Origin of the sequence: Leptolyngbya sp. BL0902, from assembly GCF_016403105.1 — a bacterium.
Lineage (GTDB): Bacteria > Cyanobacteriota > Cyanobacteriia > Phormidesmidales > Phormidesmidaceae > Nodosilinea.
The window spans coordinates 3,555,779-3,611,988 of record NZ_CP046155.1; the positions used below are offsets into that span (position 1 = coordinate 3,555,779).

The 56,210-nt window shown below is 57.9% G+C and carries 55 protein-coding genes (2 of these 55 running past the window's edge); 31 read left to right on the forward strand and 24 right to left on the reverse strand.

What is annotated here, in order from left to right:
* Positions 1-1,255, reverse strand: partial view of an HD family phosphohydrolase gene (locus GFS31_RS15755; protein ID WP_198805731.1) — the beginning only. 1,292 nt of this gene lie to the left of the window's left edge; the window shows 1,255 of its 2,547 coding nt (coding positions 1-1,255); its start codon is at positions 1,253-1,255; its stop codon lies off the left edge, out of view.
* Between the two features lie 133 nt (positions 1,256-1,388).
* On the reverse strand, positions 1,389-2,201 hold the full coding sequence (locus GFS31_RS15760; protein WP_198805732.1) for a hypothetical protein: 813 nt from the start codon (positions 2,199-2,201) through the stop codon (positions 1,389-1,391).
* 194 nt (positions 2,202-2,395) lie between these two features.
* Here GFS31_RS15760 and GFS31_RS15765 point away from each other — a divergent pair, with 194 nt between their 5' ends.
* Positions 2,396-3,187: a peptidoglycan-binding domain-containing protein gene (locus GFS31_RS15765; RefSeq protein WP_198805733.1), complete on the forward strand. Its 792-nt coding sequence runs from the start codon at positions 2,396-2,398 to the stop codon at positions 3,185-3,187.
* Here GFS31_RS15765 and GFS31_RS15770 read toward each other — a convergent pair.
* Both GFS31_RS15770 and GFS31_RS15775 read right to left on the reverse strand, forming a co-directional pair.
* Positions 3,184-3,735 carry a GUN4 domain-containing protein gene (locus tag GFS31_RS15770; protein ID WP_198805734.1) on the reverse strand — a complete coding sequence of 184 codons (552 nt, stop codon included), beginning with the start codon at positions 3,733-3,735 and terminating at the stop codon, positions 3,184-3,186. The genes GFS31_RS15765 and GFS31_RS15770 overlap by 4 nt on opposite strands.
* A 92-nt stretch (positions 3,736-3,827) precedes the next feature.
* Positions 3,828-5,378: a GUN4 domain-containing protein gene (locus tag GFS31_RS15775; protein ID WP_198805735.1), complete on the reverse strand. Its 1,551-nt coding sequence runs from the start codon at positions 5,376-5,378 to the stop codon at positions 3,828-3,830.
* 268 nt (positions 5,379-5,646) lie between these two features.
* Between GFS31_RS15775 and aroQ the strand changes: the two genes are divergently transcribed.
* The 3 genes from aroQ to GFS31_RS15790 all read left to right on the forward strand — a co-directional run bounded on the left by aroQ (position 5,647) and on the right by GFS31_RS15790 (position 8,271).
* Complete coding sequence (gene aroQ, locus GFS31_RS15780) at positions 5,647-6,096, forward strand: type II 3-dehydroquinate dehydratase (protein ID WP_198805736.1); 450 nt, start codon at positions 5,647-5,649, stop codon at positions 6,094-6,096.
* 111 nt (positions 6,097-6,207) lie between these two features.
* Positions 6,208-7,860, forward strand: coding sequence for an ArnT family glycosyltransferase (locus GFS31_RS15785; RefSeq protein ID WP_198805737.1), 1,653 nt, complete (start codon positions 6,208-6,210; stop codon positions 7,858-7,860).
* Positions 7,861-8,097: 237 nt separating this feature from the next.
* The gene (locus GFS31_RS15790) at positions 8,098-8,271 is read left to right on the forward strand and encodes a hypothetical protein (RefSeq protein ID WP_198805738.1); all 174 of its coding nucleotides are present in this window, start codon (positions 8,098-8,100) and stop codon (positions 8,269-8,271) included.
* A gap of 125 nt (positions 8,272-8,396) precedes the next feature.
* Here GFS31_RS15790 and GFS31_RS15795 read toward each other — a convergent pair whose 3' ends face one another.
* On the reverse strand, positions 8,397-9,422 hold the full coding sequence (locus GFS31_RS15795) for an aromatic ring-hydroxylating oxygenase subunit alpha (RefSeq protein WP_198805739.1): 1,026 nt from the start codon (positions 9,420-9,422) through the stop codon (positions 8,397-8,399).
* Between the two features lie 1,288 nt (positions 9,423-10,710).
* On the opposite strand from GFS31_RS15795, the gene GFS31_RS15800 reads away from it, so the two are divergent.
* Positions 10,711-13,263, forward strand: coding sequence for a glycogen/starch/alpha-glucan phosphorylase (locus tag GFS31_RS15800; protein ID WP_198805740.1), 2,553 nt, complete (start codon positions 10,711-10,713; stop codon positions 13,261-13,263).
* 243 nt (positions 13,264-13,506) lie between these two features.
* Here GFS31_RS15800 and crtB read toward each other — a convergent pair whose 3' ends face one another.
* Complete coding sequence (gene crtB / locus GFS31_RS15805; RefSeq protein ID WP_198805741.1) at positions 13,507-14,433, reverse strand: 15-cis-phytoene synthase CrtB; 927 nt, start codon at positions 14,431-14,433, stop codon at positions 13,507-13,509.
* Positions 14,434-14,925: 492 nt separating this feature from the next.
* Between crtB and glyA the strand changes: the two genes are divergently transcribed.
* Both glyA and GFS31_RS15815 read left to right on the forward strand, forming a co-directional pair.
* Positions 14,926-16,209, forward strand: a complete 1,284-nt coding sequence (gene glyA, locus GFS31_RS15810; protein WP_198805742.1) for a serine hydroxymethyltransferase — start codon at positions 14,926-14,928, stop codon at positions 16,207-16,209.
* A gap of 270 nt (positions 16,210-16,479) precedes the next feature.
* A complete protein-coding gene (locus GFS31_RS15815) occupies positions 16,480-17,538 on the forward strand; it encodes a glycosyltransferase family 4 protein (protein WP_198805743.1) in 1,059 nt (352 codons plus the stop codon).
* Between the two features lie 286 nt (positions 17,539-17,824).
* On the opposite strand, the gene GFS31_RS15820 is transcribed toward GFS31_RS15815, so the two are convergent.
* Positions 17,825-17,980 (reverse strand): PCP reductase family protein, encoded by a 156-nt coding sequence (locus tag GFS31_RS15820; protein ID WP_198805744.1) that lies wholly within the window; start codon positions 17,978-17,980, stop codon positions 17,825-17,827.
* Between the two features lie 172 nt (positions 17,981-18,152).
* On the opposite strand from GFS31_RS15820, the gene GFS31_RS15825 reads away from it, so the two are divergent.
* Positions 18,153-18,935 carry a dienelactone hydrolase family protein gene (locus tag GFS31_RS15825; RefSeq protein ID WP_198805745.1) on the forward strand — a complete coding sequence of 261 codons (783 nt, stop codon included), beginning with the start codon at positions 18,153-18,155 and terminating at the stop codon, positions 18,933-18,935.
* A gap of 185 nt (positions 18,936-19,120) precedes the next feature.
* Here the strand turns inward: GFS31_RS15825 and GFS31_RS15830 are convergent, their stop codons facing one another.
* The 4 genes from GFS31_RS15830 to psbH form a co-directional block, all read right to left on the reverse strand.
* The gene (locus GFS31_RS15830) at positions 19,121-21,151 is read right to left on the reverse strand and encodes a DICT sensory domain-containing protein (RefSeq protein ID WP_198805746.1); all 2,031 of its coding nucleotides are present in this window, start codon (positions 21,149-21,151) and stop codon (positions 19,121-19,123) included.
* Positions 21,152-21,356: 205 nt separating this feature from the next.
* Complete coding sequence (gene pth, locus GFS31_RS15835; RefSeq protein ID WP_198805747.1) at positions 21,357-21,986, reverse strand: aminoacyl-tRNA hydrolase; 630 nt, start codon at positions 21,984-21,986, stop codon at positions 21,357-21,359.
* A 65-nt stretch (positions 21,987-22,051) separates the two neighbouring features.
* Positions 22,052-22,462 carry a TatA/E family twin arginine-targeting protein translocase gene (locus GFS31_RS21605; protein ID WP_198805748.1) on the reverse strand — a complete coding sequence of 137 codons (411 nt, stop codon included), beginning with the start codon at positions 22,460-22,462 and terminating at the stop codon, positions 22,052-22,054.
* Between the two features lie 206 nt (positions 22,463-22,668).
* Entirely contained in the window at positions 22,669-22,872 is a 204-nt protein-coding gene (gene psbH / locus GFS31_RS15845) for a photosystem II reaction center phosphoprotein PsbH (RefSeq protein WP_198805749.1), read from the reverse strand.
* Positions 22,873-22,947: 75 nt separating this feature from the next.
* On the opposite strand from psbH, the gene psbN reads away from it, so the two are divergent.
* From psbN to GFS31_RS15865, 4 genes are all read left to right on the forward strand, one after another.
* Positions 22,948-23,079 carry a photosystem II reaction center protein PsbN gene (psbN, locus tag GFS31_RS15850; protein ID WP_198805750.1) on the forward strand — a complete coding sequence of 44 codons (132 nt, stop codon included), beginning with the start codon at positions 22,948-22,950 and terminating at the stop codon, positions 23,077-23,079.
* Between the two features lie 230 nt (positions 23,080-23,309).
* Positions 23,310-23,564: a 30S ribosomal protein S16 gene (gene rpsP / locus GFS31_RS15855; RefSeq protein WP_190496470.1), complete on the forward strand. Its 255-nt coding sequence runs from the start codon at positions 23,310-23,312 to the stop codon at positions 23,562-23,564.
* A gap of 20 nt (positions 23,565-23,584) precedes the next feature.
* Entirely contained in the window at positions 23,585-23,935 is a 351-nt protein-coding gene (locus GFS31_RS15860) for a KH domain-containing protein (protein WP_198805751.1), read from the forward strand.
* Positions 23,936-23,981: 46 nt separating this feature from the next.
* Complete coding sequence (locus tag GFS31_RS15865) at positions 23,982-24,956, forward strand: PhoH family protein (RefSeq protein ID WP_225907453.1); 975 nt, start codon at positions 23,982-23,984, stop codon at positions 24,954-24,956.
* 133 nt (positions 24,957-25,089) lie between these two features.
* On the opposite strand, the gene GFS31_RS15870 is transcribed toward GFS31_RS15865, so the two are convergent.
* The 3 genes from GFS31_RS15870 to rsmA form a co-directional block, all read right to left on the reverse strand.
* Positions 25,090-25,422, reverse strand: coding sequence for a DUF3082 domain-containing protein (locus GFS31_RS15870; RefSeq protein ID WP_198805752.1), 333 nt, complete (start codon positions 25,420-25,422; stop codon positions 25,090-25,092).
* 26 nt (positions 25,423-25,448) lie between these two features.
* A complete protein-coding gene (ispE, locus tag GFS31_RS15875) occupies positions 25,449-26,393 on the reverse strand; it encodes a 4-(cytidine 5'-diphospho)-2-C-methyl-D-erythritol kinase (protein WP_198805753.1) in 945 nt (314 codons plus the stop codon).
* A 62-nt stretch (positions 26,394-26,455) separates the two neighbouring features.
* A complete protein-coding gene (gene rsmA / locus GFS31_RS15880) occupies positions 26,456-27,292 on the reverse strand; it encodes a 16S rRNA (adenine(1518)-N(6)/adenine(1519)-N(6))-dimethyltransferase RsmA (RefSeq protein ID WP_198805754.1) in 837 nt (278 codons plus the stop codon).
* Between the two features lie 750 nt (positions 27,293-28,042).
* Between rsmA and nifJ the strand changes: the two genes are divergently transcribed.
* The 12 genes from nifJ to argC all read left to right on the forward strand — a co-directional run bounded on the left by nifJ (position 28,043) and on the right by argC (position 38,640).
* Positions 28,043-31,774 carry a pyruvate:ferredoxin (flavodoxin) oxidoreductase gene (gene nifJ, locus GFS31_RS15885; protein WP_198805755.1) on the forward strand — a complete coding sequence of 1,244 codons (3,732 nt, stop codon included), beginning with the start codon at positions 28,043-28,045 and terminating at the stop codon, positions 31,772-31,774.
* Between the two features lie 287 nt (positions 31,775-32,061).
* A complete protein-coding gene (locus tag GFS31_RS15890; protein WP_198805756.1) occupies positions 32,062-33,087 on the forward strand; it encodes a dihydroorotate dehydrogenase-like protein in 1,026 nt (341 codons plus the stop codon).
* A 173-nt stretch (positions 33,088-33,260) separates the two neighbouring features.
* Positions 33,261-33,767 (forward strand): hypothetical protein, encoded by a 507-nt coding sequence (locus tag GFS31_RS15895; RefSeq protein ID WP_198805757.1) that lies wholly within the window; start codon positions 33,261-33,263, stop codon positions 33,765-33,767.
* A 38-nt stretch (positions 33,768-33,805) separates the two neighbouring features.
* The gene (locus GFS31_RS15900; protein WP_198805758.1) at positions 33,806-34,501 is read left to right on the forward strand and encodes a hypothetical protein; all 696 of its coding nucleotides are present in this window, start codon (positions 33,806-33,808) and stop codon (positions 34,499-34,501) included.
* Positions 34,502-34,736: 235 nt separating this feature from the next.
* The gene (locus GFS31_RS15905) at positions 34,737-35,066 is read left to right on the forward strand and encodes a DUF433 domain-containing protein (protein WP_198805759.1); all 330 of its coding nucleotides are present in this window, start codon (positions 34,737-34,739) and stop codon (positions 35,064-35,066) included.
* A complete protein-coding gene (locus tag GFS31_RS15910) occupies positions 35,063-35,413 on the forward strand; it encodes a DUF5615 family PIN-like protein (protein WP_198805760.1) in 351 nt (116 codons plus the stop codon). The genes GFS31_RS15905 and GFS31_RS15910 overlap by 4 nt, the downstream gene beginning before the upstream one ends.
* Positions 35,414-35,499: 86 nt before the next feature.
* Complete coding sequence (locus tag GFS31_RS15915) at positions 35,500-35,730, forward strand: DUF433 domain-containing protein (RefSeq protein ID WP_198805761.1); 231 nt, start codon at positions 35,500-35,502, stop codon at positions 35,728-35,730.
* A 152-nt stretch (positions 35,731-35,882) separates the two neighbouring features.
* A complete protein-coding gene (locus GFS31_RS15920; protein ID WP_198805762.1) occupies positions 35,883-36,173 on the forward strand; it encodes a DUF433 domain-containing protein in 291 nt (96 codons plus the stop codon).
* The gene (locus tag GFS31_RS15925) at positions 36,170-36,514 is read left to right on the forward strand and encodes a DUF5615 family PIN-like protein (protein ID WP_198805763.1); all 345 of its coding nucleotides are present in this window, start codon (positions 36,170-36,172) and stop codon (positions 36,512-36,514) included. Before GFS31_RS15920 ends, GFS31_RS15925 begins: the two co-directional genes overlap by 4 nt.
* A 159-nt stretch (positions 36,515-36,673) precedes the next feature.
* On the forward strand, positions 36,674-36,898 hold the full coding sequence (locus GFS31_RS15930; protein ID WP_198805764.1) for a DUF433 domain-containing protein: 225 nt from the start codon (positions 36,674-36,676) through the stop codon (positions 36,896-36,898).
* Positions 36,895-37,227 carry a DUF5615 family PIN-like protein gene (locus GFS31_RS15935; protein WP_198805765.1) on the forward strand — a complete coding sequence of 111 codons (333 nt, stop codon included), beginning with the start codon at positions 36,895-36,897 and terminating at the stop codon, positions 37,225-37,227. Before GFS31_RS15930 ends, GFS31_RS15935 begins: the two co-directional genes overlap by 4 nt.
* Positions 37,228-37,575: 348 nt before the next feature.
* On the forward strand, positions 37,576-38,640 hold the full coding sequence (gene argC, locus GFS31_RS15940; protein WP_225907454.1) for an N-acetyl-gamma-glutamyl-phosphate reductase: 1,065 nt from the start codon (positions 37,576-37,578) through the stop codon (positions 38,638-38,640).
* A 122-nt stretch (positions 38,641-38,762) separates the two neighbouring features.
* Here the strand turns inward: argC and GFS31_RS15945 are convergent, their stop codons facing one another.
* The 3 genes from GFS31_RS15945 to GFS31_RS21320 form a co-directional block, all read right to left on the reverse strand.
* Positions 38,763-40,079 carry a hypothetical protein gene (locus GFS31_RS15945; protein ID WP_198805766.1) on the reverse strand — a complete coding sequence of 439 codons (1,317 nt, stop codon included), beginning with the start codon at positions 40,077-40,079 and terminating at the stop codon, positions 38,763-38,765.
* 416 nt (positions 40,080-40,495) lie between these two features.
* Positions 40,496-40,996 (reverse strand): Dps family protein, encoded by a 501-nt coding sequence (locus GFS31_RS15950; RefSeq protein ID WP_198805767.1) that lies wholly within the window; start codon positions 40,994-40,996, stop codon positions 40,496-40,498.
* A 155-nt stretch (positions 40,997-41,151) separates the two neighbouring features.
* Entirely contained in the window at positions 41,152-41,277 is a 126-nt protein-coding gene (locus tag GFS31_RS21320) for a hypothetical protein (protein ID WP_263974853.1), read from the reverse strand.
* A gap of 207 nt (positions 41,278-41,484) precedes the next feature.
* Here GFS31_RS21320 and GFS31_RS15955 point away from each other — a divergent pair, with 207 nt between their 5' ends.
* Positions 41,485-41,784: a ferredoxin gene (locus tag GFS31_RS15955; protein WP_198805768.1), complete on the forward strand. Its 300-nt coding sequence runs from the start codon at positions 41,485-41,487 to the stop codon at positions 41,782-41,784.
* A gap of 147 nt (positions 41,785-41,931) precedes the next feature.
* On the opposite strand, the gene trmD is transcribed toward GFS31_RS15955, so the two are convergent.
* Positions 41,932-42,684, reverse strand: a complete 753-nt coding sequence (gene trmD / locus GFS31_RS15960) for a tRNA (guanosine(37)-N1)-methyltransferase TrmD (RefSeq protein ID WP_263974854.1) — start codon at positions 42,682-42,684, stop codon at positions 41,932-41,934.
* A 78-nt stretch (positions 42,685-42,762) separates the two neighbouring features.
* Here trmD and GFS31_RS15965 point away from each other — a divergent pair, with 78 nt between their 5' ends.
* Complete coding sequence (locus tag GFS31_RS15965; RefSeq protein WP_198805769.1) at positions 42,763-43,575, forward strand: cyanophycinase; 813 nt, start codon at positions 42,763-42,765, stop codon at positions 43,573-43,575.
* 146 nt (positions 43,576-43,721) lie between these two features.
* On the opposite strand, the gene GFS31_RS15970 is transcribed toward GFS31_RS15965, so the two are convergent.
* Both GFS31_RS15970 and GFS31_RS15975 read right to left on the reverse strand, forming a co-directional pair.
* Positions 43,722-44,186, reverse strand: a complete 465-nt coding sequence (locus GFS31_RS15970; RefSeq protein WP_198805770.1) for a glutathione peroxidase — start codon at positions 44,184-44,186, stop codon at positions 43,722-43,724.
* A gap of 113 nt (positions 44,187-44,299) precedes the next feature.
* A complete protein-coding gene (locus GFS31_RS15975; RefSeq protein WP_225907455.1) occupies positions 44,300-44,635 on the reverse strand; it encodes a Precorrin-3B methylase in 336 nt (111 codons plus the stop codon).
* A 206-nt stretch (positions 44,636-44,841) separates the two neighbouring features.
* Here GFS31_RS15975 and GFS31_RS15980 point away from each other — a divergent pair, with 206 nt between their 5' ends.
* On the forward strand, positions 44,842-45,459 hold the full coding sequence (locus GFS31_RS15980; protein WP_198805771.1) for an exopolysaccharide biosynthesis protein: 618 nt from the start codon (positions 44,842-44,844) through the stop codon (positions 45,457-45,459).
* A gap of 31 nt (positions 45,460-45,490) precedes the next feature.
* Here GFS31_RS15980 and trpD read toward each other — a convergent pair whose 3' ends face one another.
* Positions 45,491-46,552, reverse strand: a complete 1,062-nt coding sequence (trpD, locus tag GFS31_RS15985; RefSeq protein ID WP_198805772.1) for an anthranilate phosphoribosyltransferase — start codon at positions 46,550-46,552, stop codon at positions 45,491-45,493.
* Positions 46,553-46,851: 299 nt separating this feature from the next.
* Here trpD and GFS31_RS15990 point away from each other — a divergent pair, with 299 nt between their 5' ends.
* Together GFS31_RS15990 and GFS31_RS15995 are read left to right on the forward strand one after the other, a co-directional pair.
* The gene (locus GFS31_RS15990; protein ID WP_317135039.1) at positions 46,852-47,166 is read left to right on the forward strand and encodes a hypothetical protein; all 315 of its coding nucleotides are present in this window, start codon (positions 46,852-46,854) and stop codon (positions 47,164-47,166) included.
* 272 nt (positions 47,167-47,438) lie between these two features.
* On the forward strand, positions 47,439-48,206 hold the full coding sequence (locus GFS31_RS15995; protein ID WP_198805773.1) for a hypothetical protein: 768 nt from the start codon (positions 47,439-47,441) through the stop codon (positions 48,204-48,206).
* A gap of 62 nt (positions 48,207-48,268) precedes the next feature.
* Here GFS31_RS15995 and GFS31_RS16000 read toward each other — a convergent pair whose 3' ends face one another.
* Positions 48,269-49,534 carry an HD domain-containing protein gene (locus GFS31_RS16000; protein WP_198805774.1) on the reverse strand — a complete coding sequence of 422 codons (1,266 nt, stop codon included), beginning with the start codon at positions 49,532-49,534 and terminating at the stop codon, positions 48,269-48,271.
* A gap of 341 nt (positions 49,535-49,875) precedes the next feature.
* On the opposite strand from GFS31_RS16000, the gene mutS reads away from it, so the two are divergent.
* A complete protein-coding gene (gene mutS / locus GFS31_RS16005; protein ID WP_317135040.1) occupies positions 49,876-52,635 on the forward strand; it encodes a DNA mismatch repair protein MutS in 2,760 nt (919 codons plus the stop codon).
* 10 nt (positions 52,636-52,645) lie between these two features.
* Here mutS and GFS31_RS16010 read toward each other — a convergent pair whose 3' ends face one another.
* Positions 52,646-53,659 (reverse strand): aromatic ring-hydroxylating oxygenase subunit alpha, encoded by a 1,014-nt coding sequence (locus tag GFS31_RS16010; RefSeq protein ID WP_198805775.1) that lies wholly within the window; start codon positions 53,657-53,659, stop codon positions 52,646-52,648.
* 212 nt (positions 53,660-53,871) lie between these two features.
* Entirely contained in the window at positions 53,872-54,936 is a 1,065-nt protein-coding gene (locus tag GFS31_RS16015) for an ABC transporter permease (RefSeq protein WP_198805776.1), read from the reverse strand.
* A gap of 436 nt (positions 54,937-55,372) precedes the next feature.
* Here GFS31_RS16015 and ptsP point away from each other — a divergent pair, with 436 nt between their 5' ends.
* Positions 55,373-56,210, forward strand: the start of a protein-coding gene (ptsP, locus tag GFS31_RS16020; RefSeq protein WP_198805777.1) for a phosphoenolpyruvate--protein phosphotransferase. The gene runs 1,727 nt beyond the window's last position; 838 of the gene's 2,565 nt are visible here — the first part of the coding sequence; it begins with the start codon at positions 55,373-55,375; the stop codon falls past the right edge of the window.

A 56,210-nucleotide genomic window follows, 5' to 3' on the forward strand; every position in this document is an offset into this window, starting at 1 on the left:
CCCAGGCATTAAACCGCCGCTGGCTGAGGTTGAAATAGTCGAGCAGGACAAATTGCCCGTGGGTAATATTCTCCCCTGCGGCCACAATCCGGTCGCCCCGGCGAATGTCTACCAGCACGGGCCTGACGGCTTCGGCGGCCATATCAGCCTTGAGGCGAGTTTGGTCGGGATCCTCAATCAGGTTGGGCTGGAGGCTCACTTGCAGCAGTTGGCTGGCGATCTCTTCCCCTGGTCGGGGGACGGTGCCCCTCAACTGGGTTTGAATGGCTCGATACAGCACCTCCGAGGATAACCCTGGCGGAATGCCCTGGGCCAACATGCGCTCTGCGGCCTGCCGCACGCCCACCTGGGTTCCAGTCCAGTGATCGGCCCCTAAATCCAGCACCGTAGGGGAATAGGTTAACCCTTCAACCTGGTTGGACAGCAGCGCTAGGTTAGCCTGGGCCTCCTGGTAGCTCTGACGAGCCTGCTCTACGTTATCCAGCAGGGTTTTAAATTCCCTCACGGAGGATCGCTGGGCGTAGTTCCACAGCTCCCGCATGGCCTGCTGTTGGGCAGGGGTCAGGGTTTGCCCCTGAACCAAACCGTCAAGGCTGAGACGGAGCACCTGGGCCGAGGCGGCGTCGCTTTCGCTCAGGGGGAGCACAAAACTCCGCAGCTTCAGCCAAGTGGCATCGTTGGAGCGGCGCAGGTACGTTTGCACCTGGGTAGACAGCACATCCGTGGGCACAAAGGGAAAGGGGCCTGCCTCGCGCCGCAGCGTTGTGAGCTGGGCCGTCGCATTTTGGAGGGAGCGTAGGGCTGTTTCCGTTGCGGTGGTGTCCACCTTCAGCACCCGCAAAGCCCCATTGCGGGCATCCCGACGTCGTTCTTCGGTGGTTTGCTTATCCTCCACCGAGGCATCGGCAGGGGCATAGATGGTGTCTGGGGCCACACTGCCTGCCTGCAAACTGGGCTGGTTGTAAAAGCGCTGACCCAGCATGGCCGTGAGCCCGATGGTAGCCAGTAGGATGGCCAAACGGGGATGACGAATGTCGCGGTGGCGTTTGGTGGCACGGCAGGGCATCAAAGCCTGCCCCCGGCTTAACGACGATCTGGGCCGCGCCGCCATGGGGGGCGCACTGGGGCCACGGGCGTTCTGGGCTAGCTTCACTGGGGAGGCCAAGGGCAACGTAGGAAGTTTATCCGCCGTGACCTCTGGCGCTGTCGAGACCCAGTGCTCGATGGCGGTAACAAATTCCTTAAGCGCTCTCATAGGCTAGGTTGGTTCAGCGATTCGGCGCAGCAAACCCGTTAGCAAACCCGTTAGCAAACCCGTTAGCAAACTCATTTCGCACGTCCATCTAGAATGATAACCCTCCGCTAGGGCGTGGCCATGCATCACCGCCCTAGGTCATCTCAGAATCCCTTGCCATTATAAGGGCTGGTTCGAGAGACCGTGGCCTTTCCCCGGCCCACTGCTGATAGAGGGCATCAGCCAGGGCGTCCATTTGAGTCATGGTGTAGCCCTGCCAGCTTGGCCCTAGGTGACGTTCTCCATGCCCTAGGCCGGGAAGCCCACCCACCCCCGCCCTAGAAATAGTCAGCAGCCCGACCAAGGCCCGTGCCGCCGATGGCCAGCCCCACCGATGGGCTAGGGTCAGGGCCAGAGACCACTGACCGGGGAGGGAGTCTACCAGGGCGCAGAGGTCGGCAAAGGTAGGGCAGGCCATCTCCCCCATTCGATCCCAGTCCCTCCGGGGATCCCCTCGCCCAGGGCCAGTGCTCTGGGCGACCCAATTGATATGTCCTGAGGACTGAAGCCGTCCCGGTTGTCCTAGGCGCTGAAAATAATCGTCTAGGGCCTTCTGCGTGGCGAAACTCAGCCCTATCTCTTGTCCCCAGGCTTGTATCACGCTCCGGCGGTGGCCGTAGGGATTGCGGTTAATCAGCAACAACGGCGTAGCCACCACTAGTTCGATCAAGATTTGCTCCTGAATCGTAGGCGCAACCACCTGGGCTAACGCCCCGTGCCACGCCTCTGCATAGAGGGTTTGCCCCGCCGCACACAGCTCCGCCACCGCCAGAAACGCCCTAGGCCAAGGCATGGGGAATGATTCTGAGGGTGCCGCATCCCCTAGGGGGCCGCCGTCCGCCAGCACCAGGCCACGCAGAAGAGGCCGAAAGCCCTGCGGCCCATTGCACCAGTTTGTCCGAGCCATCCTCATCGTCAACGTCCTGCGCTAGCATCTAAGGCCCCCATCGTAAGCCCCCGTCGTAAGTACTACATGAGGAGCCGCCCATCCACCGGGGGAGCGGTCTATAATGGCTGTCGGCTAAGCCCGTTTGGTCTCCCTTGGCCTAGGTTATGGTAGCCCTTGCCTGACCTCCTTGCGGTCTTCCTGGAGTCATGCCCATGTTTAAGCGTTCTCTGTTGTTGTCCCGTCCTTGGTGGCCTGTGTCCCTGCGAGGGCTGGGGCTGTCTGTGTTGTTGGCCGCTGGCCTAGGGCTGAGCCAAAGCGCCTTAGCCCAACAACCCGGTGCCGATGTGCCCACCAACCCAGCTAATCCCACCATGAGCGGCGGACGCATTGTGCGCCCCACCCTGCGCCTCGGCAGCCAGGGAGATTCTGTCCGCGAGCTCCAGTCGATGCTGATTCTGCTGGGCTACTACACGGGGCCTGTGTCCGGCCTGTATCAAGAAGATACCCAACTGGCGGTGCAGCGGTTCCAGCAGGCGGCCTCGATTACCGCCGACGGCATTGTGGGGCCAGCGACCTGGAGCAAACTGCTACCTGCCCCCGCCGCTGAGGTAACGCCACCGGGCCAAACCGTGGCCACCAACCCTTCCCCTAGCAATCCGGCTCCCACTAGCCCTGCGCCGATGAATCCAGCTCCCGCCAATCCAGCCCCTGCAAGCCCGGCTCCTGCGAACCCGGCCCCCGCCAATCCGGCCCCTGCTCGTCCCGCCCCGACTGCCCCCGCTACGCCGCCGCCATCGGCCAGTTTGCCCATCCTGCGCCCCGGCATGGAGGGGGATGCGGTGCGGTTTCTACAGCAGCGGCTGCGGGCCATGCAGGTCTATAGCGGCCCCATTAGCGGCGTGTTTGGCCCCCAAACTGAGGCTGCGGTGCGCCAACTTCAGCAAACCCGCAATCTCACCGTGGACGGCATCGTTGGCCCCGCCACCTGGAACGCCCTCAACTAGGCCACCTGGCTACAGCGGGCCATCCGCAGCATCAGGGCGTCGAGGCGGGCCAAATCGGCAAAGCCCCCGCCCCGCCCGGTGCCCAAGCCCCCAGCCTTGAGGGATTCCATCCAGGTCAGCCGCCAGTACCAGAGGGCGGGCAGGTGTCCGGCGGGGGCGTCTAGGCTAAAGTTGAGGAAATCGTAGAACTTGAAAAAGGCCAGGGGCCGGGGCACCGTCACCATCAACCAGCCCACCGCCTGACAAAAGGGGTGCGGGTTGGCGGGGCTGAGGCTGGCGGGGTCAAACCCTGGGTCAAGGTCTTGGTAAAGGCGCTGCTGCACCGAAAAGCCAAACTGCCCCTGGCTGGCATTCACCCACAGCCAGTCGATGCGGTGCAGCAGGTGGCAGGGCATGAGGGCGAGGTCAGTGGGGGTGAGGCTACCCTCCCGTTGACGGTGGGCGGCATTCAGCATGAGAACATGGGTGACTTGGTCGGCGGCTTGCCATTCTTGGCCGTGCAGCAGGGCTGCGAGGTCGGTCATCGTCCAATCTTGGGGGGATGTCACAGCGTCTCCTGGGTAGATAGCACCTGAAGGGAATAGGGCCTGATGGTGGTAGATGGGGCGGTGAAGTACGGCACAGGGCTACGGGAATGGGCCTAGACGGTCTCAGGAGCACTAGGGGGCGGGGTGCCGGGATGGCCGGAGAGCCCGTAGTCGCCGGAGAGCCCGTGGTCGCCGGAGAGGGCAATGGCGGGGATTGAGGGGGGTGGGCTCCCCGTGGCCAAGCATTTTTCGAGATGCAAGAACAGCGCCTCCACCACCGATTCGCTTACGGTGTAGCCATTTTCCAGGCTGGGGCAACACCAGCGCCAGGTGGGCAGGTGGCCAGCGGGAGCACTGCTGCTAAACTGCAAGCTCTTGTAGGGTTTGATGCCCCCCGTCAGGCTGAGTCGAGAACCCCGCCAGTCGAGGGCGCGGAGAAAGTCCATGGGGCGTCGATCCACGTGAAGGTAGACCTGCTGTTGAGCCTTGAAACCAAAGCGGCCCTGGCTATAACGGCTCCAGAGGGTGTCGATGGTGATCAGATCCACACAGGGCAGTTGCAGAATGGCATTGCGATCTAGGGGCTCCATATTGTGCCGCAGCGCCTTGAGGATAACGTTTTCGGTCTCTTCGTCGGCCTTGCGCCATAGGTTTGACCACAGCAGTTGTCGCAGTCGGCCATAGTCAATTCCCAGCACCGACTGAATCGCCCCGTACAGCTCGCTCCGCACGACCTCCTCCAGCCGCAGCGCCTCTTCAGGGTCGATGTGCCAAAGGCGGCGGGCCTGCTCTAAGCGGCCCCGGTCAAAATCGGGCGGGTAGAGGGTTGTTTGCATGGCCTGATGCAGCATCTCGCGATACTGCCCTAGGACGTTCTGGCGTTCAAACTCTTGCTCGTGATGTTGGTCGTGGAGTTCGGCCTGTTGGGCGGCTTTTTGAGCGGCTTCGGCCTCGGCTTGCCGCTGTTGGCGAATGGCCTCCGCCTGCACCTGAATCGTGGTTAACTGCTCCTGGTAGAGAGTTTGGGCCACCGCCAGGGGCAGACCCAGGCTTTCCGCCAGTTCCGTCAGGGTTGCCCAGGTTTCCTCGGAGAGCGGACTTTGACGCGCCAGTTCCTCCATCAACACCTGGTTAAAGTAGCGGCGCTTTTCCGCCAGGGTTTGGTAGGGGCCAAGGGCTTGGGATTTCAGGGCGTTGGCCTCCGATTCTGACAGGCCCAACCGCTGGCGCAATAGCTCCAGGTTGGCTTCCTCGGCGGGGGACAGTTCGCCGTGGGTGTGGCCGTAGGTTTCGGCCTTGGCCAGGTAGAGGCTGTGGGGATCCACCATGTCCTCCACCAGGTAGATCACCTGGGCCAAGGTTTCGGCCTCCTGGGTCTCCACCTGCACCGCCATCGCTCCGTAGCGAATTTCCACCGCTGTTGGTTGGGGATAGTCCTCTAGGCGATCACACAGCCGCCGCACCACCGCCCGCAGCCGATCCACCGGGATCTCAAACCGCACCCCCCGCCACCGATCCGCCTGAAACGGCCCCTCACCCTGGGGCTGGCGCAGCACCTCCATGGCCAAGCCCCCCAGGCCATTCAAGGCCCGCACATCCGCCTGAAGGTATTGCACCTCGGTGGTGGCGTCTTCCCCAGATAGGTTGGGGTCAACTAGTTGCACAACAAACCCCAAACGGGGCCGATTCATATCCTCCGGCATGGGCAGTGGCCCTGTGATGGCAGTACCTAGCCACAGTTATAGCAGCCTAGCTTTCCCGTGGAGCGAAGTTTCTCTGCCCTGCCAAACTCGCGGATTTGATGGGTGGCTGGTCTACAATCGACATCGACCGGAATTTTCATGGGAATTTCGATTCGATGGTTTTTGCGGCAACGGTGAAGGGTGTTGCGGCAAGGGCTTTTGATGGATCAAGGATAAGGAGAGTCTGCCTTTGTACCGCATTCAAATCATCCACGGCCCCAATTTGAACATGCTGGGCCTGCGCGAACCGGGCATCTACGGCACCCAAACCCTGGCCAGTATCAACGAGATGCTGATGGCCGAAGCGGAGGTTTTGGGGGTGACGGCGGAGGCCTTTCAGTCCAACAGCGAGGGGGCCTTGGTCGATTGCATCCAGGCTACCTTTGGCCAAAAGGACGGCATTGTGATTAACCCCGGAGCCTACACCCACACCAGCGTGGCCCTGCGGGATGCCATCGCAGCGGTGGGCTTGCCCACGGTGGAAGTTCACCTCAGCAATATCCATAAACGGGAAGAATTCCGCCACCATTCCTACATTGCCCCGGTGGCTCTGGGCCAAATCTGCGGTTTTGGGGCCGACAGCTATCGCCTAGGGCTCCGTGCCTTGGTACAACACCTCCAATCGATCCTGGTCGTCTAACGCCCCTCCGTCAGCCCCCAGGCTAGCCCAGATACGAATTGGTATTTACGACTGGGACAGGCAAGGTAAGGTTTATCGGTAGAGTGGGGAAGCGTTGCCGATGGGAACAGCATGACCAGATGGATTGAGGATCGAGATCGGGGACAGCGGGGATTGATTGGGCTGTTGGTGGGCGGGCTTGTCTACCGCACCATCGTAGCGATCTGGCTGCTGCCCGGTTTTGATGAAGCCTACTACTATCTCTACAGCCGCCACCTGAACTGGAGCTACTTCGACCATCCCATCATGGTGGCGCTGACGACGGGGCTGGGCTGGTGGACGACGGGAATCATCTCGCCGCTGACGATTCGGGTGGGGGCGTTGCTGTTGTATGGGATTAGCCTGGGATTGTTGTACCTAGCGGCAAGACGGATGCACAACCCAGCGGTGGGCCAGATGACCCTGGCCTTTGGCACCTTGATGCCGCTGATTGTGATTTCCTTCGGCATTTTGACGTCCCCAGACAACGGCCTGATGCTGTTCTGGAGTGCGACCCTCCTTGTGGCTCTGTGGGAGTTTTTCCCCACCCGTCGCCGCCTCAATTACTATGGCGTGATTGGGAACGCCTACATCCCTACCTGGCGGGTGGCGCTGCTGGGGGGATTGGTGGGCTTGGCCTGCATCAGCAAGTACCACGGCTTTGTGCTGGGGTTGGGGCTGGTGGGGTTTTGCCTCAGTCGCCAGCCCTACCGCAAGGTGTTTCAATCGCCCTGGCTGGTGGTGTCGGTAGGGTGTTTTGCCCTCGCCCTCGCCCCGCTGCTATATTGGAACGCCCAGCACGACTGGATTTCCTTTCGCTTTCACCTGGGGATGCGCTTTGATGGCGGCAGCGATGAACCGAGCCCCTTTCGCTTTGGGCAAATGGTGGGCTACTGGCTGCTGTCCAACGTGTATCTCTTTCCGCTGTTTGGATTGCCCCTGTGGTGGGTCACGCTGCGCCAAACAGGGCAACAGTGCCTGATGGCCTTCACCCCCAGTTGGGATACCCAGGAAGCCCAGGGCCGGGATCAGTTGGCGCTGGTGCTGTGGCTGTCGCTGCCGATTGTGGTGCTGTTTACGGCGCTGGGGGGCAAGCAGCAAATTTTCCCCGCTTGGCCCGCTCCGGGCTATTGGGGTTTGCTGATTTTGCTCGGTGCCCAGGGGGTGATTTGGCAGCGGCGCAGACCCCGACTAGTGCAGCGGTGGCTGTGGGGATCAGGGCTATTTTTAGCCATCCTATCGGTGATTGCCCTGCTGCATCTGCAACTGGGATTTCTGCAACAGCCCAGCCGCTATGCGCCTTTGGGCGGTCTGATCCCCGTCGAACAGGATGGCTCCACAGAGCTGATTGACACCCTGCAACTGCGCCGCCTGATGGCCGAGAACCCCGAACTGCAAGCCACCCTGCCCGAAATCGGCTTTATTTTCACCAACGAATACTACCTCGGCGGCTATTTCGACATGGCCATCCACCCCCTGGGCGATGTGCCTGTTACGGCCTTCAGCCAAGACCCCAGGGGCTTTGCCTTCTGGTTCAACCAAGCTAACTGGCTCGGCCAAGATGCCCTGTATCTAACCCTGGAGCGCTTCGCCCAAGAACCCGATATTCTGGCCCAATACCAACCCCTATTTGACACCATCGAACCCCTCACCACCCTAGCCCTGCGCCGGGGCGGCGAGGTGACGGAAACCATTCACGTTTTCAAAGCCAGCCGCTTCAACCAGATCTATCGCTATCCCTACTAAGCCTAAATTCCGGTTGCTTACCCTGCTTTGAAAGCCAACTCCGATCAGACTGATCTGGCTGTGGGCGTAGCCTCCTCAACGAGGAAAGCCTTAAGCTATGTAGGAGGGTTCTATGGGAATGTAGTATAAGATTTTACATCCATCGGTGGACGGGGCGGTGTAGCTTAGGTAGCTGGCTCCCTTCCGAGATAGGATAGAATCCCCGCTGCCCCTTGAATTCCTAGTGCTTGTGTGACGATGGCCGAAACCATTCCCCTCCTCTGGCTACCCATGTTTCTGCATTGCGTGATTGGCCTCGTTGCAGCCCAAGTGGCCTCCCGTAAGGGGTATGACCTCGGCCTTTGGCTGCTTTGGGGGCTTCTGGGCGGCACCATAGCCTTGATCGATGCCCTCCGGCGAACTTCGGTATGAATCTTGCCGCCCTTGCCCAACTCTTGCGGGTGGGTGGGGGTATCCTGCGGGCCGCAGGCTGAGACCTATAGCAGGCGACATCGTGGGGGATGACCGTTGCCATACGGTGTCCCTCTGGGCTGGGGCTAATGATCGGGTCGCCGCTGCTCGCTTTCGCCGTGGTCTTTCAGGAGTTTGGCCAGTCGGTGGCGCATGAGGATGCCGGGTCGGTCGCTGGCCATGTGTTGTTCTTCCGCCAAGGAAAGAGGGGCGTCGTAGTCGGTGCCTTCCAAAATCACCCGGTCTTCTGATGTCACCTGACGATCAAAGGCGATGATGTCGGCGGCTTTGGCTTCGGTTTCGGTGTCGTTGCGGAGGCAGAACTGCACCACCTGGGAATGTTGATCATCGATGGGGGTGTAGGCGGTAAAAATCAGGTGAATCAAGCCATTGGGATACTCGATATGCAGGGTGCGGGCAAAGGGCATGTACCAGGTGCGGGTATTGGTGCGGATGGTCTTTTCGCCCTCAATGCCCAGGTTTTTCTTTTGTAGGTCGGGGTTTAGCACCTCTAGCCAGTGCTTCATGACAAAGCCAAAGCTGGTTTCCGTCACCTCATCAATCGGTGGCGGCTGGGGGTTGGCCATATCGCCCCAAGAACTGGCGTGGACAAAGTGCCCGTGGGCGCTGTCGAAGGAGTTTTCGATGGCGCGCAGACCACCGACCTGCCAAGGTTCATAGAATTCGTGGATAAACCGAAAGCTGGGGTCAGTAAACTGAGGAATTTCAGGGATGGCCTGGAGCGGATTGTCATCGAGACAGACCCACACGTAGCCGTAGCGTTCTTGGCACAGGTAAGAGGGTACCTGATAGGTTTTGGGAATGGCCGTGCCCGGATCAATTTGGGGGACGGTGGTGCAAGTGCCCAGGGCATCGTAGGCCCAGCCGTGGTAGGGGCAGCGCACACAGCCGTTTTGCACAACGCCCTTCGATAACTGGGCCGAGCGATGGCAGCAGCGATCCGCTAGGGCCGCAGGTTGGCCCCCGTTGCCTAACCACAGCACCAAAGGTTGCCCCATCAAGGTAAACGACTGGGGGCCCTGGAGCAGGTGATCCACGGGAATGACGGGATACCAAAAGCGGCGAAGAACGGGCTGCTGGGTCGTGAGCATAGCGGCGGGGCAAATGGGAAAAATCAGGGGTAACTATGGGCCAAGGGCTCGCCGCAGGGTGCGAACCATGGGGATGTGATCGCGCCTAAACAGATGGGGATCATGCAGACCACAGACCACCCATCGGTTCTAAGGTCGAGCCCTGGGTCGTCCACCCCCACTTCTATGGACGTTAGGGGACAACCAGGGGGGCTTCCGTATCTTGGGCTACGCTTTTTTGCGTTGGGTCGTCATGGCTATTCTGGCAGAACCAAGACTGGCCGAGAATCGTGGGCAGGTTGGGTTCTCCTGTCGCGCTATCCAACCCACGAAGTATCAAGACTTTTCAGTGTTGTGTCTGTTCTCCAATATTTTGCAGGCCCAATTTGGAATAAAGTCTAAACTTTCCTCCGATTGTCTGTAACCGTTGCCACACTAGAAAAAACCTAAGAAAAGCTTAGGGATCACCTCCTCTAGATCCAGTAAATTCAGCCTGCTTTTTCCTTCGCTTCCCATTCAAATTGGCCCTAGGGTCGGGCCTTCGCCTCATCCTAAATTAGCAATCTCCTCAGCCGCTACAACTAGGGACTAAGGCTGAAATGATCAGCCTCAATTCTCAGATAACGCCGCCGCTGATGACTGGTGATCTAGGACGACAACACCAGATTGAAACCGCAAAAGTCCCTTCTCCGCAATATTTTGTTACATCGTTAGAGACTCTGTACATCAAAACTTTAGGCCCAAGGCAGATTCAAAAATTTACCTAGGGAGGCATTGATTAAAATAACTTCATATTGCTACATGGCTCTCTCATAATGCAATGGCAGGACAAAAACCGTTAAAGGGCGTTGGATAACGATCCGGGGCTCTTTAAACCTAGGATGAGCACATTCATTTTTGGGCGATCACAAACCATGATTGATCACAAAAAAATTGGGATCGCCAAAGAAGCGATCTGCGGCCTTAGTAAAGCCTTTACAAAGCTCTGCACGCTTCGTCTTGAAAGCCGCTACCATGAAATCACTTAATTCGATTGAGTGAATTGATTTCGATATCGTTGTGTGTCGCGTAACGCTTATCAATTGGCGGTTTAGCCCATGGAAGCATCCGTACCCTGGTAGCTCTCCCTCAACCAGGTGCGTGACCCCCAAGAGGGGATGCGATAACTCCCATTGCCCCTTTGCAACCAGCGAATTCATAACTATTCCACGATTCAACCGACTAAGTGCACCCTTTGAGTGTGTCTGGGGCCAGGTTTTGGCTGCTGTGCTCAGGGGCTAGACCGTTCCCACGTCGTTAGGGGCCACCCATGATCAGACCATCAACTCAGATTTCCCAGGCTTCCAGCCCTCGCGTTCAGGTGACAGCCAGTTCTGCGCCGACCTCGCCCTATCCCGCGCCGCCGCTGCAACCCGTCTACAGCGAGTCGTCGGAACAGCTGAAGCAGGCGCTTTTCAACAATCTCCACTGCGAACAGGGCAAGGATGAGCAGTTTGCCAATGCCCACGACTACTACATGGCCCTGGCCTACAGCGTGCGCAACGAACTGATGAAGAAGCGCATCCGCACCGCCAAAACCTACGCTGATGCTAAGGCCAAGGCGGTCTACTACCTATCGGCGGAATTTCTGATGGGGCGGCACCTGGGCAACGGCCTGATCAACCTGGGTCTGCACGAAACCATGCGCCACACCCTGGCGGACATGGGCCTCGATTTGGATGAACTGCTGGAGCGAGAGGCGGAACCGGGCCTGGGCAATGGCGGATTGGGTCGGCTGGCGGCCTGCTTTATGGATTCCTTGACGACCCTGAACCTGCCCGCCATTGGCTACGGCATTCGCTATGAATTTGGCATTTTCACCCAGGTGCTCCACAACGGCTTCCAGCACGAGCAGCCGGATAAGTGGCTGAGCTTTGGCAACCCCTGGGAGATCGCCCGTCCCGATTACCAAGTTGAAATCAAATTCGGCGGCTACACCGAGGTCTACAAAGATCACGACAACGACTACCGCGTGCGCTGGATGCCGGGACAGACGGTAATCGGCATTCCCCACGATTCCCCGGTTCCGGGCTACGGCACCGAGAACGTCAACATTCTGCGGCTGTGGAAGGCGGAGGCGGGCAGCGCCTTTGACCTCCATGCCTTCAACGCTGGAGACTACTTTGGGGCCGTGGCCGACAAGATGATCTCCGAGAACATCACGAAAGTCCTCTACCCCAACGACGAAACCCGCCAAGGGAAAGAACTGCGGCTGCAACAGCAGTATTTCTTCGTGGCCTGCTCGTTGCAAGACATCATTCGTCTGCACCTGCGGGATCATGGCCATCTGGAAACCCTGGCCGACTTTGCCGCTATCCAGCTCAACGACACCCACCCCGCCATTGGCGTGGCGGAACTAATGCGGATTCTGCTGGACGAGCATCACTTTGACTGGGATCAAGCCTGGGGCATCACCCAGAAATGCTTTGGCTACACCAACCACACCCTAATGCCCGAAGCCCTGGAATGCTGGTCGGTGGATTTGTTTGGCCGCTTACTGCCCCGCCACCTGGAATTGATCTACGAAATCAACCACCGCTTCCTCAGCCAGGTGAAGCTGCGCTATCCCAAAGACCCCGAACGGCTGGAGCGGCTGTCGCTGATTGCCGAAAGCCCGGAACGGAAAGTTCGCATGGCCAACCTCGCCTGTGTGGGCAGCCACGCCATCAACGGGGTCGCCGCCCTGCACACGGAACTGCTGAAGCAGGACGTCCTGCGCGACTTCTACGAACTCTGGCCCGACAAATTCACCAACAAAACCAACGGCATCACCCCCCGTCGCTGGCTGTTGCAATGCAACCCCCGCCTGTCCCAGTTGATTACCGAAACCATCGGCGAAAGCTGGATTACCAACCTGGATGACCTGCGCCAACTGGAAGCTCACCTGGATGACCCCACCTTCCAGCAGGCATGGCATTCCATCAAACAGTCCAACAAGTGGGATCTGGCCCACATCATCCACAGCCGCCTCGGCATTGAGATCAACCCCGACTCCCTCTTTGATGTGCAAATCAAGCGCATCCACGAGTACAAGCGGCAGTTGCTCAACATCCTCCATGTCATCACCCTGTACCACCGGATTTTGCAGCACCCTGACCAGCCCATCGTGCCCCGCACGGTGATCTTTGGCGGCAAGGCGGCTCCGGGCTACGCCATGGCCAAACTGGTGGTGAAACTGATCACCGCCGTCGCCGATGTGGTCAACGCCGATCCCATCGTGGCCGGACAGTTGAAGGTGGTGTTCCTGCCCAATTACAACGTGTCCTTGGCCCAGCGCATCTTCCCCGCCTCGGATCTGTCGGAGCAAATTTCCACCGCTGGCACCGAAGCCTCCGGCACCGGAAACATGAAGTTTGCCCTCAACGGTGCCCTCACCATCGGCACCCTGGATGGGGCCAACATCGAAATCCGCGAAGAAGTGGGGGCCGACAACTTCTTCCTGTTTGGCCTCACCACCGAACAGGTCGCCGCCTGCAAGGCTGTGGGTCACAACCCCTGGTTCTACTACGACACCAACCCCGAACTGAAGCGCGTCCTCGACAGCATCGCCAGCGGCCTCTTTGCCCCCGACCATCCCGATCTGTTCCTGCCCCTGCTGGATTCCCTGCTGGTGGATGACCCCTACCTGGTGATGGCCGACTACGGAGCCTACGTCCAGTGCCAGGAGCACGTTAGCCGCTGTTACGAAGACCAGGCCCGCTGGACGCGGATGTCGATTCTGAACGCGGCCCGCATCGGCAAGTTCTCCGCCGACCGCACCATCGCCGACTACACCCGCGACATCTGGCACGTCAAACCCATTGCGGTGAATCCAGAGGGCTAATTCTCAGGAACGGCATCCCAGTTTGACCCGTTTGCCGGGATGCCTCCTTCCCCTGAATGGGACCCGTCATTCTTTAGGGTGACGGGTCAATGTATGTCAATGTATAGCGGGTTTTAGTGGGGTGCGGTACAGCTAAAGGGGGCATGCCCCTTGCTCACGAAGTTGAGTGCGCCTAGGTGTACCTCACTTATCAGAGAACCGCCATAGCGTATCTAGGGGACGACTCGTTGAACTCAACCATCCCTAAAACACTCGCGCCTTCAGCAGTGCTCCGGGCAGGGTGGTCAGTTTGCGAAGGGAAGGTACATAGGCTCGACGGCTAAACACGTCGTAGCCGTTCTCTTCGATCACGTCCAAGATTTGGCGATACAGATCTAACGCCGCCCACACGGGCCAGCGGGCATCGGGGCTGAGTTGGCTGATTCCCGCCTCGGCTTCAGCGTAGTAGTGGCGGGCGCGGTCGATTTCAAAGGCCATCAGGGCACGCCAGCGGTCGTCCACTACCCCAGCCATCAGATCGGCTTCGGTGTAGTGGAATTGGGCCAAATCCTCTAGCGGGAGATAAATCCGGCCTCGGCGGGCATCTTCGCCCACGTCCCGCAGGATGTTGGTGAGTTGGTTGGCAATGCCAAGGGCTACGGCTTGGGGGGTGGGGTCAATGGGATCCTTGGGATGCCAGGGGGCGGTGTACAGTTCTGTATCGACGCCCATCACCGTGGTAGACATTAGGCCCACGGTGCCCGCCACTCGGTAGCAGTAGAGTTCGAGATCTTGGAACGTTTCGTAGCGGTTGCGGTGCAAGTCCATGCGCTGGCCCGCAATCATATCCCGGAAGGGCTGGATATCGAGGGGGAACTTCTCCAGGGTATCCACTAGGGCCACGTCTTCGTCATCTACGGGACAACCCGCAAACACCGATTCCAGTTGCGATTCCCAGCGGTCGAGGGTTTTCTCGTTGGTGAACTGAGCTTGGGGGCCATCCACCAGTTCATCGGTTCTCCGACACCACAGATAGATGGCCCAGATGGCGCGGCGCTTGGCGGGGGCCATCAGCAGGGTGCCCATGTAGAAGGTCTTCGAGTACTTTGCGGTGACTTGACGGCAAAGCTCGTAGGCTTCCTCGATGGAGGAGAGGGATGGGCGTGGGGGAGAATCAGTCAGTTGCAGCATCAATGTCCCAATCTGGAGAAGGTAAATCTCAAACCGACCACAGGTGTATCTGCTTAACTAGCCTCTCATAACTGCACCCATCATGGGAAAAACAGTTAGGATTGGCCCAAGACGACCCAGATTACACGGCATTTCGCTATGGACATGGCCAGGGAGTAGAAATGCTGCAACAGTCAACGGGCTGTGGCACTTATACAAAAACTAGGGGCTAGTTGTGTTGATTATATGTTGCAATCCGTAACATATGTCGAAAAATCCGATTTGGCTAGGGCGACCTCGGCCCTGGCCTCGTCCCAAAGTTGGGCCAGCCCGGATAGAATAGGAAACTGCACTCATTCGGTTCCAGCTTGGTGTTGGTCATCCTCATGGGAGCCTGAATCGCCCTAGGATGAATACCTCAGCGGCCCAGACCCGTTCTCAGGACGGTGGCGCTACCGGGGCCGATGGGTGCGGATCGCCTGTCCATCTCGATGCTTGCGGGGAGCCCAACTCGTGCCTGAAACCAACTTCGATTTCCTTGTCCAATCCGATCCATTGCTGGCCACCATTGTGCAGCGCGAACTGCAACGCCAGCGGGATCACCTAGAGCTGATCGCCAGCGAAAACTTCACCTCGGCAGCGGTGATGGCGGCCCAGGGGTCGGTGCTCACCAACAAATACGCGGAAGGCTTGCCCAACAAGCGCTACTACGGCGGCTGCACCTTCGTAGACGAGGCCGAGCAACTGGCCATCGACCGCGTGCAGGAACTCTTCGGCGCGGCCCACGCCAACGTGCAGCCCCACTCCGGTGCCCAGGCTAACTTTGCAGTATTCCTGGCCCTGCTGAACCCCGGCGACACCATCATGGGGATGGATTTGTCCCACGGTGGCCACCTCACCCACGGATCGCCTGTGAATGTGTCGGGTAAGTGGTTCAAGGTGGTGCAGTACGGCGTCAGCCGCGAAACCGAACAACTCGACTTCGACGCCATCCGCGCCCTGGCCCTAGAGCATCGGCCCAAGCTGATCATCTGCGGTTATTCCGCCTATCCCCGCACCATTGATTTCCAAGCCTTCCGCGCCATTGCCGACGAAGTAGGCGCGTACCTGATGGCTGACATCGCCCACATTGCGGGTCTAGTCGCCGCTGGACTGCACCCCAACCCTGTGCCCCACTGCGATGTCGTCACCACCACCACCCACAAAACCCTGCGCGGCCCCCGTGGCGGCTTGATTCTCACCCGCGACGCCGAACTGGGCAAAAAGTTCGACAAGGCGGTGTTCCCCGGCACCCAGGGCGGCCCCCTAGAGCACGTCATCGCCGCCAAGGCCGTGGCCTTTGGGGAAGCCCTGCGGCCTGAGTTCAAGGTTTATTCTGCCCAGGTGATTGAAAATGCCCAGCGATTGGCCAACCAGCTACAAAATCGTGGCTTCAAGGTGGTCTCCAACGGCACCGACAACCACCTGGTGCTGGTGGATCTGCGATCCATCGGCATGACCGGGAAGCGGGCCGACCAACTGGTGAGCACCGTCAACATCACCGCCAACAAGAACACGGTGCCCTACGACCCCGAATCGCCCTTTGTCACCAGCGGTCTGCGCCTGGGCTCCCCCGCCATGACCACCCGTGGCCTGGGCAGCGATGAGTTTGCCACCATCGCCGACATCATTGCAGATCGTCTATTGAATCCAGAGGATACGGCAATGGAAAGCCGCTGCCGGGATCGGGTCGCCGCCCTGTGCGAACGCTTCCCCCTCTATCCCCACCTGGGCGGTCGCGTTCCGGCCCTGGTCTAGGGTTTAGCGGTTGGGGCTGAGTTTTGCCTAGGGTGGGCTCGCCCCTACAGTTGCCACCAAACTTCACACAGACTCCATGGAGAGGGACAGCGAAGGTTAAGGTTTAGCCTTCACGATCTGTCATAATCTGCATGGAGTTTTGTTCATTTAGGAAAAGTCAACCTATCCTATGGACGAATGCCCCCTTAAAAATCATAGGGGTCGCTTCCAGCAAGGCCGTTTGCCCTCCAGCCGCCGAGGCCGTTCAGTTCCCTCCCCCTAGGAGTTCAGATGCCGTTTCATCTGTATCACTTTCTCGCCTTTGTTGTTTCCATGGCCGTTGTGCTGGTGACAACGCCCATCGTGCGCCGCATTGGCCTAAAAAGTGGGCGTGTGGATTTGCCAGGGGGACGCAAGGTACACAACCAGCCCATGGTGCGGCTGGGGGGTGTGTCGATTTTTCTGGGCACCTTTACGGCGCTGATCCTAGCCTGGGCCACCGGGGGCTTTCTGGACGGCAGCGGCCAGTACCTCGCGCCACCCCAGGAGTTTCAGATTTGGGGTGTCACCATTGGCGGGCTGGCCTTCTTCCTGATTGGGCTAATGGACGACCTGTTTGGGCTATCTCCCCTCAGCCGTTTGATCATGCAGGCGCTGGTTGCCACCATTGCTTGGCATGTGGGTGTCAGCATCGACTTTCTCACCATTCCCTTCTACGGCCTCACTCCCCTGCCCGACCTCATTAGCTTGCCTGTGACGATCTTCTGGCTGGTGGGCATGGCCAACGCCATCAACTGGATCGATGGTCTGGATGGGTTGGCGGCGGGGGTGTCCGGCATCGCCGCCATTGTGATGCTGGTGGTGTGTCTGTTTATGGGTCAGCCTGCCGCTGCTCTGATTGCTGCCGCCCTGGCTGGCGGTGCCCTCGGCTTTTTGCGCTACAATTTCAACCCCGCCAAAATTTTCATGGGCGATGGGGGAGCCTACTTTATGGGCTTTACCCTGGCTGGGGTCGGCATCATTGGCCTCGTCAAAACGGTGACGACCGCCGCCGTGCTGCTGCCCTACCTGATTCTGGCGGTGCCGATTCTGGATATGTCCGCCGTGATCTTGGATCGGCTGCGTTCCGGCAACTCCCCCTTCATTGCCGATAAGCGCCACCTGCACCACCGTTTGCTCCAAGCCGGACTCTCTCACCGGGTCACAGTGCTATTTATCTATGTGCTCACCCTGTGGGCGGGTAGCCTTGCCCTAGCCTTTGCGGGGATTCCTAGCGGCGTGGCCTATGCCCTAGGAGCCACCGCCTTGCTGAGCTACACGGGCTGGCGGCTGCGGCAACAGGCCCGGTAGATAGGGTTGATCATTCTGACGTCCCATCGAGGAGAACGTTCCCACCTGACTGCCTTTCGCCCACTTGTGTCAGGCAGTCAGCGTTTCCACTGTAGGTGATTTAGGGACGGTGGCCTTTTCGGCCAGTCAACGGTGCAGCGGGCGGTCTTTTTAGGGATTGTAGGCAGTCAGAACGTAGGGCGCATTCGCGACGAGAACCCCACCCGATTCCACCATAAACTCTGTGATTCGTCGCAATGCACCCTCAAGGAACTACGGTTAGGGGCGTTTCAGCCGAGGATAAGGCTTAGCCGAATTGTTTTTTGGCGTCTTCGTAGACGGCTTCTGTAATTTGGCTAATGCCTTGATCTTGGGCAAATTTTTCAATTTTTTTGCGGGCGGCGGGGCGCACAAAGAAGGGGATTTCCTTCAGGCGGGCTTCAGCTTCGGCAGTCCAATCCATCGTCAACAATCTCCTAGGGCCAAGGGTTCACACCAGAACGTTGGTCGCCCAAACGGCTGAGAAGCGCCCTTGCAAGGCTCTCTCTCCCTTTGCGTTCTGCTTCAAACTTCTTTACGATACCAGGGTCGGACTGCGCCTTAGCAACGGTCAATCACTGTGAGAGGAGATTGTGATGAAAAAATTAGGACTGATGGCCCTTGCTGCCGTCCTCGCCCTAGGTATGGTGTTGGGGATTAGCCAAGTGGTACGGGCCGATATCGTCCAAGAGTCGGTGACATACACCATCGACGGTCAGCCCTACGAGGGTTATTTTGCCATTAACCAGGGCTTTGGCAACAACCAGCCCCTAGTGCTGCTGGTGCATGACTGGAACGGGCTGGACAGCTACGAAATGCGCCGCGCCCAAATGCTGGCGGAGCAGGGCTATGCCACCTTTGCGGTGGATCTCTACGGCCAGGGCGTACGGCCTCGCAATACCGAAGAATCCCAAGCGGAAAGCGGCAAACTCTACGCCGACCGAGCCACCATGCGGGCACGGCTGGCGGCTGGCTTGGCCGAAGCCCAGCGGATGGCCGGGGTGGATGGCGATGATGTGGTGGCGCTTGGCTACTGCTTTGGCGGTGCGGCGGTGCTAGAAATGGCCCGCGCTGGCATGGATGTGGACGGATTTGTGTCCTTCCACGGCAGCTTTGAGACCCCCGCAGGCCAAGACTATAGCCGCACCCAAGGGCGGGTGCTGATTCTGCATGGTTCTGATGACCCCGTGGCCCCCATGGCCGATGTGGCCCAACTGGCCGCTGAGATGGATGCCGCCAATGTGGACTTTGACATGGAAATCTACGGCGGCGTAGACCATGCCTTCACCGTCTGGTCAGCAGGAGATCGCTACGATGGCCCTGCGGATCGCAAATCCTGGCGGGCCTTGCTCACTTTCCTGGGCGAAACCATCGACTAGGGTGGGTCAGTAGATCGCAAAGTCCCCCGCAGCCCTCACCCCCAGCCCCTCTCCCAGAGAGGAGAGGGGGGCCGGAAAATCCTTCAAAGTCCCTCTCCCAGCTTAGGAGAGGGATTTGGGGTGAGGGCTGGATCGTGGCAAAAGAGTGAGTCTGTGATCTACTGAGAGTTCATCATCCAGCCAAGTTAGTCATCCAGCAAAACGGAGGGGTTGCCAGGAACCGTAGCGGGTTGTCCAGATCGCTGAGGGCGGCGGACGTCAAGGGTACTGCGGCCCTCGCCCTTGCCCTGGGCGATGGGCACCGTGAAGTGAAACTGGCTACCCTTATGCTTGCCTTCTGAGTCGGCCCAGATGGTGCCACCCAGTCCTTCCACGATTTGGCGGCACATGGCTAGCCCCAGCCCGGTGCCCCCGGTGGTGCGGCGCAGGGCTCCCTCTTCTTGGTAGAACCGATCAAACACCGCATCGAGACGGCTGGGCTCAATACCGCGCCCGGTGTCGGCGATGGTGACTTGAAGATGGGTGGGGCTAGATCGCGTCACCTGGATGGTGATTTTGCCGTCGGTGGGGGTAAACTTGCTGGCGTTGTCGAGGAGCTTGACCAGCACTTCCACCAGCCATTCTCCATCGGCCCGCACCAAGGGCACCGACTTGGGAATTTTTACCTTGATGTTCGACACAGAAGCACCGTCGTGGTGGGCGTTCACGCTGCTCAGGGCCAGATCCACACATTCCTGAATGGCGAGGGATTCCAGATTCCACTCCACCCGGCCACTCTCCAGCTTTGAGAGGGTGAGAAAGTCCTGCACGAGCTTACGCATCCGTTCCGCGTCCTCCAGGGCAGCCTGGATCATCACCTGCCGCAGTTCAGCGGGCATATCCGGCTCGGTGGACAGGCTCTCTAGGCATACCTGAATGGTGGACAGGGGCGTTCGCAACTCGTGCCCGGTGATGGCGATCAGGTTGGCGCGGGTCAGGTCGAGGGCTTCGAGCTGGCGGTTGAGGTCTTGTAGGTTGGCGTAGGCTTCGGCTTGGATAATGGCCACACTCAGTTGGGCGGCAATAGCATCCACTAGGGCTTTATCGTCCTCCGTCCAGTCGTAGGGGCTCGCCTGACAGTGGTGTAGCTCGATCATCCCCACCAAACGCCCTTGGTAGGTGAGGGGCGCAATCAGCCAAGACTGAATCCGCCAGCGGTCTAGCAGCAGCCGAATGGCGTCTAGCTCGTAGCGAAAGGGCGACTCTGGATCGTGGGTATCGGAGATGGCCACAATCTCCTTCGTGTCTTGCACATAGTCAAACAGTGGGCTGGTGGCCAGGGGCCAGGTTTCCCCCAGCAGCGATTCCACCATGGCCTGTCGGTGCTCATGCTCGACGGTGACGGTGGCATCAGTGGCGGCACAGGGGTAGATCAGGCAGCGGCACACGTTTAGAGCCTGCCCCAGTTCCGAAGCCGCTTGCTCGAAGATTTCTGTGGCGTCTAAAGACTGGCGAATCACCGACGTAATGGTGTTCACCAGCCGCTCCCGCTGCTCTTGGGCGGCGATGGATTTGTAGGCTTTCAGCAGCTTATACTGCCCCGCCTGAAGGTAGGTGACGAGCCGCTGGGTAAAGGGGTCGGGGCTGGCTTTGCCGTCCAATCGGTTGGACGGGGCTGCTGCCGGATGGAGGTAGCGCTGTTTGGCCACCTGCACCTTTTCCGCCAGGTAGGGCCGATACTGGGCAATACGATCCAGCAAAATCTCCGCCGAACGCTGGGTCACGTAGGCATCCTGCGTCCAAATGCCCTCAAACCGACGGTTCTGATCGAGGGCTGGCTGGCTAGGATCATCGTGGACTGGGCGCTCCCGACAAATCAGACAGGCTTGATAGTCGTTGCTGATGACCACCAAGTGCCACTCATAAACCAGGGCATCTTCCGGCTCAAAGGCAATGGTTTCATAGTTCTCCGAACGGCTGGTAAAGCTGGTACCTGCTGCGGCCAGCACGTAGAGTTGATCACTCAGCTCCGCAATCCGCAGGTAGCGACTGGCCTCCTGGAGGTAAAACCGCTCTTGCTGAAAACTCGCAATCACCAGCGCCCCACCCGCCCCAGCCAGAATGTGATCCTCCATGGCGTGGGACAGGGCCGTTAATGAGGTTTTGAAGTAGAGTCTGGGTCTAAGCTGAGGAATTGCCGTTAACAATTCTTCCACGACAGATGTGGAATTGCTCATAATGCAAGCCAAGGAACCGTCATTGCAATCTCGCCCTAGGGATGCCCAGAATGAGCCAACCCCTTGCGATTGCTGCCTTCGCAGCCATTACTTCCCCCTAGCCTACCAGTTGACGGCAAAGCCTTAGCATTTTGTAATCTTTCGCCAAAATTGGCGATGAAAGATAAGAATTTGACACGCATCAGCCGCCCAATCAGCCGCCCAATCAGCCGCCTAACTCCATGCCGTTGTAAAGGCTCATGGCCTTCTCTACACCGTCGGTCAGGCTTTTCTCCAGCGCCCGCACGGCTACCTCCACCACTTCATCCATGGTCTGCCGCTCGGCCTTAGAGAAATTGCCCAGCACATGGGACACCACCGCCTGATCGCGCTCTGCCTCGGTGCGGGCCGCGCCAATGCCAATCCGCAGACGGCAGAACTCCTGGGTTTTGAGGTGAGCGATGGTGGACTTCATGCCGTTGTGCCCCCCCGCAGAGCCGGACAGCCGCAGCCGCAGCTTGCCCACAGGCAGATCCATATCGTCGTAGACCACCAGCACGGTGCCAGGGGCGAGTTTGACCCAATCCAGCACCGCCCGAATAGACTGCCCCGAACGGTTCATGTAGGTCAGGGGCTTCAGCAGGTGAATTTTTTGGCGATGGAGGCCCATCCCCGCCCCATATTCCCCCTGAAAACGACGCTCCTCCTTGAGGGGAATCGCCCACCGCTTCGAGAGTTGATCCACCACATCAAAGCCAATATTGTGGCGGGTGCCCGCATACTTAGGGCCTGGGTTCCCTAGCCCCACAATCAGGCCAATGGGCAGGCGCTCTGGCTGGGCCGCAGCATCAGTCATAGTGGTCTCGCGTTGCTTGTCCTTACAGGTTTTGTGGGTTGTTTTAGGCTTGGCCTTCCCGTGCCCTAGGCCGAAGTGTTGTTATCGGTGGCCGTTTCCACTGTGCCCTCGGTCGTTGCCGTCTCGTTGCTGGTGTCAGGGGCAGAAACCCCGGAGTCTTCGACGACCTTCGCGGCGGCGGCACCCTCAGCGGCGGCATCGGGGGGCACCACAATCTCCTCCGGACGATCCTGGGGCGACAGCACCTTCGCAGGCTGAGGATCGAGAGTCGCCTTCATGGGGCTAGTCACCACCTTCTCAATCTGCTGGGCTTCTTTTTTGAATTCTTCCTCAAACTCCTTGGAGGCATCCTGAAACCCCTTAATCGCCTTGCCCAAGCTCCGGCCAATTTCCGGCAGCTTTTTGGGGCCAAACACCAACAGGGCCAGCACTAGAATGACGGCCATCTCCGGCAGGCCAATTCCAAATACGTTCATACACCAACTCCCATCCCGACAGGGTAAACCACAACCACAGATCTCCTCCCATTATGCCGGGGCGTGGCCCGATCCTGGCCGATTCCTCTACTCCTAGCGCCCCCACGCGGATAACGCCCTATCTGTTTCGCCGAAAAAGGGCTAGCCCGGATCATCGCCGTACTAGCCCCAGGGGTTATGTTGAGCGGGTTGGCCTCAGCCCTACCCTACCGACCAATGCTGCGCCAATCCACATCAAAGCTGTCGAGGATGATGGAGGAGTTGTAGAGCTGGAGAATAATCAGCAAAAAGACGAAAAATAGGCCAATGAAGACCCCCATCAGAGGGGTAGTGCCCCAGCCGGGAGTCACCTTCCCATACTCGGAGTTGAGGGGTTTGAGAACGTCTCCTAACCAAGTCCGTTGTGCCATGGATCCTTCCGCTATCAATACTTTAATAGTTCGTAATATTATATGATGGAGAGGTTTCTCCCTCTCATAAAGTTTATGGAACCCGCAACAGTTCTTATTATTTCCGTCGGAACGGTACTAGTTGCCGTCACCGGGTTCGCGGTTTACCTCTCCTTTGGCCCCCCCTCCAAGCAGCTCGCGGATCCCTTCGACGAGCACGAAGACTAAACATAGCCAACTTTCTGGCCTGTTAAGAGCCTTCTCCCCTGGCCCCGTCTGGCTCAAACCTGAGCGTGGAGAATGCTAGCCTCATCATCGGCCTTACCTCTAGGGCCGATGGCATGAATCGAGGCAAGGCGAGGGCTCAGATTGATGCTATGATAGAAAACCTGTGCTTAGTATGGCGATCTCAGAATTGCCTACGGCGTTAACCCCTACATCTGTGCTGCCCTTGTCCTATGATTAAGCTCCGCCTCAAGCGTTTTGGTAAAAAAAGAGAAGCTAGCTACCGGATCGTCGCCATCAACAGCGATGCCCGACGGGATGGTCGTCCTTTGGAAGAACTCGGCTTCTACAATCCCCGCACCGACGAGACCCGCCTCGATGTGCCCGGTATTGTGCGCCGCCTACAGCAGGGAGCCCAGCCCACCAAAACCGTGAAGCACATTCTTGAGAAGGCTAACGTTTTTGAGCAACTCAAGGCTCAAGCCTAGTCCCATACTGAATCCCCAGCATGAGTAGTCCCGACTTTTCTAGTCTGGTCAAGTTTCTGGTAGAGCCATTTCTAGATGCGCCAGAATCTTTGCGGATTGACTGCGAACAGAATGCCGCCCAGTCCAAGATCTGGATTCGGGTGGCCTTTAGCGGCGATGAGCGAGGCAAAGTCTTTGGCCGGGGAGGACGAAACATTCAGGCCATTCGCAGCGTGGTGCGGGCCACGGCAACCCTCTGGGGTTGGTCAGCCTATTTCGATGTCTTTGGAGCCTCGGAACACGAAGGCGCTGAGGGGCACCGAAGTGAGCGACTCCACCGCTCTGCCCCCAAACCCAAGCCTCAACGGCGGACTAAGCCTTCGCTGGACTAACTTTTTCAGTAGCATTTGCGGTACTGCTTCGTCCCTAGCTGCGATTATGACCTCCACCGTTCGGATTGAGATTCCTAGACCCGATGGGGCTATCGCGCTTTCCGGTTATCGCAGTGAAAATTTTAAGCTCTTGGCCCAGCAGACCGGGGCAACCCTGGTGCTGCGAGGCCAGGAGCTTTTGATTTCAGGTACTGAAGCCACGGCGGATCGGGCGCGGCGGCTGGTGGAAGCCCTTGAACCCATCTGGGGCCAGGGCCAAACCGTCACCAGCGCCGACATTATGACCGCCTGCCACGCCCTCGACACCAACCAAGTAGACGAGCTTCAGGCCATTCATCAAGATGTAGTGGCGCGTACTCGTCGGGGTGAGGTGGTGCGGGCCAAAACCTTTCGCCAGAAGCAATACATCAAGGCGCTGCGTAACCACGATCTGATTTTTTGTGCAGGGCCAGCGGGGACGGGCAAGACCTTTCTGGCTACTATGGTAGGCGTTCAAGCGCTGCTGAACAACGAGTTTGAGCGACTGGTGCTCACCCGTCCGGCGGTGGAGGCGGGGGAGCGGCTGGGCTTTTTGCCGGGGGATCTTCAGCAAAAGGTGAATCCCTATCTGCGCCCCCTCTACGATGCGCTGCATGAGCTGGTGGATCCCGAAAAAATCGCTAATTTGATGGAGCGGGGCATTATTGAGGTGGCCCCCCTGGCCTATATGCGAGGGCGCACACTCAGCAACGCCTTTGTCATTTTGGACGAAGCTCAAAATACCACCCCCGCCCAGATGAAGATGGTGCTCACCCGCCTAGGCTTTCACTCTCGCATGGTGGTGACGGGGGATACGACCCAGACCGACTTGCCAGACTACCAATCCTCTGGGCTAGCAGTGGCCCAGCAGATTCTCCAGCGGGTGGAGGGCATTGCTTTCTGCAAACTGGGTCAGAGCGATGTGGTGCGCCATCCTCTGGTGCAGCGCATTGTTGCCGCCTATGAATCCTATGATACCCAGCGGGCCAAGCACCCCACCTAGCTTCTCACCTCACGACAGCATCCGCCTAATCCGAGAGCCCGCCTTGACGGTTCAGGGCTATTCTGTGGCTGGCGGATGAGGGAGATCCGCTCGAAGGGAGATCCCCTCAATCGAGTGAGGGAGATGCAAACCATTAGGCCGCAGGCCGCAGCCGTTGCCAGAACAACTGAATGCCCAGCAAAAACAAGCCCAGAGCCGCCATACCAAACACTCCGGCTCCTAGGGCCACCATGCCCACAACCAAAGTCCGCACCGCCGCTGCGATGTTCACGGTTGCGAGGTTATCGGAGAGAATCGGCTTGGCGGCAAAGGTGGTGGCAATGCTGACCATCAACCGATAGGCCAATAGGGCAATGGTGCCCGCCATGAAGGAACCGCTGAAGCATTTGAGGATTTTGGCGGTGGGGGAGAGGGGTTCGGGGGTTGAAGATTGGGCGTTGGGAGCGTTGGAGGAGGAGTCAGGCATGGTGCAGCGAGGGTAGGGAGAAACGGCTAGGCATTGAGCTGGATGCCCGTGGGCCAAAATTGGGCGGCCCAAATGCCCAGGTCGGGGTCGTTGATTTGATGGCGTAGCCGCTGGACGAGGGCGTTGGCCTCTGCCTGCGATTCTACCAGGGTGAACACGGTGGGGCCAGAGCCGGACATCAGGGTGCCCAAGCCGCCGAAGCTGGCCATAGTTTCCTTGAGGTGGGCGGTTTTGGGATGGGCAGGCAGCACCACTTTTTCGAGATCGTTATAGAGGTGTTGGCCAACGGCAGCTTTATTTTGTTGGGCGATGGCCGCGACCATGGGGCCAGACTTCACCTGGTGCTGACGATCCGCAAGCGCCGCCGCATCGGCGAGGTAGGTTGGTTCAAACTCAGCTCGATAGGTTTTATAGGCCCAGGGTGTGGAGACAAATTCCGATTCATACTTGGCCAGCACCACATAAAGGTCGTCAATGCCGCGCAATGGGTCGAGGTTTTCCCCCCGTCCGGTGGCGAGGGCGGTGCCGCCGCTGACGCAGAAGGGCATATCCGAGCCCAGTTCTGCCGCCAGTTCCTGAAGCTCTGCCTGGGTGAGGCCCAGTTGCCACAGCATATCCAGCCCCACCAACACTGCTGCCCCATTGCCCGACCCTCCGGCCAGCCCCGCCCCCACGGGAATTTGTTTTTCCAAGGTAATTTCTACCCCGCCCAGCTTGGCGAGGATGCCCGGAAAGCGCTGGGACATCAGGTCAGCGGCGCGATAGGCCAGGTTGGTTTCGTCGGTGGGCACCAGGGGATGAGTACACTGCACCCGAATCTCGTCGGTGCCAATGCTGCGTACCGTAATCCGGTCGGCAAGGCTGACGCTCTGCATCACCATGATCATTTCATGGAAGCCATCGGGACGACCGCCGACGATTTCCAAATACAGGTTGATTTTGGCCGCAGCCAGCAGCGAATACAAACGCATGGGACACCAAAGGGGTTGCTAGAAGATTGTAGCCCTTCCCCTGGCGTCCCTAGGCTCAGAGTCTACGCGGAGCCGAGGCGATTGCTGAGGGCAACCCATTGGGGCACACCCAGGTCTTCAGCCCTGGCGGTTTCGGGGATGGCGAGATCGGTCATCACGGCCAACAACTGATCGCGGTCTACGGTGGCCTTGAGGTTGTTGCGTAGCATTTTGCGCTTGCTGGCAAAGCCTAGGCGCACCAGTTGATCCAGGTAATCGGGCGACTCGGCGGCGACGGGCAAGGCGCGAGGGGTGAGCTTGACCACGGCAGAATCGACCTTTGGGGGCGGTTGAAAGGCTTTGGCAGGAACTGGGCAAACCAGTTCGCAATCGGCCAAATACTGCACCCGCACCGAGAGCGCCCCAAAGGCCCGACTACCGGGTTTGGCGTAGAGCCGTTCCGCCACTTCCTTTTGCACCAGCAGCACAATGCTGTCGTAGGGCTGGGGGTTGGGGTGGGCGATGGTGCCCAGCAGCTTCTCCAAAATTGGCCCCGTGATGTAGTAGGGAATATTGGCGACCACTTTGTTGGGGCGAGATCGCACGTCATCCAGGGTGGGGGGCGTCGGGAGTTCTAGGGCCGTGGGGTCTAGGGCCAGGAAATCAGCCTGAATCAGGTGCAGGTTGGGTTTTTGGGCGAACTTCTGGCTCAGCCGCTGGTGCAGATCCCGGTCAATTTCCACCGCCACCACCGCCTGGGCTAGGGGCAGCAGGGATTGGGTCAGCACTCCGGTGCCGGGGCCAATTTCCAGCACGATATCCTGATCCGTGACCGCCGCCGCCGCCACAATCTTGCTCAAAACCTTTTCGCTGGTGAGCCAATGTTGACCAAAGCGTTTGCGCGTAGGTTGGGAAAACATGGCTCTCTCCTTGCGCTCATTACCCGAATTTGCCCAACCCTTACCCTACACCTATCCCTGCCCCTGATCACGGTTCTCCCGTGGAGTATGCATACGTAAGGCTGAACCCAGCCTAGGAAAAATCAAGGCGTTTCGAGATTGAGTCGGTTAGCCAGCGTTAAATCAGCTTGCGAATTGTTGCAAAATAATTAAAATTGAGCGGTTCATTGATTCAAAAATAAAGTTTTTAGGGATTCAATCTCCATTTTGGAAAACCAGTGGTTAGATCAATGATTGACGATCTATCCTTAATATTCCTTTAATCTTTTTCGTGATGGAGTCGTCATTAAAAGATTCACTTCAGGGGATGTCGCCTTCATCTGACTGGGAGCCTTTCAAGGAAAAAGATGCTTTGACTGACAAGGCTTTTGTGCCCTGGTAAAGTTTGCCTAAAAACCTGACCCTAGGGTCAAAAGCAGTGTCAAGATAGAACTGTTGCCAGGAGTTCAAAAGCTGATTTAAATCTAGGCACTGTGCCATAGCACATCCAAAAAATAAGTGGCTTTTAGTTAAGGGTTTTTTAGGAGATAGGTCTACTTAAACAAGGCGTGGGTTGAGAAAGTAAGGCTCTCATTCCACCGATTAGATCTGTTTTTGTTGAGGTTCGTTTGCCCTGCACCACGGAATTACGCATTGGTCAGGGGTTCGCGGCTCAGGTGCCCTCCGGTTATGTGGTCTGAGCCATGCCCATCTAGTCCCAAGGGGATCGCAATGGAAAATCAAGCGTTTGTCACCCTAGACGGTAATGAGGCGGTGGCGAGAGTCGCCTACCGTTTGAGTGAGGTCTGTGCCATCTATCCAATTACGCCCTCTTCGCCCATGGGTGAATGGGCCGATGCCTGGGCCTCGGTGGATCAGCCCAACATTTGGGGCACGGTGCCCTCGGTGGTGGAAATGGAGAGCGAGGCGGGGGCGGCGGGGGCCGTTCACGGGGCGCTCCAGGCGGGGTCGTTGACGACGACCTTCACCGCCTCCCAGGGGTTGATGTTGATGATTCCCAACCTCTACAAAATTGCCGGGGAACTGACCTCGGCGGTGATTCATGTGGCGGCGCGTTCCCTGGCGGCCCAGGGTTTGTCGATTTTTGGCGACCACAGCGATGTGATGGCTACGCGAGCCACGGGGTGCGCTCTGCTGGCCTCCAACTCGGTGCAGGAAGCCCAGGACATGGCGGCGATCTCGATTCGGGCCAGCCTGGAATCGCGCCTGCCCTTTTTGCACTTTTTCGATGGCTTCCGTACCTCCCACGAGGTGCAGAAAATCGCCACCATTCCCGACGAGGTGCTGGCGGAATACATCCCCTTCGACCTGGTGCTGCAACATCGCCAGCGGGCGCTAACGCCGGATCGTCCGGTGATTCGCGGCACCGCCCAAAACCCCGATGTCTACTTCCAGGGGCGGGAGACGGTGAATCGCTACTACAACGCCTGCCCCGACATTGTGCAGCAGGCGATGGATGACTTTGCCCAGCTCACCGGGCGGCAGTACCGCATTTACGAGTACTACGGTGCCCCCGATGCCGAGCGGGTGGTGGTGCTGATGGGCTCTGGGGCAGAAACGGTGCACGAAACCGTGGACGCGCTGATGGCCCAGGGTGAGAAAGTGGGCGTGCTGAAGGTGCGGCTCTATCGGCCCTTGGACAACATTGCCTTTATCAACGCCCTGCCCAAGACCGTGAAATCCTTGGCGGTGCTGGATCGCTGCAAGGAACCGGGCAGTCCGGGCGAACCCCTCTATTTAGATGTGGTGCACGCCATCCACGAACTGCCGAAGACCGAGGGCCGGGTTCACCTGGAAGGCAGCGAAGAGGCTCCCCACTTTGAGGAACCTCGCCCCTTCTATCCCAAGGTGGTGGGCGGTCGCTATGGCCTGTCCTCCAAGGAATTTACCCCGGCCATGGTGAAGGGCGTGTTTGACAATCTGGCCAAGGCTAATCCCCAAAACCACTTCACGGTGGGCATTGTGGATGATGTCACCTTCACCTCCATCGACTACGACCCCAGCTTTACCACCGAGCCGGACAACGTGGTGCGGGCGGTGTTCTACGGCCTGGGGGCCGACGGCACCGTGGGGGCCAACAAAAACTCGATCAAAATCATCGGCGAAGACACCCCGAACTACGCCCAGGGCTATTTCGTCTACGACTCCAAGAAGTCCGGCTCTGTCACCGTATCCCACCTGCGCTTTGGGCCAAACCCGATTCGCTCCACCTATTTGATCACCCAGGCCAACTTTGTCGCCTGCCACCAGTGGGAGTTCGTCAACAAGCTGGAACTGCTCCACGAAGCCAAGCCCGGAGCCACCCTGCTGATCAGCAGTCCCTTCGACGACCCGGCGGAAACCTGGGTACGCCTGCCCCAGACCATGCAGCAGGAAATCATCGCCAAGGGCATCAAAGTCTACGCCATCAATGCCTACCAGGTGGCGCGGGAGGCGGGCATGGCAGGCCGCATCAATACGGTGATGCAGGTCTGTTTCTTTGCCCTGTCCGGCGTGCTGCCCAGGGAAGAAGCCATCGAGGCGATTAAGTACTCCATCCGCAAGACCTACGGCAAGAAGGGCGAAGAGGTGGTCGCCATGAACATCAAGGCGGTGGATGCGGCCCTGGATCACCTCTATGAAGTGCCCGTGGGCGACCTCAATGGCGACCCCACCCCCCACAAGTGGGTGCCCGATACGGCACCGCCCTTTGTCAAGGATGTGCTGGCCAAGATGATGGCTCGCGAAGGGGACAGCCTCCCGGTGAGTGCCCTGCCCGCCGATGGCACCTACCCCTGCGGCACCACCCAGTACGAAAAGCGCAACGTGGCCCAGGAGGTGCCCGTTTGGGATCCCGATGTGTGCGTGCAGTGCGGCAAGTGCGTGATGGTCTGCCCCCACGCCGTGATCCGCTCCAAGGTCTACGAAGAGTCGGCCCTGGCGGAGGCTCCGGCCACCTTCCAAAGCACGGCGGCGCGGGATCATGCCTGGAGCGACCTCAAGTTCACCATCCAGGTGGGGGTCGAGGATTGCACCGGATGCGCCCTGTGCGTGGAGGTGTGCCCCGCCAAGAACAAGGCGGAACCCAGCAAAAAGGCCATCAACATGGCGGAGCAACTGCCCCTGCGGGAGCCAGAAGCGGAAAATTGGGACTTCTTCCTGAAGCTGCCCAACCCCAACCGCAATGACCTGGATCTGCGGAAAATCTCCCACCAGCAAATGCAGGAACCGCTGTTCGAGTTCTCTGGGGCCTGCGGCGGCTGCGGTGAAACTCCCTACATCAAACTGGCCACCCAGTTGTTTGGGGACCGAATGCTGATCGCCAACGCCACGGGCTGTTCCTCCATCTATGGCGGCAACCTGCCCACCACCCCCTACACTACCAACGCCGAGGGTCGCGGCCCCGCCTGGTCGAACTCCCTGTTTGAGGACAACGCCGAATTTGGTATGGGCTTCCGGGTCTCCATCGACAAGCAAACCGAGCAGGCGATGGAACTGCTGCATACCCTGGCTCTGGACACCGAAAACTCGCCCCTGTCGCGGGATTTGGCCAACGCCATCCTGGGCAACGCCCAAACCGACGAAGCCGACATCTTCGAGCAGCGGGAACGGGTGGCCTTGCTGAAGCAGGGCATCGACGGCTGGCTGGGGAACCTGAACGGCGGCGACCGGATGCTCACGATCCGCCTGCAAAACCTCAAATCTCTGGCCGACTACCTGGTGAAAAAGAGCGTCTGGATCGTCGGCGGCGACGGCTGGGCCTACGACATCGGCTATGGCGGCTTGGATCACGTCCTGGCCAGTGGCCGCAACGTCAACGTGCTGGTGATGGATACGGAGGTGTATTCCAACACGGGCGGGCAAATGTCGAAGGCGACCCCCATCGGGGCGGTGGCTAAGTTCGCGGCGGGGGGCAAACCTGCGGTGAAGAAGGATCTGGGCCTGATGGCCATGACCTACGGCAACATCTACGTTGCCAGTGTGGCTATGGGTGCCCGCAACGAGCACACCCTCCGCGCCTTCATTGAAGCCGAAGCCTACGATGGCCCCTCGCTGATCATCGCCTACTCCCACTGCATCGCCCACGGCATCAACATGGCCAAGGGCATGGAGCAACAAACGGCGGCGGTGGAATCCGGTCGCTGGCTGCTCTACCGTTACGACCCCCGTCGCACGGAACAGGGCGAGAACCCCCTGCAACTGGACAGCCGCAACCCCAAACGGCCCCTGGAACAGGCCATGTACAGCGAAAACCGCTTCAAGATGCTGCTGCGGAGCAAACCCGCCGAGGCCAAGGAGCTGCTGCGCCAAGCCCAAATCAGCGTCGCCAGTCGGTACCACATGTACCAATACCTGGCCGCCCGCAGCCTGGAGGACGAGCAACCCCTGCCGCCCAACCGTAGCTACCACATGGATCACCCAGCCCCCGCCAAACCCAAACCAGAGGCCCCCGAAGCGGAGTAGATCCCCGGAAGCCCACCCTTCGGGAAGCAAGCTACACCCTAAATCCCTCTCCCCAAGGGAGAGGGACTTTGAGACAACAACAAGCCCACTATGAAACAGAACGCCCTACACCAACCTCTTTCTCCCCTCTCCCAAATTGGGAGAGGGGCCGGGGGTGAGGGCTTCCGATCTGCCGGAGGTGAGGGCTTTTGGCCACATTTTCTTTGGTGCATTGCTTCGCGTTGGCGCTAGCCTCGCCTTGGCGTTATGCACCCTACGTTATTGCCATAATCTTGTAGGAACCTGTGATGGACTTAACCACCCAATACCTCGGTTTAACGCTGAAATCCCCCCTGGTGGTGGGAGCCGCCGCCCCCCTCAGTGAGGACATTGAAAATTTCCGCTGGCTGGAGGATTCCGGTGCCTCGGCCATCGTCATGCACTCGCTGTTTGAGGAACAAATTCGGCGGGAACGGCTGGAACTGCACCACCACACCGAATACGGCACCGAAAGTTTCGCGGAAGCCCTCACCTACTTCCCAGAACCAGAAACCTTCCACGTTGGCACCGAAGCCTACCTGGAGCACATCCGGGAAGCCAAACGGCGGGTCGATATTCCCATCATCGCCAACCTCAACGGGGCCACCCTCGGCGGCTGGATTGACTACGCCAAACAAATGCAGGATGCCGGAGCCGATGCCATTGAACTCAATATCTACTGGCTCCCCACCGACCTAGACCTCTCTGGGGCCGATGTGGAACAGGACTATATCGACATCGTGCGCTCCGTCAAGGAGTCGGTGCAAATTCCCGTGGCGGTGAAGGTTGGCCCCTACTTTAGCAACATGGCCAACATGGCCAAACGCCTCAGCGAAGCCGGAGCCGATGGCCTGGTGCTGTTCAACCGCTTCTACCAACCCGACATCGACATCGAACACCTGGAAATTCAGCCCAACCTCATCCTCAGCGCCCCCCAAGACCAACGCCTACCGTTGACCTGGATGGCCCTGCTCTACGGCAAACTGCCCGTCAGCCTCGCCGCCACCAGTGGCATCAGCCGCGCCGATGATGTGGTGAAACTGCTGATGGCCGGAGCCGATGTCACGATGCTGGTGGCCACTCTACTCCGCCACGGCATCGGCCACATCAAAACCATCGAGGAGGAACTGATCCAATGGCTGACGGAACATGAATACGAATCCCTAACCCAACTGCGCGGCAGTATGAGCCAACAAAAATGCCCCAACCCCAGCGACTTCGAGCGGGTGCAATATATGCGGGCGATCCAGTCCTATCACCCCATCTGGGAACCCGGACACCAGTTTGTGCATTAGGGATTTGTGCGTTTGGGGCGGGGTGTTCGTAATGTTACGGCCTCGCCCTCAATAAATTGGGTTTTGAATTTGTAGTTTGCATGAATTTGCGTAATCTCACTTATGCTCCACCCTGTCATTTCTGCCAAACTAAGGCAGGACAAGTTATGTGCAAGTAGCATTAAGGACTAAAGATGAGCAGCCAAGATTTATCTACAGCACAAGCGAATTTAAAGCTCGCAATTTGGAATGCAGAAGCCAATTCAGTAACAAGTAGTGAGTTGTACGTCCAAATTCAAGAACTTGGGCTTCCAGAAGAAGTGGTTAGTCGGTTGCATGAGCTAGTTAGCTTTACACAAAGGGTTGCGGGTAAAGTTTGTTCCATTGGGAAAATTGTGCTTCTGAAAATTCTTGACTTCGTCAAAGCTCATCCTTTTTTGATAGCGGGTGCTGGCATAGGTGCTGTAATTGGTGCTGCGATTGCAGGATTGATAACTTCCATACCCTTCCTTGGTCAGATTCTCGCTCCAGTTGCAGCAATCTTAGGAATCACTATTGCAGCAGTTGGAGCAGTAGTTGGACATAGACTAGATAAACAATTTCAAGGTGTAGGCGAAGACATTGTTGAGATTGCCCAGCAATTTTTCTCCTTACTTGCAAACGTGATGAACATGATATTCCGAGACATTATTACTGCCTGATCTCGAAATATTAAAATTGAAATAAAAAGGATTCAGCAATGTCTGGGACAAACAAGCTTACAAAAGAGCAACTGATCAAGGGAATTGAAAAGTTGGAGAAAAACCCGAAAGATAGGGTTGGAGTTCTTGCTGACATGGGAGTTACTGCGGCAGGTTTTTTGGGGGCTGGAGCAGCAGCTTTTGCATTGGGTGGCACTACAGCTTCTATCCCTATTATCACGGCATTAACAGGTGGCACAGTGGTAGCAGTTGCCGCTGCTCCAGTCGCACTAGTTGCAGGTGCTGCTTTAGCAGGGGGAGCGGCAATGTATGGTGTATCGAGATTAATCAAGGGTGGTGGCTTTAATGAAGGTAAACAAAAACAGCTACTTGCTGATTATAAAGATAAGCTGAAAGATGTTGAAGCTAAAGAAAGGCAATCTAGCTTTAATGATCAGGACAAGACAGACTTTTATTCCTTTTTAAAGGATCCACTCAGGTATAACTTAATTACTCCTGATGATGCTCGTGATTTGATGCAAGCTGTAGAGAGTGGGCACATGTCTCTTAGCGAAGCTTACAAGCTTGTAGGTCAAGTTCTTGAAGACGATAAAGTAACTCCATCTAAGGAATCTGAAAAAGTAGTTACTTCTTGTCCAGAGTGTTCTCAAAAGCTACGCGCTCCAGTCAATTTAGGAAGATTGGATTTAACCTGTCCTAAATGTAGGCATAGTTGGTCATGGATTCCAAAATAGTATTTTTGGATTATTCTTGTTTTTTGTAGTGTCGCAGTTTGTGGGACTCGTTAGCAACAGGATAACAAGTCCTACCATTACAACTAGCAGGGCACATTACAGCCACCCCCAACAGCACCCTACACCCCGGCTTATTTGTGACCACTGGCTTGGCTTTCCTCACCTCCACCAGATTGTTCTAAAATAACCTCAACAGGCCCAGTGAACCTCGATTTACCTCCACCAAGGTCAACCCATGCCCGTTGTTGCTGCTAAATCCTACGTAGAACATCGCAACAATGCCTACTGGATCGAAGGAACCCGCGTTTCCCTCGATTCCGTTGTTTATGCCTTCCGCAATGGATTATCCCCCGAAAGCATTGTTCAGTCTTTTCCATTGCTAACCTTAGAACAAGTGTATGGAGCAATCACCTTCTACCTAGCCAATCTCACCGAGATTGATGCCTATCTAGCTGACGAAGAAGCCGCCTTTGAAGCCATGCCCCAACCCCTACAAACCAGCGATCCAGCTTTGTACCAAAAACTCCTAGAAGCAAAGGCCACAAAGCAGCAGGTCGAGTCGTGACTGTTCGTTATCAAGCCGATGCTGACCTAAACCAGGCCATTGTCACAGGAGTTTTGCGCCGAGAGCCCAAAATTGACTTTCAAACCGCCCTAGCTGCTGGCCTAGAAGGCGTTAAAGATGCAGATGTATTGATGATTGCGGCCCGACAAAGTCGCATTCTCATTAGTCATGATCGAAAAACAATACCGTCCGAGTTTGCTGAATTTATAACTAGCAATCACAGTTCAGGCGTCATCATTGTTTCTAGAAAACTATCTATTGAAGCCACCATCGAAGAATTGCTGTTAATTTGGGCCGCATCCAGCGCAGAAGAATGGGCCAATCGCATCGCTAAGCTACCCCTTTAAATTACCCTTCACCCCGGCTTACTTGTGCCCACTAGCTTAGCTTGAATATTATTGGCAAAATAAAATAATCAACTGGGTGAAAATATATGGATTACCGAAACTACATCACCATTGAACCCAACAAGCGCAGCGGCAAACCCTGCGTTCGTGGTCTACGAATCACCGTCTATGAAGTCCTAGAATATCTCGCTTCCGAAATGACCGAAGCCGAAATCCTTGACGACTTTCCCGACCTCACGCGAGAAGACCTCAAAGCCTGCATTGCCTATGCCGCCGACCGTGAGCGTCGGTTCATGACCGCCCCCCTACCCGCATGAAACTCTTTTTCAGCAAGTCGAAAATGTGCTACGTCGAGACTTTGAAGCAATCAGATGATTCTATGGCGACGAGTCATTATCGTTACTTGCTCTATTACCATAGCCCCTTGCTAAAATAGAAAAAGCTCTTCCCTATCCGACAGCCTAATCCCATGACGATTCAAGCGCTTTCTCGCTACGTCACCAGCAACAACGAAATTCTAGGCGGAGAACCCATCATAGAAGGCACCCGCACCTCTGTTCGGGCCATCGTTGGGCTATGGCGACTAGGCACCATGCCAGAAGAAATTCCAACCCACTTTCCCCACCTAACCCTAGCCCAAGTCTTCGATGCTCTTAGCTTCTATCTAGATCATCAAGCCGAAATCAACCAATATATCGAGCAAAACCAAGTCCCCAATGAGCTAGTTCACCCATCCGTGAAAGCTGCCCTAGGGCTATGAGCCGATACACCTCCCTTTATACGGATGAAGACGTTTCAACCTTAGTCGCCACACTTTTACGTGCCCGTGGGTTAGACGTAGCTACCGTCCCCGAACAAGCCACCCTAGGCAAAACCGACATTGAACAATTAGAAATTGCCATATCCCTAGGCCGATGTATCATCACCCACAACCGAGTCGACTTTGAACGATTGCACCTGAGATTTATAGAATCCAACCAAGCACATTGTGGAATTATTATTGTTCCACAGAAAAATGCCTACGAAGTTGCTCAACGAGTCGGTATTTTGGTCAGTGCTTTACCTATTGAAAATATAAATAATCAGTTACTCTACGCTTGAGTGATGACCGCATCACTCATTGGCCTCTGACAACCAGAAGGGCACATTCCAGTCATCCTCAACAGTACCCCACACCCCAACTTATTTGTGCCTGCTGACAAACATAACCTAGCCAATATTTTACATAACACAAGCAATCATTCCATCCTACTTACCCCCATGGACTACCAATACATCATCACCATTGAACCAGGCAAACGCAGCGGTAAACCCTGCATTCGCGGCATGAGAATCACCGTGTACGACATTTTAGAATACCTAGCCAGCGGAATGACCGAAGCCGAAATTCTAGAAGACTTCTCCGAACTCACCGCAGAAGACATTAAAGCCTGCCTTGCCTTCGCCGCAGATCGTGAGAAAAAGTTATTCGTAGCATCACTGTGAAACTTCTACTAGATGAAAACCTATCAGATCGCATAATCTACAGAATCGCTGATCTATATCCAAACTCAGCCTACGTCAAAACCCTAGGTCTGATCAACACAGATGATGCCATAATCTGGGAATACGCCAAAACCAACGACTTCGCAATCATTTCCAAAGATTCTGACTTTCATCAGCGCAGTTTACTATACGGCCATCCTCCGAAGTTTGTTTATCTTCGGATTGGCAATTGCTCAACCTCAAAAATTATCAAAATCCTAAGAGAAAATTTTGACGTGATGACTCAATTTAGTCATAGCGAAAGGGAAAGTCTTCTCATACTAACGTAGCTTGTTGGATGTATTTTCACTCCCTTACAATCAGCAGGGCACATTACAGCCACCCCCAGCAGCACTCTACACCCTGGCTTATGTGTGTCCACTGGCCATTCCCATCCCAAAGCCATGGGAGAAGGGGTATACAACTGAAGGACTCCCAGATAAACAGGAGCCAACGTCGGTAAGAACTGTAGGGTGCAGGTCGCTACCATTGCACTATAGGGGTGAGGAGTTCGAGGCTCCTAATTTTCCATTCTCTTGAGAAACCTCTCAAAGCTCGTATCGGCCCTGGGGTATCTGTGGTATCTTTTGCGCAGTTTCCTAGATGGCCCAGCTATCTTCACGGGTGGCCCTGTTGTTATGAGCGAGATTCCGGTGGACAAGATTTCGGTTGGCATTGTTGGTGCATCGGGCTATGGCGGCGTGCAGTTGGTGCGATTGCTCACGGAGCACCCCGCCGTAGAGCTGACCTATCTTGGTGGCGACAGCAGTGCCGGACAGGATTACACCGAGATCTACCCCCACCTAGCCGGACGGGTGGATTTAAAGGTAGAGCCTGTCGATTTAGAGGTGATTGCCAGCCGTTGTCAGGTGGTGTTTTTGTCGCTACCCAATGGTCTTGCCTGCAATATGGCCCCTGCCCTGCTAGAGAAGGGCTGCAAAGTGCTGGATCTCTCCGCCGACTACCGCTTTGACAACCTAGATACCTACCAAGCTTGGTACGGTGGAGATCGTCAGGATCGGGGCACAGCGGCCCAGGCTGTCTACGGTTTACCGGAGCTGTTTCGAGATGAGATTCGGAGTGCGCGCCTCATTGGCTGTCCGGGGTGTTATCCCACTGCGAGTTTGCTGGGGATTGCGCCCCTGCTTAAGCAAGGTCTTGCTCAGCCGGAGAGTTTGATTATTGATGCCAAATCCGGCACCTCTGGCGGTGGACGGGTGGCCAAAACCGGAATGCTGCTGGCCGAAGCCAGTAACTCTCTGGCCGCCTATGGCGTTGCCCGCCATCGTCATACCCCTGAAATTGAGCAAATTTGCAGTCATTTAGCCCGCCATGAGGTGCTGGTGCAGTTTACTCCCCACCTAATTCCCATGGTGCGCGGCATTTTGTCTACTATCTACGCTACCCTGCGCGATCCTGGCTTGGTGCGCGATGATCTGCTCACCATTTACGGAGCCTTCTACCGGAATTCCCCCTGGGTGACGGTGCTGCCCAACGGCGTCTATCCCCAAACCAAGTGGGCCTGGGGCACTAACCGCTGCTTCATTGGCCTAGAGGCCGACCCCCGCACTGGGCGTGTCATCGTCATGTCCGCCATTGATAACCTGATGAAGGGCCAAGCGTCCCAGGCGGTGCAGTGCTTCAACCTGATGATGGGCCTGGATGAATCCCTGGGCTTGCCCACGGTCACGTTCTATCCCTAGCGGGCGGTCGCGGGCGGGCCTGTCTGGCACCCAGGGCAGGACTGAACTCAGTCCAGCCCTGCTCTGCGTGACTACCCCGTTCGGGGGCATCAACCGACTGGTTTAGGGGTGGGGCAGACGGATCAGGAGGGCAGATCACTACTGGGACGGGACAGCTTTTGGGTAAAAATCCGAAAGGAATCGAGGTCGTCTAGGGCGTCTAGGGTCTCGTCGTCTGAGCATGACCGTATCCGCACGAGGTTGTACTCAACGTTTTCGGTGTAGATGGCAAAGGTGACGCGGAAGACTTCTAGGAAGTTAATGACCCACTGGCACTCTGCTGTGGGAAATTGCTCGTAGTAGCGAATGAGATCCGCAATACGCACCTCTAGGTAAATCTGAGATCCTCGGGAAATCAGCACCAGTTTTAGCAACATCACCGCCAGGGTGAGGGCATTGCCCTGGGAGAGCACTAAACTGAGCAGCGGTGACGGAGACTTTCGATCCTCCGTCATTAGGTAGTCGATCATGCGGTTGCAGGTTCGCAGCAGCAGAGAGGGCGTCAGGAGATCGGAATTAGCATCAGTGTAGAGGGTCGTGAGGCGGGGCTGGAGATACTGCTGGATGTGGTGGGTCACGGGATTGCCGCTGACGGTGAAGAGTAAATACTTGGGTAGCACGGCCTTGAAGGTGGCGTAGGAGACGTCCTTGGTTTGCTCTAGAAACAGGTGAGCCAGATGGTGGTAGGTATATTCTCCCCGCTTCGCTACGATGGCTTTGATCAGGCGCAGAACGCTGTCGCCTAGGGCGGTGGGGTTTTGCACCGTAGCGCGATAGGGCAAGGCAGACTGGCTGTGCGCGGTGTAAAGTGCCAGATCAAACTTAAACTTTTCCTTTAGACGGCGAGAGAGGATCTTAGCGGCCTGACGCTGCTCAATGGGGTTGGCCTCATTGGTATATTGGGGCACTAGTAAGTAGGAGGTATAGCGATTCGTCCAGATCTCCGACGGCTGGATGGTTCGTTCTTCGCTAAACCGGGCGGCAAAGAGCCGCATCTCTTCAAAATCGGAGCTGGTGATAAACCCCTGCATCCAGGTTCGCAGTCGCTTCAGCGTGGGAGACAGAGTGCGTCGCTGAAGCAGGGGATCGTCAAACACCTCCACCAAAGCCTGAATGGCCTCAAATTGTCGCGCCATTTCCCAGTTGTTCACCAGAATGTAGCAGCATCGCTTGAGGGTATGCCGAAACTCCACCTCATTATTGGCGAACAAAATGACGTGAAGGGCAGGCAGGGTATGCTCGCTTGTGGATTCGGTGTGATGCAAAAAGAGATTGCGAAACTCGGCAATCACATCCTCCGGCGGCCAAGACTTAACGATGTCGAGCAAGAAGTCGTAGAGAATCTGCTGCGCTTGGGGGATGCTCCAGCCAGCCAGCGCGTCATCGTGATGCCATTCCATGGAGCAGTCGCTCAATATGGGGTTACTTAACATAGGCCAGCCGCGTGAAGTTGTGTCGTGATTAGGTCTTCAGCGCATCTCCCTACTTTTACGTACCATTCCCTTGGCCGTAGAACACCCCTTGCCCCAACGCCTCCTGAAGCTCAGTGGGCTGGCCCGATCAGGCCCACTACCCAAACTCGCAATGCCCGGTAATACAACTGAGGGGTAAGTCAGATTTTTGCGTCACTATCTAGGTATAAACTAGCATGTGATTTTACCTAACACCGCAAACATTAAGAGAAATCTCAGTCCTGACAGTACCTCCCCCTGCCGCTGGGACGGGGGGAGGCATTGTCAGGCATCATCTTGGGTTGGCTCAGGGGAAGCAAGCTAGGATCAACCCAGACGATAACCCTGGGCCGCAAGGATAGCGCCTAGGCCAACAGGCTTCTCAGCATCCAGGCGGTTTTTTCGTGAACTTGCATCCGCTGGGTCAGCAGGTCGGCGGTGGGTTCGTCGTGGGCTTTGTCCACTGCGGGAAAGATGGATCGAGCGGTGCGAACCACGGCCTCCTGCCCCGCCACCAGTTGACGAATCATCTCCTCGGCGCTGGGTACCCCCTCGGCTTCTGGGATGGAAGACAGCTTGGCAAAGTCCTGGTAGGTGCCGGGGGCCGGAAAGCCCAGGGAACGAATGCGCTCGGCCACCAAATCCACCGCTAGGGCCAGTTCGTTGTACTGAGCTTCAAACATCAGATGCAGGGTTTGGAACATCGGCCCGGTCACGTTCCAGTGGAAGTTATGGGTTTTGAGGTACAGGGTGTAGGTATCGGCCAACAGTCTGGACAGCCCCTCCGCGATTTCCTTGCGGTCTTTCTCACTAATGCCAATGTCAACGGGTAGGGCTGCCGATGCTGCCGCAGTCTTTTTCGCCATGGTGATGAAATCCTCAATTGTCGAGCGGCGTGCCACCTGCTGGACTGACGCAAGACCGACGGGCTGCATCGCCCCAGGAGGCCGGACTCGCTGCCTCCCAAGAGGTGACAGCCTTTGATCCATCATAGGAGAAGCCCCCTGGGCTAAATCATAAATTATTCCAGAATCTCCCGGCTGGCGGATTCACCCGCCCTAATGCTAGAGAATTTGAGCCCCTGGGTGAGGGCTGCTTTGCCCTGAAAAGCCCGCCAAGATGGGGGCCAGACCCCGGTGGCGGGCATGGCAACACCTATAAGCAAACCGATCAAGAATCTATAGTTTTGATTACGAATCCCGTTCAGCCAGTCGGAAAAAAGACAAGACAGGCTTCAGGTTTTCCCGTAGTATCAGAAATGTGTTAGATCTGCCGTGGGAAGCCGCCGGAACCATGATTTCTGGGTTCTTTTCTCGGTGGGCACCCGATCTGTAATTGATGAGAGGATAGCATCATGGCAACCTACAAGGTTACGCTGATCAACGAGGCTGAAGGGCTAAATACCACCATCGACGTGGATGATGATACGTACATTCTCGATGCCGCTGAAGAGCAAGGCATCGACCTGCCCTACTCCTGCCGCGCCGGGGCTTGCTCCACCTGTGCTGGTAAAATCACGGCGGGTACCATCGATCAGTCTGATCAGTCCTTCCTGGATGACGATCAAATCGGCGCTGGCTACGTGCTGACCTGTGTGGCCTACCCCACCTCGGACTGCACCATCCTCACCCACCAAGAAGAAGAACTCTACTAAGGGTAGATTGGGGTCTCCCACTGACCTTTGTATCGCGGTTGGAGGCGCTTTGGGCTAGTCATTAGGTTAGCCCCAGCTCTATTCAATCAGGCGACAAAAAGACGATGCTGATACGTCAGTGTCGTCTTTTTTGCTGGGTAGAACATCCTAGGCGGAGGGGCCAGACTCCTGAAGCCAGCGTTCGTAGAGGTCGGGGCGGCGGGTTTGGGTACGCTCAAGCTGTTGTTGCCGTCGCCATTGGGCAATGGCTTCGTGGTTGCCAGAACGCAATACCTCCGGCACGGCCCAGCCCCGGAACTCTGCCGGACGGGTGTAGTGGGGATAGTCGAGCAGCGGGGTTTGGAAGCTGTCCTGGCGCAGAGAATCCACCTTGCCCACGGTGCCGGGGAGCAGGCGAACGATGCCGTTAATCAGCGTGAGGGCCGGAATTTCGCCGCAGGTGAGCACAAAATCCCCTAGGGAGACCTCCCGCGTCAGCAGATGGCTCACCCGTTCGTCCACGCCCTCGTAGTGGCCACAGATAAGGACGATCTGATCGCAGTGGGTAGCCAAGTGCTGAAACAAGCCCTGGGTCATGGTTTCGCCCTGGGGTGACAGCAAAATCACCTCCCGCCGAGACCGCTGGGGCAAGGATTCCACCGCCGCAAAGATGGGGTCGGGCTTCATCACCATGCCCACGCCACCGCCGTAGGGTTCGTCATCAACCCGGTGGTGTTTATCCGTTGTAAAGTCCCTGGGATTGGTAAGATGAACTTCTGCGATTTGGCGAGACAGGGCTTTGCCAATCAATCCTGATTGCAGCGGCGAGGTAAAAAAGTCTGGAAACAGGCTGACCACATCGAATCTCAGGTGCGGTGCCCCGTCGATGGTCTCGGTCATAGCCCAAATTCCCCGGCGCATGGTGTAAAACAACAGTGTTTTCTATCATGCAGCACCGGAGTCCTGGCTGCAATTTCAAGTTCCTTGGTTGATTAATCCATGTCCCTCGTTCCTCAACATGCCATTTTGGCCATTGGCGGTGCCGAAGATAAGATCCACGGCAAGGAAATTCTGCACAGTTTTTTTGAGCGATCCGGCGGCTCAGAGGCCCGGATCGGCATCATTCCCTGCGCTTCACGTGATCCGGTGGCCATTGCCGGACGCTATCAAACCATCTTTGAGGACATGGGAGCCACCGCTATTGAGGTGATGGATATCCGCGACCGCGACCAAGGCGAAGATCCGCGCTGGAAGTCGGTGGTGGAATCCTGCACGGGGGTGTTTATCACCGGGGGCGACCAGGTGCGCCTGTGTGGGCTGCTGTCGGATACGCCGCTGATTGACCTAGTGCGACAACGCGCCCAATTGGGGGAAATGACCCTGGGCGGCACCAGCGCCGGAGCAGCGGTAATGGGCCACCACATGATCGCCGGGGGCGGCAGCGGCGAATCGCCCAACCGTGCCCTGGTAGACATGGCCATTGGCCTCAGCTTTGTGCCGGAGGTGATTGTGGATCAGCACTTCCACAACCGCAACCGCATGGCCCGCCTGATGAGCGCCATTGCCATGCAGCCCGACCGCCTCGGCCTCGGCATTGACGAAGACACCTGCGCCCTGTTCGAGCGGGACGGCAGCTTCCGGGTCATTGGCAAAGGCGTGATCGCGGTGGTCGATGCCGACGCCATCACCCACACCAACGAGCCAGACATTGGCCCCACCGATCCCATCAGCCTCCACGGACTCAAGGTGCATCTGCTATCCCATGGGGATCGGTTCGATATCAACCATCGCACTGTCCTTGCCACCGCCTAAACGCCCTAGCCCAAGGCCCGCCGCAATAAGCAGCGCCCCTAGGAAAAGAAACGCCCAAAAAACCGATCCCAGGGAACAGCCCCTAGGATCGGTTAAGCGCTGGATCACTTCAGTGACCGATCAGGACCGATCGGCCAGACCCGCCCTTAGCCCAGGGCGGCTTCGATGGCAGCTTTGAGGGCGGCATCGTTGGGGGCGGTTTGGGGCTCGAAGCGGGCTACCACTTCGCCATCACGGCCCACCAAGAACTTGCCGAAGTTCCAGCCGATGTCAGGGCCATCGCCTACGAGGAACTGGTACAGGGCGCTGCGGTTGGGGCCATTCACGTCCTGCTTTTCGAGCAGGGTGAAGTCTACGTCGTACTTGGTTTTGGTGAAGTCTTTAATTTCATCGGGGGTGCCCGGTTCTTGGGCACCAAACTGGTTGCAGGGCACGCCCACAATCACCAAACCGCGCTCGCCGTAGGCTTTGTCTAATTCCACTAGGCCGCTGTATTGGGGGGTGAGACCGCACTTGCTGGCCACGTTCACAAACAGAATGACCTTATTTTCCAGCACGGCAGGGGAGAGGGCGGTGCCGTCTAGGGTCGTGAGATTGTTGGGGAAGGGCATAGTTCACAAAACGTTACAGGTCGCTTTCTATTATCCGCCATCTTGGCCCGCTTCGTCCCTAGGGGCTGGCACGCTGAGATTCGCAGCGATTGAAGTCAGCGGAGATTGGATGCTCAGGGCGATGGGCGATAGTGGCCTTTGCCAGATCGGCCCTTGGCCTTGGGCGGGGTGCGGTGGGCACCAAAGTATTTCTCGCTGCGATAGCGCAGCCACACCCGTAGGGTTTGGGGAATTTTGTCCTTTTGTTCCTTGGTGAGTTGGTTGTAGAGGGCTAGGGCCTTCTCCCGTTCTCCCCGGCAGGCGGCGTTGTTGTGGGCATCCCAATAGCTGCGGGCCACGCGGATGCGCCGACACACTTCCTTGACCAAAGCATCCCCACTGAGGGTATTACTATCGCGGGCGTCCCCATCGCGGGCGTTGCCATTACGGGCTTTAGGAGACTTTGCCATGGCTGTTAAACCTATCGTCGGGGGTGGGCGGAGGGGAAGTCATTTTTGGGGTGGTCAAGGGTGAGAACGTAAAAGATTGAAAGCGTTACGAATGGGAGCACAAAGGAACCATGAGGGTTGCCCAGACACCCACGGGAATGGTCAGTAATTTTGCTAGAGTTAGCAACGGCTATTTTAATCCCCCTATTCCCAAAGCCCCAACCTCTATGGCCCGACTGTCCGCCGAATTGAACCATTATTTTTTTGAAACGGTGACGACGCCCCAAGTGACCCTTAAGGAAATTTTGACCTTGGCTGGGGAGCGCACCTTTGGCTTTTTGTTCGTGCTGCTGGCCTTGCCCTCGGCCTTGCCCATTCCGGCTCCGGGGTATTCGGTACCCTTCGGAATTGTCATGCTGCTGCTGGCGGTGCAGCTCATGGTGGGCCGCACTCGCCCCTGGATGCCCGCTGCTTGGAACAACAAGCCCTTTGACCTAGCAACTGTGCAGAAAATCATCACCGCTGGCACCCCTTGGCTGCGGCGGTTAGAGGCGGTTTCTCGCCCCCGCCTCACCCCCGTATGCGCCAGCCCGCCAGGACGAGTGGTGATTGGGGTGGCCATTGCCCTGATGTCGATTTCGATGATGATTCCTATCCCCCTTACCAATACCCTGCCCGCCATCGGCATCTTCGTCACCGGGTTTGGACTGCTAGATGACGATGGGGCCATTAGTCTCGGCGGGCTGGTGCTGTGTGTGATGGGGGGCACCCTCACCACCCTGATTCTGCTGTTTGGCTATGAGGCCGTGAAGGCGGGCATTGGCCTAATTCGGGGTGGGTTATAGGTGCAGCAAACCCTGAGCGTTGTGGGGCACCCTAAGCCAGATAGCTCACGAGGGCTTGCAGCTTATCCCAGGCGGCTCCGCTGGCGAGGATGTCTTGGGCGAGGGCGATTCCTTGGGCGATCTCCTCGGAGAGGGATGCTCCCTTCACCACTTCGCCCACCTTGAGGGAAAGGGCCGCATTCAGGGCCACCACGTCTCGCTGGGCCGGGGTGCCCTTGCCTTGCAACACCGCGCTGAGGATGGCCACGTTCTCCTCCAGTTCGCCCCCTTGCAGGGCGCTGAGGGGAGCGGAAGTAAGGCCAAATTCTTGAGGATCCAGCACCGCCGAGGTGACTTGCCCACCCGCCACGATGGCCAGATCGGTCTTGTCGCCTAGTCCTGCTTCATCCAGCCGTTCCCGCCCGTGCAGCACCACCGCCTGGGGAATACCCAGTTGGTTGAGGGCGCTGGCCATGGTCGTCACCACTGCTGGATCGTACACGCCAATTACCTGGCCTGTAGGTTGGAGCGGGTTGACCAGCGGCCCCAGCAAATTAAACACCGTCCGCACCTTCAGGGTGCTGCGGAGGGGAGCCACCGCCTTCATGGCCGGATGCCAGCCCCGCGCAAACAGAAAAGTAATGCCCACCTCATCAAGGGCGGTTCTCACCCGTTCGGGATGGGCCTCTAGGTGAACGCCCAGGGCCTCCAGCACATCCGCCGAGCCCACTTTGCTGGAGGCCGAACGGTTGCCGTGCTTGGCCACCCGCAACCCCGCCGCCGCCGCCACAAAGGCCACCGCCGTGGAAATATTGAAGGTGTGGGCTCCATCGCCCCCGGTGCCGCAGGTGTCGATGCAAGGGCTGGGGTGGGTAATTTTGGCCTCACCGCCGAGGGATTGCCCCTGCAACACCCGCGCCATCCCCGCCAGTTCTTCAGCAGAGACGCCCTTGGCCTGCAACGCCGCCAGCAGCGCCCCCGACATCACCTCTGGAATGTGTTCACCCAGCCAGCCTCGCATCAGCCCCTCGGCCTCTGGTTCGCTGAGGGATTCTCGCTGAATTAAGCGCTGGAGCAGGGCAGACCAATCTTGGGTTTCGGCAGCTAGGGTCACAACAGGCACTCCAAACACAGCAGCCCGTCCCGATCTAAGGGCCACAGACGGGCTATAGACAATGTATCAGAGTCCCTGAAGCGCAGAGAGGGGCATCTCCCTCACCGAGGCAGCAGGTGCCCTCACCTAGCCCAAGGATCGGCGGGGATCAGGGCGGCATCTCAGCTTTCTGGGGGCATTGGCCTAGGGACGCCTGCCCCCAGCGCGGATCGTCCCTCATTTCTGAGGTGCCCTCTGCACGGCCTGAAAGTTAGGGCTACAGTACAGAGAGTCGTCAAGTCGTCTTCGGAGGTAATATCATGGATCCCAACGACAGGAACGATAGCCCTATGGGGGGAGATCCCCTCGGTCTGCCCCTAGATCGGTTGAGACAAAGCCTGGGCCTGGGGCCAGGGTTGGGGCTAGATAGCCGCAGTTTGGCCCAGTTCATCGAAGCGCGGGACGGCATCTCGAAACCCTGGCTGCTGGTGCTGCTGCGCCTGACGATGCTGCAAGAGCGCAAAGACAGCCTCTCCCCCGAAGCCTATATGCGCGAACTCTCCGAACTCCATCAGGAAATGATGGGTCTGGGAGAATGGTGGGTGGGCATCGAAGACGAGGTGTTTAATCCCTAAAAGCAACCTCGTGGATCAAACCCCGGCCCGTCGCCCTAGCCACACCCCTAACCAGAGGTATGAGCCCTTGGTGTCGTGCCCTGTGGTGTCGGCATCCCAGAAGTATCTGTGTCTGCATCACACAGCATGAGGTATGAGCCTCTGCTGTCGTGCCCTGTGGTGTCGTCTGCGTTCGCCCATCTAATCGCGGCACAGAGATAGGCTAAGGGCTTAAAATCAGGCGATACTTGAGCTAGGGGAACGCCCATACGCCCCGTGCTGAGGAGGAACCGATGGCGATTATTGCCCTCAAAGCCTGGTATCTAGAAGCCTACGAGCCCCTGCGCGACCTAGAAAAACGCCCCTACGATCTGAGGCTGAGCAAAAACAGCCTGCTGAAATCGGCGCTGCGGGCAGATTTTTTGGACGACAGCGCCACCGTGCGCCAAAGTGCCTGGTTTCAGCGCTACTTAGATGGCGAAGTGGTGGAGTTCTACATTGAGGGCAGCGGCGGCTATGCCATCGCCAACATTGATCTGATCAGCCACGAAATTTACTTCACCAAGCGGGAGGTGATGGCCCACCTCGACCCGATCATTTACTTCTGCTACCAAACCGACTACAGCCCCTCGGCGGAACTACTGCACCAGGCGCTCACCGACGCCATCGCCAAGCTCAATGCCAAATCCCGCGTACCGCTAACCCTCGAAGTCGGCCATCGCCTCAGTGAAGGCCCCGCCCGACTCAACAGCCGCCTCACCCGCAAAATGGCCAAGGCGCTGCTGTTTGTAGCCGATGGCACCCCTATTTTAGAATCCGCTGGCGACCCGATCATTGCCGTACCCAGCCCCCATGTCTGTGTAGAAATGGGCTATGCCCTGCAAGCCAAGCCGCCAGAGCAAATTCTGCTGGCCCAGATGGAACGACCCGATATTTCCGGCCAATATCCCTTTGACCTACCCGCCCAAAATCGCCTCACCTTCAAAACCGCCGAGGATTTGGCCCGCCAGTTGCCCGAACGGCTAAAGCAACACCTCGCGCGATTTAACCTATGGGCCTAGGCAGAGTCGGGGCTGCGGCCTGCCCAACAACAGGGGCCGTGTCGTCTGGCGCTGCCGAGCCATCAGCCGGGGTTGAACGCCGTGTAGTGGGCTTGCACCCAGGGCTGGATATGGCGGGGATAGAGCAGCCAAATGCGCTCGGCTGGCTGGCTGAGAACCTTCACCAGGGGCGAAAGGTGTTTGATATCCACAAAGGCGTTGTCGATGTGCATGTGAATGCCCTCTTGGTAGGTGGTGTAGCCTCGGCTCCAGGTGTGCTCTAGGGTGGCGTAGGTTTCCCCCGCCAAGCCTTGTTCGTTCAAATGGGTTTGCACCTGGGCCAGGAGGGACTGTTGCTGATCCTCCGACAGGCGCGTGATTTCCAAGGTCTTCAGCAAATCTCGATCCACGTAGCGACGGCAAAGATCCGCCAGGAGCGCATCCTGTCCGCGCTGCCAGCGCTGGAGGTGGTAGTTCAAAACGGCATCATCGGCGGCGAGGTAGGTGTCTAGGGCGAGGGGTGTCTGGGCCGATTGCAGCCAAGCCGCCACCGTGTCGTCGGCCTCCAGGGTTCCGGCTTGGTAAAGGACACGGGCGCGATTGAAGGCGCATTTCAGCAGCCATGTGGCGGCGATATTTTTGGGATGGTTGTACACCTGGGCATACATGAAATGGCGCACCACCAGGTAATGCTCGATGGCGGACAGCCCCTTGTGGGCCACCACCAGGCGCTGGCTCTCCGGCTCCAGTTCCAGCGCCATCAAAATTCGATCTAGGTCGAGCCGTCCATAGCTGGCCCCGGTAGAGTAGCTGTCGCGCAGGAGATAATCCAGCCGATCACAATCCAACTGGCTAGAGACTAACTGCCACACCAGCGGCACCGGGTGGGTGTGGTCATACACTTGCATCAGGGCAGGGATCAGGTCGGGGGAATACTGGTGCAGCGGGTCGCGCAGGGCGGGAATGTCTTGGATAATGCGCTGCGTCCAAACCTCGTGGTGCAGGCCGAAGATTTCTTCCGCCGTGTGGCTAAAGGGGCCATGGCCAATGTCGTGCAGTAGGGCGGCGCAGAGGACGGTGGCCCGATGGGGGCGCAGGCTGGGGTAGCGTTCCAACAGCCCATCAAAGGCTCGCCGCGCCAGGGCCATCACCCCCAAGGAATGGGTAAAGCGCGAACTTTCCGCCCCGTGGAAGGTGAGGTAGGCTGGCCCCATTTGTCGAATCCGCCGCAGCCGCTGAAAGGCTGGAGTGTCAATCAGCCGAATCAGCAGTGCTTCTTCGGGGTCGCTGGCGTGGAGGGTAATGGCCCCGTGCAGCGGATCGTGGTAGGTGCGAGAGGGCTTGGACATAGAAAACGTCACCCGAGAAAATTGCTTCAACAGCCGACGGGACGGGTGGGGGCCAACCACACACCATCCGCAGGCGATGGACTGATGACTCCCCATTATGGGCCGATACGATGTCGGGCTTGCCCACCCCCGGTCTCAGCGGGCGCAGAAACCTCTCCCCTAGCATGGATCGGGCTGGACATCGGAGCTTTCCGCTTCAGATTGGGTAGCCGCCGCCTAAACCACCCGCTCAATATCGTCCCACCGTTGTCCTATCGATAGAATATGCAACGATAGCGAAACAGAGCAGTCTTGCCCTGGGAGGCTGCATCTCTCGCTCGCTGATCGTCCTATTCCTCGCCATGTCTGGTTCTCCTGCTGATTTCCCCATCGAGTCATCCGCCATCGAGTCGTCCCCGCCCGAATCTTCACCCGCTGAGATGTCTGCCTCGGATCTGCCCCCCGCGCAGATTGACCTGCCGGAGCGGTTGGCCAAACATACGGTGCGCTACGCCGACCATCGCTCGGTGAACTGGGACGACCTCTCGCCGATGATGCGGCACTACGTGGAGATGAAGGAGCAGTATCCCCATGCGCTGGTGCTGTACCGGGTGGGGGATTTTTTTGAGACCTTTTTTCAGGATGCCATTACCATTGCCCGCGAGCTGGAGTTGGTGCTGACCAGCAAAGATGCCGGGAAGGCGATTGGGCGGGTGCCCCTGGCAGGGATGCCCCACCACGCGCTGGATCGGTATTGCAGCTTGCTGGTGGACAAGGGCTATGCCATCGCCATCTGCGACCAGGTGGAAGACCCTGCCCTGGCCCAGGGTTTGGTGAAGCGGGAAGTGACCCGCGTGATTACCCCCGGCACGGTGATCGAAGAGGGGATGCTGAGCGCCAGCCAGAATAACTTTTTGGCCTCGGTGGTGGTGGCGGGGCACCATTGGGGGCTGGCCTTTGCCGATGTCTCGACCGGGGAATTTTTGACGACCCAGGGCGAAGACACGGAAGCCCTCTCCCAGGAATTGCTGCGGCTGCAACCCGCCGAGGTGCTGTTTCCGGTGGATGCGCCCAACCTGGGGGCGATGCTGCGACCGGGGGACAAGTCGGATCAGTTGCCGGAGTATTTCCCTCGCCAGTTTTGCTACACCCTGCGGCCCCAAGGCCCCTTTAGCCAAAGCGAGGCAAGGCAGCGATTGATGCAGCGGTTTCGACTGCGGTCGCTGGAGGGCTTGGGCTGCGACCATTTGCCCCTGGCGGTACGGGCGGCGGGGGGCTTGCTGAACTATTTAGAGGACACCCAAAAGACGGTGCAGGCTCCGTTGCAACCCCTCAGCACCTACACCCTGTCGGCCTACCTGGTGATCGACCACCAAACCCGCCGCAATTTGGAAATTACCCAAACCCAGCGGGACGGCACCTACAACGGCTCGCTGCTGTGGGCGCTCGATCGCACGGTGACGGCCATGGGCGGACGCACTTTGCGGCGCTGGCTGCTGCAACCGTTGCTGGAGGTGAAGGGCATTCAAGCCCGACAGGACACGATTGCGGAACTGTTGCGGGACGGCAATCTGCGCCAGATGTTGCAACACAAACTGAAGCAAATCTACGATCTAGAGCGCTTGGCGGGTCGGGCCGGATCGGGGACGGCCAATGCGCGGGATTTGGTCGCCTTGGCAGAGTCTTTTCAGCGGTTGCCAGAACTGGCGGCCTTGGCAGAACGGGCGCAATCCCCCTACCTCAAAGCCTTGCAGTACGTACCGCCGGAACTGGAGCAGTTGGGTCAGACTTTACGGGCGCATCTGGTGGAAAATCCGCCCCTGTACCTGACCGAGGGCCACCTGATCCGCGATGGGGTGAACGCCCAGCTCGACCATCTGCGCCAGCAAGCGGTGGATGACCAAAAGTGGATCGCCGAACTGGAACCCGCCGAACGCCAGCGCACCGGAATTTCCACTCTCAAGGTGGGCTTCAACAAAGCCTTTGGCTACTACATCAGCATTTCCCGCGCCCGCGCCGACCAAGCCCCCGATGACTACATCCGCAAGCAAACTCTTACCAACGAAGAACGCTACATCACCCCGGAACTGAAGGAACGGGAGGCGCGAGTCTTCAACATTGAGGCGGAAATCAACGCCCTGGAGTACGAAATTTTCAACCAACTGCGCGAAAAAGTCGGTGCCCAGGCAGAACTGATCCGCAAAGTTGCCGCTGCCGTCGCCGCCGCCGATGTGCTGTGTGGCTTGGCAGAAGTAGCCGTTTTCCAAGGCTATTGCCGTCCCGAAATCGAGGACTCCCGCGCCATTGCCGTCCATGAAGGTCGCCATCCTGTCGTCGAACAACTGTTGCCAGCGGGATTTTTTGTCCCCAACGCCACCTATTTAGGCACCACTCCAGCGGATCGCGAGTCCGCCCATGAACAGGATTTGATTATCCTGACTGGGCCAAACGCCAGCGGCAAAAGCTGCTATCTACGCCAGGTGGGGCTGATTCAACTGATGGCCCAGGTGGGCAGTTTTGTCCCCGCCAAGTCCGCCAGGTTGGGCGTGTGCGACCGCATCTTCACCCGTGTTGGTGCCGTGGATGACCTCGCCAGCGGCCAATCGACCTTCATGGTGGAGATGAACGAAACGGCGAACATCCTTAACCACGCCACGCCAAAATCCCTGGTGCTGCTGGACGAAATCGGGCGCGGCACCGCCACCTTCGACGGCCTCTCCATCGCCTGGGCCGTGGCGGAATACCTGGCCCTCGACCTGCAAGCCCGCACCATTTTCGCCACCCACTACCACGAACTGAACGAACTCTCGGCCCTAGTGGTGAACGTGGCTAACTACCAAGTTACCGTCAAAGAAATGCCCGACCAGATTATCTTTCTGCACCAGGTGCAACCGGGCGGGGCCGACAAATCCTACGGCATCGAAGCGGGTCGCCTCGCCGGACTGCCGCCCTCGGTGATTCAACGCGCCCGCGACGTGATGCAGGAAATTGAACGCCACAGCACCATCGCCGTCGGTTTGCGAGGGGAAACACCCAGAACCCCCAAACCCCGCCGCCGCACGCGGGAAAGCGCCCCGGCCTACGATCCATCGGAGCAGTTGGACTTGTTTGGTAAGTCCTAGGCCGCGTTTTTCAGGCAGGGAGGAGGTCAGTCTCGTGGGCTTTGATCAGTGCGGCCAACTGTCGCCGCATGACAATTCCCGGCTGATCCGAGGGCATGTGCTGTTCCACCGTGACATCCACGGGGGTGTTGTAGTCGGTGGATTCCAGTACGAGCTTGTCCTCGTCTACCACCTGGCGGTCAAAGGCGATGATGGATGCGGCGCTGGCGTCGGCTTCGGTGTCGTTGCGAACGCAGAACTGCACAATTTGGGAGGTGCTATCGCTAACTGGGGTGGCGGCGGTAAAAATCAGGTGCATCAACCCGTTGGGGTAGGTAATCTTCAACGTGCGGCTGAAGGGCACATACCAGGTGGATTCCACCTCCCGCACGGTTAGGCTGTCGGGGATATTGAGGATTTGCTGCTGGATGGGCGGGTTTACCACGGGCACGGTGGCGTAGACCTTGAGGCCCAGTTCCAGGGGCACAATTTCGGATTTGGCGGGTTTGGGCTGCTCTGTGACCCCAAAGGAGGCGGCATGGACGATGCTGAAATGGGCATTGTCAAAGGAGTTTTCCATCACCCGCAGGCCGCTACAGTGCCAGGGTTCGTAGAACTGAGGGATTAGGCGGTTATTTGGATCCGCCGCTTCGGGGATTTCCGGCAGGGGCCGCAAGGGATCGGGAGACAAGCACACCCACACATAGCCGTAGCGCTCTTGGCACTGGAAGGACTCAACCCGGTAAGTTTTAGGAATGGCGGCACCGGGGTCTAGCTGGGGGACGTGGGTGCAGGTGCCCTCGCGGTCGTAGGCCCAGCCATGGTAGGGACAGCGCACGCCGCCGTTTTGGACGATTCCCATCGACAACTTGGCGGAACGGTGACAGCAGCGATCCTTCAGGGCGGCGGGCGTTCCGTCCTCTGTGAGCCACAGCACCAAGGGCTGGCCCAGCAGCGTAAACGACTGGGGGCCATCGGCTAAATCCGCCATGGGCAGAACGGGATACCAGAAGCGTTGAAACACCGGGTATTGTGTGACCAGCATGGAATTATCCCCAAAACGATGCGCGACTGCCCCGATTCTACGCCCCCTGCCTGCATCGTCGAGGTTCAGTCCACACGGTTTTGGGTTGGCCTACCCGCCAAAGCGTTGCAGGGCAAGTTTGAGGTGGTTGGGGGTGCCGATATCGAGGCAGTTGCCTCCGTCTAGCACCTCCGCCTCCACCCGCAGCCCCGCCTGGATAGCGCGATGGTTGATTAGTTGATTTCCGACAGACGAATGCGGGGATCGACCACACTCAGCACCAAATCCGCCAGCAGGTTGCCGATGATGAGCATGACGGCCCCCATCATTAGGCTGGCCATCACCAGGTAAAGATCCTGGGCGGTAACGGCCTCCAGGATGAGCTTACCCAGACCGGGCCAGTTGAAGTAGTTTTCGGTGATGAAGGCACCGCCGAGAAGGCTGGCGAACTCGAAGCCCAGCAGGGTAATCAGGGGGTTGACGGCATTCCGCAGGGCGTGGACGTAGATGACGCGATCCTCCGGCAATCCCTTGGCGCGGGCGGTTTGGATGTAGTTTTGGCGCATCACATCCAGCATTTGGCCCCGCATAATCCGTTGCAGGCCCGCAAATCCGGTGATGCTGAGGGCGACGGTGGGCAGAATCAGGTGCCAGCCCACATCCAACATTTGGCCAAACCAGTTGAGGTCATCGTGGATGATGCTGGTGCGGCCCCCAACCGGAAACAGCGGCGCGGTGAGCTGGGCGAAGAACAGCAGCAGCAGCCCCGTAATAATGCTGGGCATCCCCTGGCCGATGTAGCTCAGCACCCGCAGCCCCCGGTCTAGCCCCTGGTTTTGCTTCACCGCTCCCACAATGCCGAGGGGAATGGCGATGGCCCAGGTGACAATCAGCGACGCAAAGGAGAGCAGCAGGGTGTTGGGCACCCGCTCCCAGAGAATATCCACCACCGGGCGCTGATAGGCAAAGCTGAGGCCAAAGTTGCCGAAGACCACCACCTGATACAGCCAGTTAAAGTATTGCCGCCACAGGGGTTGATCTAGACCAAATTGGGCCTCTAGCAGCGCCAGGGTTTCCTCGGAGAACTGGGGGCTTTGGCGATACTGATCTAAAAAGTTGCCCGGTGCCAGTTGAATGATGAAAAAGCTGAGGGCCGAGGCCAGGAGGAGGGTGAGCAACGCCTGTAGAACCCGTTTGACCACGTAGAGGGTGGCATCGCTGGTGGCCCAGGAAACCAACTTTTCCCAGGGGGACACGGCGGGCTGGGTGGAGCGGAGGGGAGTGGTGGAGGGGGCCATGGGACGGTGGATGGACAGCGGGGGCAAGTTCAACGGAAGTTCAATGATTCTAAAACACCGGGGCGGGATGGTGCAGGGCAGCGCCCATCCAGCAATTGCAACATTAGATTGCTAGGTTGGCCTTTTTAAGGTCGGGATAACTTTAGATAGTTAAATTCCTGATTGAGAACTGGCCCGCCTACCTAGAATTGGCCCTCACCCTAAATCCCTCTCCCACAGGGAGAAGGACTTTGAATGTTCTTCCGGCTCCCCTCTCCTCCCTGGGAGAGGGGCTGGGGGTGAGGGCTAACCCAAATCGGCCCTCACCCTAAACTCTTCTCCCAAGGTGGAAGAGGGACTTTGAAAGACTTTCCGGCCCCCCTCTCCCTTGGGGAGAGGGGCTGGGGGTGAGGGCCAAGCCTGAGCAACCCACCAAAACTCCCTACCCAACCCCGCCATGACCACTGTGCAATCTTCCCCCGCCAAAACGAAAACCCTGGTTTTGGTGGCTCCTTTGTCGGGGCAGTTGGTGCCCATCGAAACGGTGCCCGACCCCGTGTTTGCCCAAAAGATGGTGGGCGACGGCATTTCCATCGACCCCACCAGTCAGGCGCTTTTGGCTCCCTGTGATGGGGAAATTGTGCAAATCCACAGCGCCAACCATGCCGCCACGGTGAAAACCGCCGAGGGCATTGAGATTCTGATGCACATTGGCCTGGATACGGTGGCCCTGAAGGGGGAGGGCTTTACCCCCAAGGTGAAGGTGGGCGACCAGGTGAAGGCGGGGGACATTCTGATTGAGTTTGACGCCGATGCCGTGGCCCAAAAGGCCCGCAGTTTGCTGACCCAAATTGTGGTGACGAACGGGGAGCGGGTGGCGGAATTTCGGCCCCATGTGGGGTTTGCCAATGCCGCCAGGGATACGGTGTTGACCCTGGTTTTGGCGGAGGGAGCCATCGCTGAAGACGAGGCCGCTGGCTTAACGATTCGGTCGAAGGGCATCATTATTCCGAATCCTTCGGGACTCCATGCCAGACCCTCAGCGGTATTGGCCCAGTTGGCGAAGAAGTATCAGTCCACCATCCGCATTCACCGGGGCAGCGACAGCGCCAATGTCCGCAGTGTGGTGGCGTTGATGGGGATGGAAATTGCGCGGGGGGATACCGTCACCCTAGAAGCGTCTGGGGCCGATGCCGAAGAAGCGATTGCCGAACTGGAGGAAGCCGTCCGCACCGGGCTGGGGGAAGAAGGCGCGACTCCGATTATGTCCGCCCCTGCCAGCATTGCCCAGTCCG

Bases quoted from the DNA above. Each gene is read 5' to 3' on its own strand.
- GFS31_RS15790 (WP_198805738.1), top strand. From the start codon at position 8,098: ATGGCCGAAACCATTCCCCTCCTCTGGCTACCCATGTTTCTGCATTGC.
- nifJ (WP_198805755.1), top strand. From the start codon at position 28,043: ATGGAAAATCAAGCGTTTGTCACCCTAGACGGTAATGAGGCGGTGGCG.
- GFS31_RS15995 (WP_198805773.1), top strand. From the start codon at position 47,439: ATGGCGATTATTGCCCTCAAAGCCTGGTATCTAGAAGCCTACGAGCCC.
- GFS31_RS15765 (WP_198805733.1), top strand. From the start codon at position 2,396: ATGTTTAAGCGTTCTCTGTTGTTGTCCCGTCCTTGGTGGCCTGTGTCC.
- GFS31_RS15980 (WP_198805771.1), top strand. From the start codon at position 44,842: ATGGCCCGACTGTCCGCCGAATTGAACCATTATTTTTTTGAAACGGTG.
- GFS31_RS15795 (WP_198805739.1), bottom strand. From the start codon at position 9,422: ATGCTCACGACCCAGCAGCCCGTTCTTCGCCGCTTTTGGTATCCCGTC.
- GFS31_RS15975 (WP_225907455.1), bottom strand. From the start codon at position 44,635: ATGGCAAAGTCTCCTAAAGCCCGTAATGGCAACGCCCGCGATGGGGAC.
- GFS31_RS16000 (WP_198805774.1), bottom strand. From the start codon at position 49,534: ATGTCCAAGCCCTCTCGCACCTACCACGATCCGCTGCACGGGGCCATT.
- rpsP (WP_190496470.1), top strand. From the start codon at position 23,310: ATGATTAAGCTCCGCCTCAAGCGTTTTGGTAAAAAAAGAGAAGCTAGC.
- GFS31_RS15830 (WP_198805746.1), bottom strand. From the start codon at position 21,151: ATGAGCAATTCCACATCTGTCGTGGAAGAATTGTTAACGGCAATTCCT.
- GFS31_RS15955 (WP_198805768.1), top strand. From the start codon at position 41,485: ATGGCAACCTACAAGGTTACGCTGATCAACGAGGCTGAAGGGCTAAAT.
- argC (WP_225907454.1), top strand. From the start codon at position 37,576: ATGAGCGAGATTCCGGTGGACAAGATTTCGGTTGGCATTGTTGGTGCA.
- GFS31_RS15895 (WP_198805757.1), top strand. From the start codon at position 33,261: ATGAGCAGCCAAGATTTATCTACAGCACAAGCGAATTTAAAGCTCGCA.
- GFS31_RS15870 (WP_198805752.1), bottom strand. From the start codon at position 25,422: ATGCCTGACTCCTCCTCCAACGCTCCCAACGCCCAATCTTCAACCCCC.
- psbH (WP_198805749.1), bottom strand. From the start codon at position 22,872: ATGGCACAACGGACTTGGTTAGGAGACGTTCTCAAACCCCTCAACTCC.
- GFS31_RS15920 (WP_198805762.1), top strand. From the start codon at position 35,883: ATGACGATTCAAGCGCTTTCTCGCTACGTCACCAGCAACAACGAAATT.
- GFS31_RS15915 (WP_198805761.1), top strand. From the start codon at position 35,500: ATGGATTACCGAAACTACATCACCATTGAACCCAACAAGCGCAGCGGC.
- GFS31_RS15925 (WP_198805763.1), top strand. From the start codon at position 36,170: ATGAGCCGATACACCTCCCTTTATACGGATGAAGACGTTTCAACCTTA.
- GFS31_RS15900 (WP_198805758.1), top strand. From the start codon at position 33,806: ATGTCTGGGACAAACAAGCTTACAAAAGAGCAACTGATCAAGGGAATT.
- GFS31_RS16010 (WP_198805775.1), bottom strand. From the start codon at position 53,659: ATGCTGGTCACACAATACCCGGTGTTTCAACGCTTCTGGTATCCCGTT.
- GFS31_RS16015 (WP_198805776.1), bottom strand. From the start codon at position 54,936: ATGGCCCCCTCCACCACTCCCCTCCGCTCCACCCAGCCCGCCGTGTCC.
- GFS31_RS15945 (WP_198805766.1), bottom strand. From the start codon at position 40,079: ATGGAATGGCATCACGATGACGCGCTGGCTGGCTGGAGCATCCCCCAA.
- GFS31_RS15865 (WP_225907453.1), top strand. From the start codon at position 23,982: ATGACCTCCACCGTTCGGATTGAGATTCCTAGACCCGATGGGGCTATC.
- mutS (WP_317135040.1), top strand. From the start codon at position 49,876: ATGTCTGGTTCTCCTGCTGATTTCCCCATCGAGTCATCCGCCATCGAG.
- rsmA (WP_198805754.1), bottom strand. From the start codon at position 27,292: ATGTTTTCCCAACCTACGCGCAAACGCTTTGGTCAACATTGGCTCACC.
- GFS31_RS15950 (WP_198805767.1), bottom strand. From the start codon at position 40,996: ATGGCGAAAAAGACTGCGGCAGCATCGGCAGCCCTACCCGTTGACATT.
- GFS31_RS15930 (WP_198805764.1), top strand. From the start codon at position 36,674: ATGGACTACCAATACATCATCACCATTGAACCAGGCAAACGCAGCGGT.
- GFS31_RS21320 (WP_263974853.1), bottom strand. From the start codon at position 41,277: ATGCCCGCCACCGGGGTCTGGCCCCCATCTTGGCGGGCTTTTCAGGGC.
- GFS31_RS15905 (WP_198805759.1), top strand. From the start codon at position 34,737: ATGCCCGTTGTTGCTGCTAAATCCTACGTAGAACATCGCAACAATGCC.
- GFS31_RS15785 (WP_198805737.1), top strand. From the start codon at position 6,208: ATGACCAGATGGATTGAGGATCGAGATCGGGGACAGCGGGGATTGATT.
- crtB (WP_198805741.1), bottom strand. From the start codon at position 14,433: ATGCTGCAACTGACTGATTCTCCCCCACGCCCATCCCTCTCCTCCATC.
- GFS31_RS15760 (WP_198805732.1), bottom strand. From the start codon at position 2,201: ATGGCTCGGACAAACTGGTGCAATGGGCCGCAGGGCTTTCGGCCTCTT.
- GFS31_RS15890 (WP_198805756.1), top strand. From the start codon at position 32,062: ATGGACTTAACCACCCAATACCTCGGTTTAACGCTGAAATCCCCCCTG.
- GFS31_RS15965 (WP_198805769.1), top strand. From the start codon at position 42,763: ATGTCCCTCGTTCCTCAACATGCCATTTTGGCCATTGGCGGTGCCGAA.
- GFS31_RS15970 (WP_198805770.1), bottom strand. From the start codon at position 44,186: ATGCCCTTCCCCAACAATCTCACGACCCTAGACGGCACCGCCCTCTCC.
- GFS31_RS15825 (WP_198805745.1), top strand. From the start codon at position 18,153: ATGAAAAAATTAGGACTGATGGCCCTTGCTGCCGTCCTCGCCCTAGGT.
- GFS31_RS15800 (WP_198805740.1), top strand. From the start codon at position 10,711: ATGATCAGACCATCAACTCAGATTTCCCAGGCTTCCAGCCCTCGCGTT.
- GFS31_RS15860 (WP_198805751.1), top strand. From the start codon at position 23,585: ATGAGTAGTCCCGACTTTTCTAGTCTGGTCAAGTTTCTGGTAGAGCCA.
- GFS31_RS21605 (WP_198805748.1), bottom strand. From the start codon at position 22,462: ATGAACGTATTTGGAATTGGCCTGCCGGAGATGGCCGTCATTCTAGTG.
- GFS31_RS15815 (WP_198805743.1), top strand. From the start codon at position 16,480: ATGCCGTTTCATCTGTATCACTTTCTCGCCTTTGTTGTTTCCATGGCC.
- pth (WP_198805747.1), bottom strand. From the start codon at position 21,986: ATGACTGATGCTGCGGCCCAGCCAGAGCGCCTGCCCATTGGCCTGATT.
- psbN (WP_198805750.1), top strand. From the start codon at position 22,948: ATGGAACCCGCAACAGTTCTTATTATTTCCGTCGGAACGGTACTAGTT.
- GFS31_RS15990 (WP_317135039.1), top strand. From the start codon at position 46,852: ATGGATCCCAACGACAGGAACGATAGCCCTATGGGGGGAGATCCCCTC.
- GFS31_RS15820 (WP_198805744.1), bottom strand. From the start codon at position 17,980: ATGGATTGGACTGCCGAAGCTGAAGCCCGCCTGAAGGAAATCCCCTTC.
- ispE (WP_198805753.1), bottom strand. From the start codon at position 26,393: ATGCGTTTGTATTCGCTGCTGGCTGCGGCCAAAATCAACCTGTATTTG.
- trmD (WP_263974854.1), bottom strand. From the start codon at position 42,684: ATGCGCCGGGGAATTTGGGCTATGACCGAGACCATCGACGGGGCACCG.